Source organism: Floridaenema fluviatile BLCC-F154 (genome assembly GCF_041929135.1).
GTDB lineage: Bacteria > Cyanobacteriota > Cyanobacteriia > Cyanobacteriales > Aerosakkonemataceae > Floridanema > Floridanema fluviatile.
This window is the reverse complement of sequence record NZ_JBHFNS010000042.1, coordinates 57,672-115,342: the sequence shown is the minus strand read 5'-3', so window position 1 is coordinate 115,342 and position 57,671 is coordinate 57,672. Positions and strand designations below refer to the sequence as shown.

Here is a 57,671-nt window from a genome sequence, read left to right as displayed (position 1 = left end):
TCTATGCTCATTTGGTTGCAATTGACCAAGAGCTAAAGTCTGTAACGAGAACACTGCATAACAGTATTGAACCAAATTTGAAACAGGCAGGCCGTCTAGAACCAATTTTCCAGCAGCTTTTACCCGACATTTGTTCAGCCCAGATCAGCTGTCATACCCAAACAATCTATAGGCAAGAGTACCACACCTCTACTGAACGCTCCATTTTCAGTACTCTTTACCAAGGTAATTACTATTACATTAGGTTTGTGGATAGTTCTGGGCGGTTAATTGCTCTGGCAGGTCTTCAACCTGAAGGGTTGCCACTGACTGTAGGCCAAGAAGTTTGGCAAACGCTTAAAGACCAACAAGGCGATCGCTATCATCAAATGTCTCTGCCTCTGCATACCCAAAATAATCAGTCTTGGGGATATATACAGGTCGGGCGAAGTCTCAAAGACCTCGATAGCCGTCTCAACGCCCTGAAATTATTTTTAGGACTGGGATTGCCAATTACGGTACTCTTGGTTGGGGGTTCTAGTTGGTGGCTAGCGGGGTTGGCGATGCAACCAATTAACCAGTCCTATCAACAAATGAAACAATTCACAGCAGATGCTGCCCACGAATTGCGGACTCCTGTGGCAGCGATTCAAGCAGTGACCGAATCTGTACTCAGGATGTCTTATCTGTCTGAATCAGAGGCGCGAGATACCCTACAAAATGTGGCGAGTCAAAATCATCGACTTGCTGAAATGATTGAGGATTTATTGCTTCTGTCTCGATTGGAAGAGCAAAAAATCTTGACACCGCAGGTACCTTGGTGCCTCAACGATTTGGTGAGTGATTTGGTGGAAGAGTTCGCAGATATGGCCTTTGCTGCCAAGGTGATGCTGACATCTGAGGTGCGGGTACGTGAGTCACTGTATGTCGTAGGAGATGAAAATCAACTTTATCGCCTGGTTTCTAATTTAATTACTAATGCGATTAAATACACGCCAGCCGGGGGTCAGATAACTGTTGTTTTAGACCGCAGTAACGGTCATGCTTTGATTGAGGTTCGAGATACGGGTATTGGAATTGCACCGGAAGAACAGACGCGAATTTTTGAACGTTTTTATCGCGTGAGTAGCGATCGCTCTCGCAGTTCTGGCGGGGCTGGATTAGGGTTGGCGATCGCGTCTGCGATCGTTCAGGCACACGGAGGTAGCCTTACGTTGCAAAGCGAGTTGGGCAAAGGTAGCACTTTTACGATTCGATTGCCTTCTATTTCTAAATAACTAAAGTTGCTTAGTTTGACTAGGGTTGGGTTATTACGAAACCAGATGCCACCGATTTGAGCAATCCCATACTGTCGTGCCTTAGCATTAACTAATTCAACTCCTTCCAGGTCGCTCCACTATCTTGGGATTGAAAGACAGCGTTATTGTTGTTCACTGCATAAAGAATTTGAGGATTGCTGGGAGCGATCGCAATATACAGTATCGTTCCCTTAGTTCCAGTCCCCCATTGCTCCCAAGTCCTGCCACCATCAGCACTGCGATAAACGCCAGGAGCCGATTTGAGCAATCGATACCCATACATCACCGTGTTATCTCCCGCTTTTAACAAAGCTAAACCGACAACGGGTGCATTTTGAGTATTGGGTACCAGCGCCCAGTTATCGCCAGCATTGGTACTTTCGTATAAACCCGCGCCAGTGATTGCAAACACACGGTCAGGGTTACGCGGATCGACGGCAAGACTAAAGGGTTCGCCGCCTAACCCAACCATGCGTGGTTTAGCCCAGGTTTTTCCACCATCCTTTGAAGCGTGAAAACCCTTCGCCCCAGAAGCAGGCCAACCGTAAAATGTATTTGGATCGCTGGGAGCTATAGCCATTGCGTGAAAATCTACTCCTGGCATTGAAATCTGTTTCCAATCTTGGCCTTGATTTTCAGTAATTTGGAAACCTAAGTTGCCTCCTGTATGCGGATGCCCGCTAGCATAAAAGCGGTTTAAGTCAGTAGGATGAGCGGTGAAACCCATGTAATCTGCCCGTTTCTTTTCCGGTTCCATCCAGAACCATTGCCCAGTTTCAGAACGTTTCAGAAGACCATTGTGAGTGGCAACATACATAACTTGAGGATTGTCGGGATTCACCGTTAAACCATGAACGTGATTGTCTGTTCGCCAATTGACGGCTGGTTCTAGAGAAGCATTTATAGCCGTTTGTTGCGGCTTTTGTTCAGGAGTGGATTGGCTGGTTAACTGATTCCTGGTAGGCTGCTGACTTCCTCTACCCAACCACACTCCCAAACCTCCGCCCAGTAACAGAGAAGCAGCTATAGGGACGGCGCAGCAAACCACCATCGCTATCCACATCCATTTCATCCCGTGATTTTTGGAATCAGGCTGACTCATAGTAATAGTTCTCTTAAAGGGTGTTTTTTACTGGAAAAGTGTTGAGTTTTAATAAAATCTCAAAGCAAGCGCTATCAGCACTTTCAAATGAAAGTAACCCCGAGGAAAATTCCCGTAGTTAACCTCAATTTCCTCAGATTAATTGTTATTAAATTGCTCTCTTAGCAATGGTTTTACCAGCTTTTTTGGCGAGAGTCATCTAACCTTTTAGGTTGTTTCTGATTTTCCCGGTAAAGATGAACCTCTCGCCGCACGATTCTTAAAAGCCTTATTGAGACTGACGGTTTTGGTCGTCCATCCTCCGCATATTGTTCATCATTTCTGGCATATTATTCATCATGTTTTTGCAACAGCTGCATCCCGTTTGATTTGGCTGCTGTGGCGTCTGATTCATTTGCGCTGTGGTTTGATTTGTTGGCTCTTGAGTTAGGCTGGCCTCATTCGTGGTGTTGGAAGCCGTAGTAGGCATCGCGGTCTGATTGTGAGTGTCAGCAAACGATGGAGTAGCAGCTAACGCTAATAATGCCAAACTAGCGATCGCTGCGTTCAATACTGTCTGAGTAGGGGTAGTCATTTTCATTTTTATCCTCAATTATTCTGTTGCTTGACGGGTGCATTTGGCACTATCACTCAGGCTACACTCTCTAGCCGACTAGAGAGTCAAGAATTTTTAGCTTTCATTTAAAATTTCGTTACAATACCGAGTTCGCACAGGGCCATGCCTCCAGCCTGCCAGCGCACGCGCCCCTGTAAGGAGAGCGAAAAATTTGGGGGGAGATGAGTACTAAAGTACTAAAAAGGAATTTTCAAGATTAATCATCCCAAAGACCTTGAAATTTAGCAGAAGCCAGTTCGGTATAACGCACAGTATGCTGAATATTGTTATGCCCCAAGTAACTCTGAATTGTTCGAGTATCAATACCTCGATTAGCCAAATAATATCCCGTTCCATGCCTAAGCATATGAGCATGAACAGGAAACGGTAGACCAGCCAATTCACCAGCATTCTCAACAATTCCACCTACAGTATCAAGTGCCAATGGCCCATGTCGTGAAGACTGAAAAACATAGGGACTAGCCGGATAATCTCTTTGAAGCTTGCGGAGAGCCCGAATTTCTTCCGAATAAAGTGGGTGGGTAGAAGGAGTCCCTTTTTTAACCCGTTTCACATAAATGGTGCCAGCATGAAAATCTATTTGCTCCCATCGTAAAGATGCTGCTTCTGCGACTCGCAATCCGTGACGATAAATCAACAAAATTAGGGTTGAGTCTCGATGAGCATGACGACCCTTAGATTTTTTAATAGCCTGACGCATCGCCTCAACTTCTTCTGCTAATAAATACTCCCTAGTCCTAACGGAAGAATATTTGTGAGAGTTAGGTGATTGACGTTCTGGCTTTTCTGTTTTACCAACTTTCGGTAGTTGGACAAATAATTTGCTCATAACCCAAACTCCTGAAAAGATTGGGATATTTAAGTTAATTTTACCAACTTATGCACGAAAGTTGGGATACCATTGCTGGAATTTACTCATCCATTCATCATTTAAAACTTGCGTTCGCACTTGAATCAGGAGATGAGCACCTTTGGGAGTCCACCTCATCTGTTGTTTTTTAACCAATCGCTTACTAATTAGTTGATTGACAGTAGATTCTACGAAGGAGCTGGAAATCCGCTCTCCATTTCGGTAGCGTTCGCCATAATTGGGAATATACTGCCCGTTAGAAGAAATGTAAGTTTCAAATTCCTCTAGATGGGAACACAATTTTTCTGCCTCAAGGCTGGGTTGTTCGTCATCATCATCTGAGGCTAAGACACAGGCACTCTCAATTAAATCTTCAATTTTTGCTAATCCTTTAAATACATTGCCATGCCATAAATACCACTTTAATGAAGTCAAATCTTTTTGCATAGATTCACTCGAAATTCCGGCTTCCAAATCTTCTTTAGTTATTCCTTTGGCAACTTGTTTCATCACGGTTATCCGCATTGTGATGTGAAACCAATCGAGGATATGTTCGGCATTAGGGTTAAGATAATACTGTAGGTGGCGGATAGATTCTTCCCCATCTGATAGAAATGTGACCTGTTGGTTCATTTGCATTCCTTGGGACTTTAATACCTCAAATACGCGACGTTGTGGTTTAGTGTCGTAGCAATAAACCATACCAAACCGTTTGGATGTACCGTCGGCTTTTATACTCTTACCTGCAATTGCTTGAAAGTGACCTGCGGTTTTAGTTTTTCTGTTATAGAAACGAACATATCCTCCATCCATACCCACTACTAATGGTAAATCAGGTTTAGGCAGCCGCTCCCAATCTCTCTGGCAACCCTCAATTAATATTCCGGCTTCTTCAGGTAATTCGGATTCTAAGCGTTGGCCTAATGCCTGTAGATTGTTGCGGATAGATGTAGCGTTTATTTCTCCTTCTATGGGCAGTAATTCTTGCAATAATTTGCTAGATAATCCATAGGACATTAAAGATGCAAATTTTGATTCTAGATAGAGCAGTTCGGGTGATGTGCGCTCTTTTAGCAAGTTGGCTAGTGGGTTAAAGCTACGAGTTGCTTGCTTGGTACAAGTACAATGAAATAATCGATGAGATTGTAGTTTTAATTTACCGAAAGGCGTTCTATATGTAATTGTCCGTTTATCTTTATGCAATAACTTCTGTGAGCAATGTGAACAGAAGTTTTGTTGTTTTTGATATTCTGTTATCTGTTGAGCAGCGATAGTGCGTTGTGTTTTTTGCAATAATTCTTTGGCTTGCGTTAGGGTTAGTCCCAAGTTTTCCGGTTGCAGATGACCCTTTTCAATTTGTGCAACTTCTTGAATTAATTGGGTTTCGCCTGATTCTGATTCAACTACTATTTGGACTTTAAATTTCACGTTATTTCCTGAACAAATACATCGATTCTTTATCTCTGGTAGCGTATTGTAGTAGATGTTGGTTAACTTTTTGACGGTCGAAGCGGTTTTGCACCACCAGTAGCCATGTTAGTAGTTCATTGGCCTCTTCCCTATCGATGTCCCAATTTCCATTCCTCGACATTGAAGCCAAACGTTCTAACACATCAGGAACAAAAAACTCTTCTCTTGCTTTCATAAAACCCCAAGGGCCACCACAGTTTTCTCTTGGACAAACGCCTTTCCCGCCAGTGCAGATTGGGTAAGTTTGATTTGGTGATGGATTAAGTATTGCTTCTATTCTGATTAAATGTCGCCACCAATAACGCCATGCACCCATTACTGGGCTGTGGCTGAAGTCATATTCGTAGAGAAGTTTTTCTTTCTCCCTAAACTGAAAAGACGCAAGTTTTACTTCACTGGCGCGAGTGCTAAATACTGTGCCACCTGGCTGAGTAATCCCGTACTGTTGAGAGTGAATGATGAAATGGTGCAGGTGGATATCTGACCATCCCATTGCTAGTTGAACTATGTAATGCAGATCTTCTATTGTGCTGTTGCTGCTGACCAGTACGCGCCGCCAGATCATGGGACTGATGCCCAGCAATATTATCTTCAGTTGGTAGATGACAGGGTAAGAAGAATCAAGCATCTGGTCATCCTACCGCATTATCTACCCCATCTCCCCCAAAATTTTTCGCTCTCAATTGAAGTGGAATAACGCCGTTGAAGTTCAGGCTCAAACCGGACAAGGAATTACAGGAATTATCGACAACAAAAAGGCTGTAGTGGGTAAAGCCGCATTTGTCCAAGCGCAGGTAAAAGAATTTCCTGCCAACCTGATTGAAATTAGCAAACAGTTAGAAAACGAGGGTAAAACAGTAGTGTGGATTGCTCATGCAGGAGTTGTTTTAGGACTAATTGCTGTAGCAGACACAGTAAGAATTGAGGCAGCACAAGCTCTAACCAAACTAAAAAAACTGGGCATTGAGCAAATCGTCATGTTGACAGGAGATAACGATCGCACTGCTCAAAACATTGCCAAAGAAATTGGTGTTAACCGCGTGTATGCAGAACTTTTGCCCGAAGACAAAGTAACCGCAATTCGACATCTACAAAAGCATTATCAAACAATAGCGATGGTGGGGGATGGTATTAATGATGCCCCTGCACTTGCTAGTGCATCCGTGGGAATTGCAATGGGAGTAGCAGGTAGCGATGTAGCTTTGGAAACAGCAGATATTGTTTTGATGGCAGATCGGTTAGAACAACTGGAACGCGCTATTCGCTTAGGTCGCCGCTCTCAAGTTATTATCAAGCAAAACATTGTGTTTGCGCTAAGTTTCATTGTCCTGCTATTAATTGCTAATTTTTTAGGCGATATTACCCTGCCCTTGGGTGTAATTGGACATGAAGGCTCTACAGTCATTGTCACTCTCAACGGTCTGCGGTTACTGAGAAATTAAATAAGCTTTGTCCTTGAGGATGAGAATTTACAGCAGTGGTTTTCTCAAGTTCGACAACAGGAGAAACTGGCTTTCCCACTGGATAGAGAGGTTCTGAAGTTGCAAGAACAAATGGCTGCATTGCAAGAACTCAGTTTGAATTGTTGAGCGTTCAATACCAAAGCGATCGCCTGTCATTAGTTACAGCTCCATCCATTAATTTTGCATCATCGAATGGTGTTTGTCTTGCGGTTGAAAAGATTTCGATGTTCTCACCTCAATCGTCCCACGATTCATCTTCATCCCGCACATAAATTCATACTCACCAGGCTGTTCAGGCGTAAACTCCACAGTTGTAGTTTGGTCGGGTATGAGGTCAACAGCTACCGCAAAATCTGGAATCAGTAATTGGTCATAGCACTTACTAAGATTTTGACGTTGGAAGTGCAAGCGAACTGGGTGTCCAGCTTCAACAATTACTCGCTGCGGTTGGTAGCCTTTCTCAACTGTTATTGTAGCCTCTTGAATTCCCTCCGGTGTTACAGTTGCTTCAACACTGGATGTTGGAGAAATTGAATGCTCTGTATGATGAGCGGGTGTTGTTTGAGGTGCAGTTACTGTCGAATCAGCCGATTGAACTTCGATAGTTCCCCGAAACATATTCATGCCACAAGTAAACTCATATCTACCTGGTTTATCAGGCGTAAATTCAATCGGTGTAGTCTGATTAAGTGGTAATTCTTGTGCAATGTGAAAGTCAGGAAATCGGACTTCTTCTAAACAACTGCTGGGGTCTTTGCGGTGGAAATTAAGTAGCACAGGTTGACCCGCTTGCACAACAATGTGACTGGGTTCGTAGCCCCCATCAACAGTCACGGTTACTTCTTGAATTCCGCCACCCGATGTAACTGCCTTCTGAGACTTAGGTTTACTAAGCAGGAACCACCAAAGTTCTAAACCAATTAATCCTAGTCCACCGAGGGTGATTGCAACTTTGTTACTTAATGGTTGTTCAATGCGACGAAACTGACCCGTTTGTTCTGTTTTGGAAGAGTGAGTTTCATGGGATGTTTGTGCAACTGCTTCACTGGAAGCAATTCCTAGCACAACTCCTAAACTCGCAATACTACCTACAATTGCTGTTTTATTCACCATTTGAAAATCTCCTATGTGGATGCGATGATGCAGCTCTTTTTACGCTAACGTTCCTACCAACGAACCTGAAATTACTCCAAGCAGAAAACCAAATCCTGCTAAAGTGCCAAAAAATGTTGCTTTTTTGAGCATTTTTATTTCCTCTTAAAAGTGGAATTCGAGAATTTTTAAACACAGATAAACACAGATGAGTTAAGATTTTTCGGTTAGAGTGTTTTCGGCTGAAAATTACGCAAACGTAGGGCATTTGTAACAACAGAAACCGAACTAAATGCCATTGCTGCCCCGGCAATAATAGGACTTAGAAGCCATCCAAATATAGGGAAGAGAATACCAGCCGCGATTGGAATCCCCGCCACGTTGTAGATGAAGGCAAAGAACAGGTTTTGTTTGATGTTTCGCATGGTGGCGCGAGACAGTTGAATAGCAGTGACAATGCCATTTAAGTCACCAGAGATTAGAGTAATATCGCTAGCAGCAATGGCTACATCCGTCCCCGTTCCAATCGCCATCCCCACATCCGCTTGAGCCAGTGCTGGTGCATCATTAATACCATCCCCCACCATTGCTACAATCTTGCCTTCCGACTGAAGTTGCTCGACGGTTGCGACTTTCTGATTTGGGCGAACTTCAGCAAAAACTCGCTGGATACCCACTTCACGGGCAATGACTTCGGCAGTGCGGCGATTATCTCCTGTCAACATTACTACTTCCAATCCCATTTTTTGCAAGGTGCGAATTGCACTGGCGGAAGAGGGTTTTACAGCATCAGAAATCCCCATAATGGCTTGCACTTTGCCATTCACCGCAATCCAGATGACGGTTTTACCAAGATATTCCAATCGCTCCCAATCTTGTTGCAAAGCGCTGGTATCAATGCCTAACTCATTCATCCAGCGGTGCGTTCCAATTTGCACTAATTGATTAGATACATATCCTTGAACGCCACTGCCTGCAATGGCTTCAAACTCCTGCGAATCAGTCAATTCTACTTTTTGAGATTGCGCGTATTGCACGACTGCTTCAGCCAAAGGATGTTCTGAATTGCGTTCAACGGATACAGCTAAGCGCAATAGTTTTAGCTCATTCCCATTAGCTGTACCGTTAACGGTTATAAAGTCGGTGACAGTGGGTTTACCTTGGGTAATTGTGCCTGTTTTATCTAAAACAACCGTTTGCAGTTTTTGCGCCAGTTCCAAACTGTCTGCACCTTTAATCAAGATGCCATGTTCTGCACCTTTACCCGTTCCTACCATGATGGAGGTTGGTGTCGCTAAACCGAGGGCACAAGGACAAGCAATAATCAGCACGCCTACGGTGGTAATTAATGCCATCGTGACATTGCCCATGATGTTATACCAGAGAATGAAAGTAGCGATCGCAATGGCAATCACCGCTGGCACAAACCATCCCGTCACTTGGTCTGCCAATCTTTGAATGGGGGCTTTAGAACCCTGTGCTTGTTGCACTAACTTGACAATTTGAGCTAAAAATGTATCTTTACCCACTCGCATGGCGCGGAATTTGAAGCTGCCAGTTTTATTAATTGTTGCTCCAATTACTTCATCACCTGGTTGCTTTTTCACAGGCACGCTTTCACCTGTCACCATTGCTTCATCAATCGTTGAGGAACCTTCAACAATCTCACCATCGACTGGAATCTTTTCTCCTGGACGGACTAGAATCACATCGCCCAAAATCACTTCAGCAATGGGAACATCTACCTCTTTTCCGTTCCGAATCACGCGAGCAGTTTTGGCTTGCAAACCCATCAATTTGCGAATGGCTTCTGAAGTCTGCCCTTTGGCACGATTTTCTAGCAGTCGTCCTAATAAAATCAGCGTCACCACAACCGCTGCCACTTCATAATACACATCGGCTGGTAATCTTTGAGCGGTAAAAAACTCAGGTAAGACAGTTGGAAACAGGGAGTAAAGATAGGCGGCACCTGTTCCAATTGCCACCAATGTGTCCATCGTTGCTGTATGGCGTTTGAGGGCTTTCCAGGCATTAATAAAGAAGGATGCACCACACCAAAACAGGACTGGCGTTGTCAGCACTAACTGTAGCCAAGGATTGTGCAGCCACATGGGAATGAAGGGAATCGGCAAACCTGTCATCGTGGGCAACGAACCGATGACTAAAATAGTACTGATGATGCCACCCACCCAAACTTTCGTGACTAATTCCCGATTTTCAGCTTGCCGTTCCCGCCGTTCTGTGTCGTCGTCTGCATTCAGCAAATCCTGGGGTTGCATGGGTTGAGCTGCATATCCCGCCGCATTAACCGCATCCTGAATTTCTTTGAGGTCGGTTCTACTAGGTTCATAAGTAACAGTGGCTTGTTCGGCACCGAAATTAACGCTGCATTCACTCACACCTGGAACGGAGCGAATCGCGTCTTCGATTGTATTGGCACACGAGGCGCAACTCATGCCCCGCAGTTTCAGGTTGGCACTTTCCATTTAATATCTCCTAACTTTTATCGAAAAAAGGGAATAGAGAATAGGGAATGGGGAACAGTTTTTTTGATTTCCTATTCCCTCTTAGATCGCAGATAGGCTTGATATAAAACCCGCCCCTTGTATCTTGAGAATGGGGTTGAGGGGCACATCGAGGTGAAGCTTGCTGAGGGTAAAGTCGTTGGACTCCTGGTGATGCAAGAATCCCTGGACTTCAGGACGGGGAGTTGTCAAAGGCAACCGTGTAACCTGCTGCTGTAATTGCTTCTGTAATCCCCGCAACGGAAGCTTGGGTTTCAATATTGACGAGTTTGGTTTTTGGATCGGCTTGAACGGTTGCGGTTGGATCTACCGTCTTGATGGCTTTGGTAATGGATTCGCTACAAGCCGAACACGCCATATTAGGCACTTTGAGTTGTAAGGTCATGAATTAAAGTCTCTTTAAGTGAACTATCTTTATCTTGAAGTCTCCATCACACTAGAGTGTCAAGGGGGAGCGAGAACAAATTTTTGAGAAGCCCATAAAAACGAGAACTAAACAGCTTGAACACCACGCTCCACTTCACTATTCTTGGAGTTGTAGTACCGGTGCCAGAAACGAGAGTTTGACGGAAATAAATATAAATATAAAATTACCTCCAGACCTAATGACTTTGGTCTGGCTTAATATTGCTCTACAAACCAAACTCTTGCTTGTCTCAGTTCAGGCTAAAAACATTTGTGGCTTGTTATTTGGCGCTGGCTACACGGGTAGCACTGTCGTTGCACTACCCGCATAAAGCTCCTAAGTCCGGTGATTTATGCCATTGCCATAGACATTTGTCGGCAGGATTCGGCGCAGCGGCGGCACATATCAGCACAGGCTTTCATTTGAGCGTCATCGCCCATCTTTTCGCAATCAGTAGCGCAGCGATCGCATACTTCCGCACACACACCACAAGTCCGTGCGTGCAGTTCGGAACCACGGAGCATAAAATTGGCGCTTGTTTGGCAGATTTCAGCGCAGTCGAGCATCAACCGAATGTGAGCGGGTTCTGCGTGCATACCGCCTTTTTGTAGGCAGTAAGTGACTGTATTCAAGCAGATACTGTGGCAGTCTAAGCAGTTTTTAATGCACTCCTGCATCTGTTGATTCATGTGGTGCGTCATTATTTCAACCTCTTTAATTTTCTAGATTTAGTCGGAAGAAACGGTAAATATGTCCCTTCGGCTTCACCTTATAAACTTGGAAGTGTGCTTGCGTCTTCCTGACGGTGCAATCTACATTTCTTGCTAAAGCTGTAGAACGATTTCATCCTAATTTCATTTCTGAGTGAGAAGCTGAATAAGGAGTGCTGTCTTGTGTCAATAGCTCTAGTAGCGAGAGCGCAAGACATTCGACTTGACACTCCCATTGACTGGAGAGTTTAAGGTACTAGAAAGAAACACCCTAGTAGGTCTTAGATGAGTATGAAATTAATGCAACTAACTTCGATGAGAATTGGCTTTTGGGCATTTACTCTGGTAGCGATCACCTCTTTTGGCGGAGTGCTAAGCGCTTGTTCTACTACCCCCCAAACCCAAAACACTCCGGCAACGGATGCAGGTGGCAAGCAAGCTCAAACTACCTCTGCAACTGATGCTGGTAACAAGCAGGACATGCAACATGGTACTGGTATGAATCACGGCAGTGGAATGAACCACAGCACGGCAATGGATTTAGGCCCAGCTGATGCTAACTACGATCTACGATTCATCAATGCCATGACCCTACACCATCAAGGAGCAGTAGAAATGGCAAAAGAAGCTCAGCAAAAATCTACTCGTCCACAGATTAAAACCTTAGCAAACGACATCATCAAAGCTCAAAACAAAGAAATCAGTCAGTTGAAACAGTGGCGGCAAGCTTGGTATCCCAACGCCGGAGATAAACCGATGGCTCATAACGCTCAAACGGGTCAGATGATGGAGATGTCATCTGACCAAATGAAAGAAATGATGATGAGCGGCGACTTAGGTGCAGCCAATACTGAATTTGACCTGCGCTTTATCAATGCCATGATTCCCCACCATCAGGGTGCTATAACAATGGCTCAAGATGCCCTGAGTAAGTCTAAACGCCCCGAAATCAAGCAATTGGCTCAAGAGATTATCACTTCTCAACAGAAAGAAATCGACCAAATGAAGCAGTGGCGACAAGCTTGGTACAACCAATAACTCAGGTGAGCTAGGAGATTTCATCCTAATTTCATTTCTCTATGAAAAGCTGAAAGATAAGTGCAAATTATCTACTGCTTGTGAAACTGGTAAAAGCGACGTAGCTACTGGCGAAACTCAAATTGCCTAAGCCAAATGCCAACTTTTCAGCACAACGCAACCTCTCTTGGCACTCAAGGACATTTCCTCATGATGCGCTACTCTTACCGTTCCCAATCTCCTGTACCGCTTGGTATTGTTCCTGGAGCAGTCCTGAGCCTGATCCTGTTAACTGCCCCCGCAGCTGTTCTAGCCCATGCCGGACATGGAAATGAATTCCAAGGAGGAAGCGAAGCAAGTCAGGCTGCTGGCGCTATCCAAGTCGATGCAGAAACTGCCAAACGGTTGGGAATTAAAGTCGAGCCAGTTAAACGTCAACAGCTGGCGGTTGGAATTAAAACCACTGGACAAATTGAAACCCTGCCCAACAAGCAAGTTGAGGTGACGACACCCATTGCTAGTGCCAAAGTCGTTGAGCTGTTGGTGGAACCCGGTGCTTATGTGAAAGCAGGTCAACCTGTTGCCGTTGTATCCGCAGCTGACTTAGTGGAACTGCGCGTTACATCCCAAGAAAAGCTAGCGGAGGGACAAGCGGATTTACAGCAGGCTCAAGCAAACTTAAACTTAGCTCGACAGAACTATGAGCGATTCTCGCAGATTGCCGCAGCTGAGATCGCAGAAGCACGTAGCAAGCTGGCATTTGCCCAAGAAAGGTATGACAAAGACCAGCTGTTAGCCACTCAAGGTGCCCTTCCACGTCGCCAAGCCCTTGAATCCCAAACCCAGCTGATTCAAGCCAAAGCCGATCTCACCAAAGCTAACAGCCGCAGAGAGGTTTTGGAAGCAGAAGCCCAACTCAAACGCGCTCAATCAGCTGTTCAGGTAGCTCAGTCCCGTATCCGCCTAAGTAACGCTACTTATCAAACTCGGCTGCAACAACTAGGAAGCCGCGCCAATGACAAGGGATTGGTGACAGTGACTGCGCCCATCTCTGGTAAGGTTTCTGACCGAGAAGTCACCCTCGGTCAATCATTTGAGGACGCGGGTGGCAAGCTGATGACGATTGTAAATGACAGTCGGGTTTTTGCTACTGCAAATATTTATGAAAAAGATTTAGACAAAGTAAAAATGGGTCAACGGGTAAGCGTGAAAGTCGCCTCTGTGCCCAACCAAACGTTCACTGGACAAATTGCCGTAATTGGGTCAGTAGTAGAAGGCGAGACGCGGGTGGTGCCAGTGAAAGCCGAATTGGGTAATTCTGGCGGAGTGCTAAAACCGGGGATGTTTGCTGAACTCGAAGTCCTAACCGAGCGATCGCAGACAGCTATTTTAGCTATTTCCAGTTCTGCTGTAGTCGAAGCGAATGGCAAAAAGACCGTTTATGTGCAAAATGGCAATGCGTATCAGGCGGTTGAAGTCACGTTAGGTCAAACTTCTGGGGATATGGTTGAGGTGAAAAGTGGCTTATTTGAGGGAGATTTGATAGTTACTGGGCGTGCTACTCAACTTTATGCTCAATCTTTGCGCGGCGGCAGCAAAGCACCGGGGGGCGAACATAACGAAGGCGAGGCAAAGCAAGCACCCTCACCGGAAACAAATTCTGCCCAAAATATTGGGCAGCTGCCTTGGTGGTTGGTTTTGCCAGCGGGAGGAGCGATCGCATCTGGCATCTTTTTCATCGGACTTTGGGCAGGGCGTCGCCAGCGCCGAGTTCTGCCAGCAAGAGATTCAGGTTCTTCTGCTTCTATTTATGAACCAGAAATTTACCTCAACAACTCCAAGCATCCCACCTTGTCTCGCTCTAGCCTTCGTGTTGCAGAGCATGAAGAACCTCACCAGCCAAACTAACTAAAGAATTGCAAATTGCAGATTTTAAGCTGAAAAAACTTTCAGTTTCAAATCTAAAAGCTAAAATCTCAAATCTAAAATTGCCATGCTCAGTGCCATTATTAAATGGGCGATCGCTCGTCGCTGGTTAGTCATTCTCGGTGCAATTATCGTCACTTTTTGGATATTTCGTACCATCATCCAAATGCCGCTGGATGTCTTTCCCAGCTTTGCACCGCCCCAAGTCGAAATTCAAACCGAAGCTCCCGGACTTGCTCCCGAAGAAGTCGAATCTTTGGTCACTTTACCAATCGAAAGTTCGATTAATGGTACACCTGGAGTTACAGCCGTTCGCTCTTCCAGTGCATCAGGAATCTCAGTAGTCAAAATCATATTTAACTGGGAAACCGATATTTATCAAGCTCGCCAGTTAGTAACAGAGCGATTGCAACAAGCTCAAAGCAAGCTGCCTGAAGGAGTAGAAACCCCACAAATTTCTCCTACCAGTTCTCCGGTTGGCACCGTACTGCAATACGCCTTTACATCTGAAACTACCCCTTTAATGGAAGTGCGGCGCATTGTGGATTGGCAAGTCACCAACCGCATCTTAGCAGTTCCTGGCGTCAGTCAAGTCATTGCTTATGGCGGCGATATCCGCCAGTATCAAGTATTGGTTCAACCAGAAAAATTACAAGCCTTTAACGTCACTCTAGAAGACGTTGTAGAAGCTGCTAAAGCCGCCAATGTTAATGCTCCGGGTGGCTATTTAATCACCCCTGACAGAGAAAAGTTAATTCGGGGAATTGGGCGGATTGAATCGATTGAAGAATTGCAGCAATCAGTGATTACTGCTCGTAATGGCACGCCTGTAAAAATGTCTGATGTCACTGACGTGCAAATTGGTGCGGCTATCAAACGGGGAGATGGCAGTTTTAACGGTCAAAAAGCCGTAATTGTGATGATTAATAAACAGCCGCAAGCCGACACTCCCACCGTTACCCGTGCCATTGAAGCCGCAATGGAAGAAGTGAAAGCAGGTTTACCTAAAGACATTAAAGTTACGCCCACCTTCCGTCAAGAAAACTACATAGATTCTTCGATTGAAAATGTCAGAGAAGCTTTATTTGAAGGCAGTATTATTGTTGCTATTATTTTAATTCCATTTTTAATGAATTGGCGCAATCTGGCTATTTGTTTAACTGCTCTTCCTTTATCTTTATTGGTTGGAGTGCTACTGCTCAATTGGGTAGGACAGGGTTTAAATACAATGACGTTAGGAGGATTAGCAGTCGCCATTGGTTCAGCCGTCGATGATGCGATTGTCGATGCCGAGAATGTCTACCGTAACCTGCGAGAAAATAAGTATTTGCCTAATCCGCGTCCGGTTTTAGAGGTAGTATTTGATGGCTGTCAGGAAGTGCGCGACTCGGTATTTGGAGCCACGATAATTACCATTGTTGTCTTTGCTCCAGTATTTGCTTTAACGGGCGTAGAAGGCAGCATTTTTATCCCAATGGGATTGGGATACATGGCAGCAGTTATTGCTTCTAGCATCACCGCATTGACGGTGACTCCGGCTTTATGTGCAATTCTTTTACCTTATGGTCACTTGCCAGAAAGGGAACCTTGGGTTGCCAGATTTTTTAAGCGCCTTTATTATCCTCTGTTAACATTTTCGATGAAGCTTCCAGGAATTATTTTAGTGGTAGCCGCAGCGAGTTTAGTAGCGGCAATTATAATAGTTCCCTCCTTTGGAAGAGTGTTTCTACCAGAGTTTCAGGAGCAAACTTTGGTCAATACTTTAACTCTTTATCCAGGTGTATCTTTAGAAGCTACTAATGCAGCAGGAGAAGCACTTCAAGCAGCACTTAAGGATGACTCTAGATTTCCTTACGTGCAGTTGCGTTCGGGACGTGCGCCAGGTGATGCGGATGCAGCAGGGGTAAATTTAGGACACTTGGATATTGAGTTGAGCGATGAAGGGATGAAAGATAGGGAAGCGACGCTGGAAAAGCTGCGGGAAGAGTTTAACAAATTACCAGGAGTTGCACCCAATATTGGCGGTTTTATCTCTCACCGAATGGATGAGGTATTGTCTGGAGTGAGGAGTGCGATCGCCGTTAAAATTTTCGGTTCTGAATTAGAGCAACTCCGTACTATTGGCAGCCAAGTTAATGAAGTGATGAAGACGGTTGAAGGAATTGTAGATTTGCAACTTGAACCTCAAGTTCCAGTCGAACAAATACAGATTAAGTTTAACCGTTCTGCTGCTTCTCGATATGGGTTAACAGTGGGAAAACTCTCCGAAATTATTGAAACTGCTCTCAATGGACGAGTAGTGTCCCAAGTCTTGGAAAATCAACAAACTTTTGAATTAATTGTCTGGTTAAAGCCAGATGCCCGTCAAAATCTGGATACCATTCGCAATTTGTTAGTTGATACTCCTGACGGGAATAAAATTCCTTTAGCACAAGTTGCCACGATTGAAAACGGCACAGGGCCTAACACCATCAATCGAGAAAATGTTTCCCGGTTAATTGTTATTTCTGCAAATGCTAGCGGTAGAGATTTGCGCTCTATCGTGAATGAAATTAGAGAAAAAGTGAATCAGCAAGTACAAATTCCCGCTGGGTACTATATTCAGTATGCAGGCCAATTTGAGGCACAAGAACGAGCGACACAAAATATCCTCCTCTTCAGTGCTATAGCTTTTGTAGCCATTACAGTCATCATGTATCTTTCTGTCAAATCCATTCCCTCTACTGCCATGATTATGATTAACTTGCCTTTGGCATTGGTAGGAGGAGTATTTTCGGTAGCGATAACCGGAGGGATAATTTCAATTGCTTCTCTGGTTGGCTTTGTGACTTTATTTGGAGTAGCAACTCGTAACGGGTTGCTACTGGTGGATAATTACAATACGAAATCTGCTGAAGGAATGCCTTTAAAAGAACTGCTTATTAAAGGGTCGATGGAACGGCTTAATGCCATTTTGATGACAGCTTTTACCTCGGCTTTAGGCCTAGCCCCTTTAGTAGTAGAGGGTGGGCCAGGAAAGGAAATTCTGCAACCACTTTCGATAGTGGTGTTAGGTGGGTTGTTTACTTCTACGGCGTTGACGCTGTTAGTTTTACCCGCCTTGTATGCCAAATTTGGTAAGTTTTTACTGCCTCAGCGAACTCTGCAAGTTGTTGAGGATGGGAAGGCAGTTGGAGCCGTCTTTGAGCGGTAGCTCATCCCCTATGTTGCTAAAAACTTAGGTTTTTGTAGATTTGCAATTGTTTAATTTTAGGAGCGAAATGTATGAAATCTGTCAAATCTCTGCTGATGGTTGTAAGTAGTGTAAGCTTGACTTTCCTGGGAGCTTGTGCTAACAGCAACCAAGCTACCAATCCAGAGAATAGCTCGAAAAGTACCCCACCAGCTGAGTCAGCGGCACAAACAACTACCCCAGCCAAAACTGGGTCATCCGGTCAGGCCGCAGTGCCTCAAAAAGGGGGTCAAGTTGTCGAGTCAGGTCCCTACCATTTAGAGTTTGTCCCTGAAAAAGAAGCTAATGGAACTCATTTAGATTTCTATTTGCAAAGAGGGGACAATCATGAAGCTATCCCTAACGCCAAAGTGACGGCTCAAGTTCAGCTGCCAGATGGGACTCAAAAGACGCTTCCTCTCACCTATGATACTGCGGGTAAACACTACGCAGCTTTGCTTCCTGGTAAGTTAGCAGGTCAATATCAGGTGAAAATTACTTCGGATATTAATGGAGAAAAGGTAGACGGTCGTTTTTCTTTCAATCTATAATCTCTAGACTTCGCTCGAGTCAAGCTGGCTTAATAACTTACAGTAAATTTTCGAGATTGGAGCATTGATGAAACTGTTTTTCACGATAATTGCTGCGGTTTCTACCCTATTACTCGCTCAAGGTTGTTCGCCATCTGTGCAATCAAGGGAAACATCGAACTCGGCTGCAACAAAACTGCACCAAGAACTTTCGATGGGTAATGAAGGAACACATAACTCTGCTGAATCGAATCCTCATGGAGGGCATTCGATGGAGCAGGGGGAGAATTCAGCTCAAGCTCAAGCTAAACTTACTACTCCAACAAACATTACTCCCAATACTCCTGTTACGTTGGCGATTGATATTCGAGACTCGGATGGAAAAGCGCTCGCCATTTTTGACACCTTTCAAGAAAAACTGATGCACTTGATTGTGGTTAGTGATGACCTTCAGTTTTTCAATCATATTCATCCCATTTATAAAGGGAACGGACGCTTTGAAGTTGAAGCCAGTTTTCCCCAACCAGGTGGTTACACGCTTTTCAGCGATTACAAACCAGCTGGGAAAACAGAACAAATCTCGGTGCTGAAAACACAAGTTCCTGGAAACAGTCCATCTGCCTCAGCAATAGACTTGAATCGCTCTAAAACTTTCGCTGATACTAAGGTTAATCTGACTTTCTCTCAATCCGCACTGAAAGCTGGGCAAGAAGTTATGTTGGTGTTCAATTTACAAGCAGCTGCCAGCAATCAACCCGTTAAAGATTTGCAGCCTTACTTGGGAGAACGGGGGCATTTAGTCATTGTCAAACAATCATCCCCATTGACAGAAGCAGATTATATTCATGCTCATGCTCACGCGATGGAAAATATGCCACCCGGAGAAGTTCATTTTATGACCAGCTTCCCTAAACCAGGAAAATATAAGCTCTGGGGGCAGTTCAATCGCAATGGCAGAATCGTAACAGCTGATTTCTGGGTGAATGTCCAATAACTGCGCTAATATTTCATCTTAATTTCATAATTACCTGTCAACCTAGTTAATAGGGGGAACATCCCCGTTTGGCAAAGACATCATCAGCTGGATAAACCCATCAACAGTAAGGCAACCATCTAAATAACCCCCGCTATCAGGTGGGAAAAGGGGGTAGTTGACTATGGATTTATAAAGTCGAGATGCATCTATTAATAACAGGCTCTTTTATTCACAGTGAGTCTGAAAGTTGGTTGACGTAGTTGATTCCTAGTAGAGTCAAGATGAAGAGAACACTGGTTTACACTGTTGCGTTTAGTTTGGTAGCCGCAGCTTTAATTCCTGCTGCCTGGGCAACTGGAAGACCAAACGATGCTAAAGTTTCCCATCTAGTTGATAGTACTGTCTATCCTGATAGCGCTACTGTTCAGAATGCTACCCATCAGTTTGAGGTTCACGTTCAAGGAAAAGCTCTTTCAGAACTTTCGATTGATTTACCAGAAGAAGTAAGCATCACTAATGGAATTGAGGTAAAAAATAAATCAGGTCAAAAAATTCCAGCAACAGTTTCTATTAATGACAGAAAAGCTACTGTGGTTTTCTCCCAACCAGTAGCTCCTGAGACGATGCTGTCAGTCTCTCTACAAGGCGTTCAGACTCCAGGATATGACCAAACTTGGCTGTACCGATTCTACGCTAAGAAAGTTGGTTTAACTGCTGAAATTCCACTGGGTACAGCTCGGATTCAAACCTACAGGGGATAAAGAGATACTGCTGCTTATTCCTGATTTGATTCAAGGGATTTGGGCGAATAAATAGGGGGTTGATTAAGTTAATTATTCAAGGAGAATCGCGATGAAAAAGCTGATTTATGCAGGTGTAGCGTTTACCCTAATAATAGCTGCTTCCATTCCCTCTGCTCGAGCAGCTGGAAGCCTACGAAATGCCAATGCTCCTCACATTGTCCATAGTGGCTCACATACTAGCAATCCTCGTTTCCTTGACGCTACCCATCATTTTGAGATTCATGTTCAAGGGCCTGCCCTTTCAGAACTTTCAATTAATTTGCCAGAGGATCTGAGCATTCGTAGGGGAATTGAGGTAGAAAATCAATCAGGTCAAAAAATCCCAGCGTCCGTTTCTATTGCTGATAGAAAAGCTACAATAGTTTTCTCTCAACCTGTACCTCCTGAGACAACGCTAAGCTGCTCCGCAGCTAAATTTTATAATATAATGTTAAGGGTTAAAAGTAAAGGCGACATAAATGCCAGCTAAGAATCATTTATCTCAAGAGCAAAAAGAAAGGCTACTCAGAGCAATGAGAAAAAATGAAAATCCTCAAATTAGAGAGAGATTTTTAATTTTATTGCTAATGAATGATGGAAAAACATATCAAGAAATAGCTAAGTTTTTAGGAATTTCATATCCAACAGTAGCATATTGGGGAGTTCATGGCGATCCAGATAAGATGGAAAGCTTTGCAGACGGAAGAAGTCAAGGGAATTTTCGGAAAGCCACTGCTAAATATGAAGAAGTATTACTAGAGGTAGTAGAAAAAGAACCATTAGAATATGGATACGAATTTGGTAGATGGACAGCAAATAGATTGGCGACTTATCTAGAACAAGTAACAGGAATTAAGTTAAGTGGTTCGCAAGTTAGGAGAATATTGGAAAGAAAAAAGTACGTCTACCTTTGGGCAAAGTATAGCCTAGAGGACCAACAAAATCCAGTTCAGAGGAAAGCGTTTAAAGAGAAATTAACGGATTATTTAAAAATATCTAAAGAAGCGCCAGAGCGCTTACAGGTATGGTTTTGGGACGAGAGTGGATTTAGTTTAAGAGTGGTTAGAAGAAAAACCTGGGGTCAAAAAGGTAGCCGCAAAAAAATAACAGGTCAAAGGAGAAGAGGAAGAGTAAATATTATGGGAGGCTTACGATATAATGACAAAAAAAGAATAAATTTTGTCATTAAAAAAGGAGATGCAGATACATTTTATCAACAAATTAGAGCTTTGCATAGTTTTCTAAAACAAGAATGGGTAGAGATAGGAAATTTGGCCGAAAATTTTCCAGAGTTCGGGCCAAAAATTCTGATTGTTTTAGACAATGCTAGCTTTCATAAAAGAAAAGATATATTAGCTCAAATAGAGGCGGAAATGCCAAATATTAGGCTAGAGTTTTTACCTCCTTACAGCCCAGATTTTAATTTGATTGAACTGGTTTGGCACTCAGTAAAAGAATATATCGCTCATAGATTGTTTGAATCTGTAGAACAGTTAGAAGATTTGCTAAACAAATTGTTAAATGAAGGACAGCTTATCATTAATTGGTCTCGCAAAATTAAAAACAAGGGAAATGCTATTTATTAAATTTAGCTGCGGAGCAGCTTATCAATCAAGATGCAAGGTGTTCATGCTCGATTTTATCGGAGTATTAGGCAGTACATGGTCTATGGCAAGATAGTTGGTTTGAATGCAGAAATTCCATTCGGTACAGTTCGGATTCAAACCTCCTCTCGATAAAAAGCTTTGGTAATCAAAGTGACATATACTCGACTGTGCTGCGTAACCATTACAGCCGAGAGTTTCTTACATCATCGTCAGTTTGATTGGGGAACTTCTAAAAAAGGACTGGTATTTCATCTTGATTTCATAACTACCTGTTAATTTACAAAGTAATGGCTCAATAGACTCTTTTCATACACTCCTGATTAAGGAACCTTTTAACTCTTACACTCTTTAATTTGGAAAAAGAGTCTGTTGAGTTTTTCTTATAAGAAAAGTAGTTCTGAAATTCAGTTGATTTATGCGGCACCCCTATGAAAATTTTTGGATTTGTTTTTACCTCGTTAAAAGGCTAAAAAGCCTTGTTTAGAACATTCAAAATTACAGATGACGGGTTAATTCTATGAGAGTGCTGTTAGTTGAAGATGAGCTAGACTTGGGTGCTGCCATTAAGCGAACCTTAAACCAGGAAAAGTATGTGGTTGACTGGGTTATGGACGGCACTGAAGCTTGGAACTATTTAGAAAATCAGTGGACGCAATATACGCTGGCTATTTTCGACTGGTTAGTGCCAGGGTTGTCAGGATTAAAGTTACTGCAATTATTGCGTGCTAGAAACAATCCTCTACCAGTCTTGATGCTAACAGCAAAAGACCGTCTGGAAGATAAAGTCGCTGGTTTGGATGCGGGAGCAGATGATTATTTGGTGAAGCCGTTTAGGATGGCAGAACTGCTAGCAAGGGTGAGGGCACTTCAGCGGCGATTGCCTCAACTCCAACCTCAACAACTTCAGGTGGGTAGCCTTATCCTAGACTACGGAACTCGAACTGTTTATCATTTCGCTCCGAATGGGGGCAAGCAGCAGATTTCATTGACTAATAAGGAGTTTCAACTATTAGAGTATTTCATGAAGCATCCCAACCAGATTGTTACCAGCGACCAGATTCGGAATCAGCTTTGGGAAGTAAGCGCAGACGCTATTAGTAATGTAGTGGCAGCTCAAATTCGCTTGCTCAGACGTCAACTAGCACAAGTAAGTATAGCTCATCTGATTGAAACAATTCATGGTACGGGCTATCGCTTTATTGCTACCAATGAACCAAAATAAGCTATTTTCTCAGACTCGTTGGCGACTAGCCAGCTGGTATGCTGTCGTCATGGGCTTCATCCTCAGTCTGTGCGGTTTAGGGCTATACCAAGCAATTGTCCATGCCCACTTGCAAACCCTAGATCGGGAGTTGGAAGCGGTTGCTGGAACGCTGCATGACAGTATTGAGAATACACTCAAGCAACCCGGACGCTTAGAAGCAACTGCTCAGCAACTTTTACCAGAACGAACAGAGAAACGTCACATTTTAGGAGCAATTCATCAAGGTGACTATTATGTGCGGTTATTAGACCGTTCTGGACGAGTTGTTGCTATGGCAGGTTTTGCGCCTGATGGATTGCCTTTAACATCAGGAAAAGAAACTTGGGCTACGATCAAAGATGTCCAAGGAAATCGCTATCATCAAATTTCTCTAACGCTGCATACTCGGAATAATTTTTCTTGGGGATATATGCAGATGGGGAGAAGTCTCAAAGATTTAGATAATTACTTGGCAAATGTGAAATTGATTTTGATATTCGGGTTGCCAATCGCAATGATTTTGGTAGGCGTTTCCAGTTGGTGGTTAGCTGGGTTAGCGATGCAACCAATTTACCAATCTTATAGACAGATAGAACAGTTTACAGCGGATGCTGCCCACGAGTTGCGGACGCCTTTAGCTGCTACACAAGCAACAGTTGAATCAGCACTGGGGTTGCCTCACCTGGATGAAAAAGAGACGCGAGACATCCTCCGAACAATAGAGCGTCAAAACCAAAGGCTAATTCAGTTGGTGGCGGATTTGCTGCTACTGGCACGCTTGGAGCGAAAAGCGATGCCGATGCGACTAAAACCCTGTTGCTTGAATGACGTAGTAAGCGATTTAGTTGAGGAATTAGAAGTGTTAGCTCTATCGGCTAAAGTGAGGCTGAAAAATGAGGTACGGGTGCCGTATCCACTGGAAGTTGTGGGTGATGAAGAGCAACTTTATCGCCTAGTTTCTAATTTAATTGTGAATGCGATCCAATACACTCCAGCAGGGGGGCAGATAACTATGATTTTAGACCGCAGCAATGGTCATGCTTTGATTGAGGTTCAAGATACAGGCATTGGGATTGCCCCTTCTGAGCAAAAGCGGATTTTCGACCGCTTCTATCGCGTGAATAGCGATCGCTCTCGCACCACTGGCGGTTCGGGTTTGGGGTTGGCGATCGCGAGCGCGATCGTTCAGGCACACGGAGGTAGCCTTACTGTGCAGAGTGAATTGGGCAAAGGTAGCACGTTCGCGATTCGATTGCCTTGTATTTCTAAGTGTTAGCATGGGAAAAATTTTTCTGTTTGTTCGCAAATTCATCAATTGTTTTTTACTCATAATTTGTTGAAGTTCTACCAGTCAAAAAACAATCAAGTGGTCAAGACTAAAAGTGACTCGATATCAATAGGGTTTGAATTTTCATAACACTTGGAAACAAACTGGTATTTATTCTTTCTTTGACCTTCTAGTTACCACAAGCGAACTATCTGATATTGGCTCAGAAACTTCTTTAGGGGGGGGATAGTGCTTGATCAGTATCCTCTCCACTTCGTTGCTAATTTTGCGATCGTCTTTTTCAGCAGCAAGTTTAATTCGTTCGAGCAAATCCTCATCCAACGATAGCGTTATCCGTTTCCTTGCCATTTTTATCCGTTAAGAACACCAATTTTATCGTACCAGTATGAAGTGTATGAGAAGTATGACAAGTATGCTATTCTAACGGTGTAAAGACAGCAAGCTCTTAGACAGTGGAGGCGAGCAGTCGATACAATAGTCCGCCCTACTAGAAGCCGCGCCGTCCTTACGAGAGCAATTACTGGCTCAATTGGACTCTAGTAGGCGAGGACACAAAGCCCCAATCCCCAAATAAACAACCAGGGCTATCAAAATGAATGACCACAAGACAAGGTCGCTGGTGGTGAGCGACCAAATTCAGTATGTTAGGCTTGACCGACTCAAGCCGCATCCTCGCAATGAAGAAGTTTACGGCAGCGGTGAGAGTATTACCGACTTGGTAGAATCCATTAAACTCAAAGGTTACGTCCAACCGCTAATCGTCAAAACAGACGGCACGATTATCAGCGGTCACCGTCGCTGGAGAGCGCTTACCGCGCTGGGGTGGAAGGAAGCACCAGTTGTTATCTGCCACTTTGAGACCGAAGAAGACGAACTGTTCGTCCTCATAGCAGAGAACCGCCACCGCCAGCAAACACCCGTGCAGAGAATCCGCGAAGGCATGACGGTAGAACCTATCGCCCGAAAGCTGAGAAATAACCGCGCAGCTCAAGAAGCTCTCCGTGTAGTGGAAAATTCAGGTTTGCCCCAGTCAGAGAGCCAGGAACTATCAATGGAAAATTTTCCATTGGACTCGCTCAAGCTGGGGTTAACGGAAAAGGAAATGGAACTGACGGAAAATATCGTCGCGGCTATCGTTGGCTTGGGGTGCGGCAGAAACTATAGGAAGGGACGCACCGCTGTCAAAGCCGCCGATCACCTCAAAAAAGACTGTACGGAGCTGGCAAGAGTGTGGCTTGATATTATCAACGAGCGCAGTATAGATGCGGGATACCAGCTGGCAAAGATGTCGGAGAACAAACAAAAGGCTACGTTAGAAGCGATTGCATCAGGAGCAGCAAAGACTCCCAAGCAAGCCAAGGCTCTGATTAAGGCGAATTCACCAAAATCTTCATCCGCCGAGGGAGTAAGGGACAACAGCAATGACACTAACGGGGTCAGCGATCGCAATTCAAAATCTCAAACCGATGCAGAGAAAGAATTGGGAATAAGCGGAGCAACTGAGAGTCTAACGAACGAAAAATACTGGACATCAGACAGCGTAGGGTCTTGGGTAATTATCAAAATTCCTTTGTTTCCTCTAGAGAAAACTCCTGAAAGGAAATGGAATGGATTCTGGGGTAGGATTACCGAAGTCGGAGCAACGCTCAAGGTTGATATAGGACTGGAGGTAGTGTCACTGCTTCAATCCGATGTCGAGCTAATCGAAAACCCAGCGCCAAGTTTTTGCAAAGTCGCAGAACGGGTTCTAAGACTGCAAAGCTTTGATACGGTGCATGAGTTTGGAAAAGTTATCTTGAACAGGATACAACAAACCTTGTCTTGGGATGCAGCAGCGCTAACCTATTTAGACGCTGTTGAACAGATTGAACTGGCACGCCGAGCGATAGAACAAGCACTATAGTATGTTTTCGTTCAGTAATAGGCGTTTATGACATTCCGATTGCAGCAATTACGCTCGCTAATAATTTAATTCTAGTTACTCACAATACAAATGAATTTAATCGAGTAGAAGGGTTGCAAATTGAGGATTGGGAGAGTGCTTAAACGAACACACCCAAGCTTACTGAAAAGCCCTACCTTACTTTTCAGTTAACTGATAGTATCGACAGCCCAGCACATACAAGCGACTAGCGTCGCACCGACGGGTAAGCAGTACTGTCTTACCCGTCTATGCAAGTCATCTCAATTACCGATTTAACCTCCCTAGTCAATCCAACCCGACTAGCTGTACCCATTGATACCGAGCAACAATACTTTCAGCTAGCAATGAAACAAACTTGCATGAAACTTCCCACCGAACCACTGCTAGTTGCTCATCCGCAAATTGATAGATGGATGATGGAAATAGGTGTTTTATTTCCTGAAGTATTTGAGTGGGAACCTCCTCAATTTCTAGTAGATACTCAGTTCATTGCCAAACTTTGTACCAACGAAAAAGACGTGTGGGTGCAAATAAACACAAATGCAGCTTTTCTGAAAAATCGATATGTCAACATAATTGAATGGACAATTCGGCTTCCGGCATTAAATTGGTCTGATAAAGTAAAAATGTGGATAACAGCAGAATCTCTCTCATTGCCGCCAGAAAACCTCAAGCTGACAATCTTAGCACTGCACCCCACCCATCCAGGGAAAAGGTACGAAATCAGTTGGGACAGCCAGCAACACGAAGAAACAAGAGATTGGCTTGTGTCCGTTCTGGCAGGACAGGCAGCACCAACTACTACTCAAGTGAGATTGCCTCTGGCGATCGCAACCCCAACTCATTTCGACATCAAGAAAATTGCAGAGGTGGAAATCTAGAACGCATCTAGGTGCTATCTTTCCTGTGCGTAGGCGATACGCCGAGCCGTAGGCATCGCATCTTGAATTCCGCCAAACCCCTTTCCCTAACTCCAATGGAAAATTTTCCATTGAGCCTCGAACTGGAACCCCTAACGCTTGCCAATACCGCCAGTGGAAAAGACCCGTTTCGACCGCTTAGCCTTACTGACAACAGAGTCCAGCGGGTCAGACCCATACCTTTTACTTGAACCTGAAGCCGCCTGCGACTCTTGAGGAACGTTACCCCCAGCATCCGGCAGCGGTAACATCCGTTCTGCTTCCGCAATGCGATCGTACAAAGCAGCTGTAAGCTGTTCCAAGCTAGCAAGTTGCACCCGACTTTCCAGCCGAGGTCTAACCTGTTCCTCCCAAAGCGCTTCACTTTCGCTTTGCCGTTTCAAATCCGCTTTCGGAATCGGAATAGTCAGCGCGTAAGGAATCGACCCCTCACCACCGGAACTATAACCGGGATTAGTAATCACGCATCGACCTTGGGGAAACCGCAAAATCTCGTCTACCGAAAACAGCGGCATTTTTTGCAGTGATTCGTTCCAACTAATTGATTGACTACCCTGCGACTGACCACCTTGAGAACGACTGGTAGACTTGCTTTTGATTAGCACTTCTTTATCCCCATAGCGTTCCGAGTACTTTTTGGCAGTATCCGTATTGCCGGGATTGAATAAAATGTGAGTACTGCAAGCAGAAGCAATAGCTGCTCCCATTTTCTCACCATATCCTTCGTAAAGTTGCTCCAAACTTTGAATTCCTAAAATAAAACAAGCACCGTTGGAGCGATATTCGTTAATCCATTGTGGCATCCTATCTAATCGAATCGAAGGAAATTCGTCAAGGGAAATAATCAACGGGTCTTTACGGGGACGACTTAAATTAGAAACAACAAGTAAGTGAATAGCAGCAGCTAATAATGGCCCAACTACAGAACGCCGTTCGTCATCCAACTTGAATATAATCATCTGCCGACCTTCTATTTTAGTTGGGATATTGGACTCTCCCAAAAAAGCTCGTAATAAGTCAGCTTGAATAAAACTACTGAAAGTTCCCGCCGCCGTCGTGAGAATCCCGGAAATAGTTTTTTCGGCTTCTTTAGCACTCAAAAACTGGTTGAAACTAGTGGCAATCCATTCATCAATTTGCCGAGATTGAATTGCATAATCGATGCGTTTGACTAAACTTGGCAACCTCATTATGGCATAAAGCATTGCCATATCGGGATACTTAGAACCCTTAACTAACTGAAGCAATGCTTTAGCTAATAAGTCCCCAGCTTTGGAGAAAAATTCATCGCTTTTCCCCTGACCGGAACTAGCATTTCGATTAATAACTTGACCGATTTCGCCCGCCATTACCGAATCTTGTGGTGATTTCATAAAGTCGAGAGGATTGATTACACCAGAATAAGATTCTCCTGGTGCAAACGTCCAAACTTTATAACCGTAACGTGCCGCTAATGGTGCGTGTAATTTAAGTTGTTCCCCTTTTTTATCGTAGATAATAATCGGAAATCCTTGCACCATTGCGCTTTCAATTGCTCGATCTATTGTGGAAAAAGTTTTACCGGAACCGGGCGCACCGATTACTAAAATCGAGCGTTCTGCATGAGGCAACCAAACAGTCGGACTACTGCCTAAAGCTGTTTGAATATTAGCAACTAAACCCCTCAATCTTCTCCCATTCCACCAATAACGAGGGCTACCACACCATAATGTAACTTTATTGTGTTTGCGCTCTTTAATTTGTTTTAATGCCAACATACTAGCTGCCATCTTTTCCGAAGTACCGCACAGCTTCCCGGTGGTAATCTTGCCTTTGCTATTTCCCATAAAGCGAGATAGTAAAAGCAGAAAGATGAAAAAACCGATAGTTACATAACCTCCAGGATTATTATATTGTTGTAGAATACCACCCAAGTTTATTGACGATATTGGCATAGGTTGCTCTGTTCTGCTCCCAGTTTGAGCAAAAACCTGGTTAGATTGAGCGAATAAAAATTTGATTTCAAAACTCATATTACTTGTAGTTACAAATTAATAGTGATAGATAAGTCAGTTTAACTACGATAATGTTGGATTTTGATAAACCTAATGGATGATAATTATCACCTAACAAATCAGCCTTTTGGTTAAATAAAATGTTTGAATGCTTTACTGCTAACGCAGTATTAGGTTGCTCAAGCGAGTTTAATAAATGTTATGAACAAGCATCAAAAAGAGTGGTTAGCCCAGTTTTTTTCCAGGCATCCTGACTATAAAGTTTCTCAACCAAGTGGGATTATCAGATTAGCAGCCGGTGGAATTTCAATTACTTTTGAACGAACCGAATGGATTTATTTGGAGCCAACCTCTGCTCAATATTCTGGTGAATATTTACCTGGTTTTAAGTGGCATTATATAACAGCAAGATTATCTAGAAAAGGTGAATTGCTTTCCGATATAACTTATAGCTGTAAAGTAGCTTCTTATCCTCAATGTCGGCTTAAACCAAATGAACTTGATAAATATGAGTTAGAAAAAATCAAAATCAAACAAGGAGAACAACTTAATCTACCCTTTCATTTAGTTGTACTAACAACCAATCAACCTCCGTTACTCAAAGGCAGTTTTTATCGAACTAAGCGGCGATATAGAAGTAGAAAAGGAAATGCGAGAAAATGTTGTACTTCCAAATCTTTCCAGAGGGAATTACCATTTTTGAAACCTAAACTTTTGGCTCCTGATACTCAATTTGTTACTCTTACTTGTAGTGATGGCGTTGATATAAAAGTGCCTGAATATTTGATGAATTTGCTAGAAGAAGCAAATGCTAGTTTATCGGAAAAAGAGGATGCGGCGGATTTGTATGCGATCACTGGATTGCACGCAGCTATTAACTTTGTTGAAGGGCTGCCATTATTGCGAGCAAGAGCAACACAAAACCAGTCTCCTTGTTAGAGCTAAGATGTTAAAATATTGAGGAGTTGATATTATAGTATGTCAAACTAGTAAAAAATCGATGTTTTTAGGAGGGTTATTATGTTAGAACCATTAGAAAAACAACCAGAAAATTCTTTTAGACCTTATTTGCAACATCTAGGAAAAAGCCCAGACGAGCAGTTGCAAAAAAATCAAGCTGCTATGAAGGTGTTAAAACAATGGTTAGAAGCTAAATTTACTGCGGAAGAAAAAGAGGTGATAGATAATTCTTGGGCAGATTTTCAACAAATAGTGGATAACGCCAGAACAACGGGTAGTAAAGTTTACCAGAAACCAGAATGATTGTTTTCTTAGATACAGGAATTTTGGGGTTAATCTGCTCTCCTAAAAATGATGGAGAAGCTGGAGAATGTAAAGCTTGGCTGTACAAATTACAGCCAAAAGTGTTTACGTTGTCACCTCGGATTTATGTGATTACGAAGTAAGACGAGGACTGCTATTAGCAGCTAGTAAAAACCCCAAACTTTCTGGTTTAGAAAACTTAGAAACCCTCCAGGAAATTATAGATTTCTTACCATTAACAAAACCTGCAATGAAACGCGCCGCACAACTTTGGGTAGATTCTCGCACCCAAGGTAAGCTAACTGCTGCGGCTGAAAACATTGATGCTGACATCATTATAGCCGCCCAATATCAACTGCTTAAAGAAGAATATCCCGGACGTTATTTGGCGATCGCCACAACCAATGTTAAGCATTTATCCCAATTTGCTGAAGCGAGAGAGTGGCGCTCAATTTAATCGCGCTCTAACTCGGTCATATTTACTAATGCGGTTAAATTTAAACTATTCAAAATGCTTGATTTAATTGGGCGCTTTTCATCCCAAAAAATTAGCGAGGAATAGAAGTTCATTGCGAATATTGAAGTTAAAAGCTCAAATGTACGTAATGTAGCTTCTTCCTCATCAAAACTGAGAAAATAAACAGTATCATCAAAAACAGCAGGCTTGTTATTTGTTTTCCCTACTAACCTAAAATCCAACTTTTTGTAAAGACCACAAATTGCGATTTTCCAAGGAGTAAAAGTGTATGCACCAACTCCAAAAATAGAAAAACGAGGATTATTTTGGTATATTTTACTTTTCCTATTATCTAAATATTTCGCGTGCGACTCCAGATATTTCCAAGTTTTTGGTGCTAAATCTTTTATTTGTTCAGTAGGCTCACCAACAAATCTCTGAGTAACCAAAACGTATCGCTCGGTAGTCTTTATTCGATTTTGAGCCACATCAGAACCTTTGATTAAAGGAAAAACATAAGTATCTTCAATTTCAACTATTTCTCCCAGTCCATTTATAAATGAATTACCGCTTTTACGAAACTCCATTACATCTGAACAGTCATGCTTAATACCAGAACGCCATTTTAGTCCAGCACTGGGAGCGTATAATTTGTTTAGTTTATCAAAACAATCGATATCTCTTACAAGAATACTATTTCGATACCCTATTCGATAATAGTTGGTATCTTCAAAGCTGCTGAATACATCGCAAAAGTATTTTGGTGAATTTGAGCCAAATTTTCCGAATAATAAACAAGCTTCAACTGTAGCATTAAAATATTTCTTTGCATCTATTTTGTAAGTAGCGAAATTAGAAATATTCAGCTTTTTAGAATGTAGATAGCTCAGTAATTTCCTAGCAACTGAAGTTTTACAAAGCATTGCGAGATTTGCATCTCGGTTCTGTAGCCAATGGACGACCTGGATTAACATCCACTCAGAAATATCGAAGTTACTTTTTCCAGCGATCGCGTCAAAACCATTATACTTTTGAAAGTTAGTCTTTTGTGGTAAGTTAATACCTCCTATTGTTCCTTGCTGTGAATTAGTCACCCAAGGGAAATTACCAAGAATTAATATTTTACCATCTAAAGAAGTTATTAATGATGACCAATCAAAATCGAAAAAATTTCCTTCTCTTATCTCAACTCTTTCATCCTGAAAAATTGGCTTTTTTTCAAGCTCTTGTAAGTAATACGAGTTGATATCTACACCAATAATCTTGTTAGTTGATTTAAACCAGAGTCCAGCAGCTTCAATAAAATTTCCCACTCCGCAGGTTGGCTCTAATATAACATCAGGGCTGACACCAAGCTCTACCAACTTTTGGCATACTTTCTCGGCTAATTCTAATGGTGTTTGAAAATCCCCGTATTCTATTTTTGTTTTGTGAATAGTACGAATCATGGATTAGCTCGGTAAACAGCAATTACACCTTCTTCCTGACCAGAACGCTCAATTACCCTTCTGTACTGAAGCCTCCATTGCAAAGCATTAGAGATAGTCAAAAAGCCTTGTATAGGTGGATTTATAAGTATTTCATCTGCGATATTAGCAGCTTCAATCTCATCAACGGGTAAATTTCTGTCAAGCAGAAAAGCGATTAAATCATCTTGATTGCCTTCATTTTCTAAAATATTACGAATTCCCCTAGTCATTTGAAAATCTGCTGTTCTTTCGGCACTGACATAGATTGTATGTAAAATATTTAAAGTAGCAGTTCGATTCGTACTATCATCGGTTTTGTCGTAAACAAAGATAATCAGAGAATAACCAAGTCCAAAAATCTTTTGCCGTGCAGATTTAAAAGGACATGACGATTGCGGTTGTTTGATACTCGTTACTTTAACATCAATAAGTAGTTCGGGAAAATCTATACCGCTTGCTGAATTACCTTCCACAAATTCGTACCTATCTTTTAGAAAAAGTCTGAACTTTTGTTCCAAATAAGTACCTACGGCTTTACCGTCTGTAATACCATAAAGCAGGGGTTCTGGGTGTTGAGATTCGGCAACTGAAAATAGGGCTGCTTCAGAACACAAAGCTTGTACGGTTAGGATTGGCATAGTTACAGCTAAAAATTGTGCCAGGTATTATATTGTACGTTCTATGTACCATTTAAGTTGGGTAAGAGCGATCACCCGAACAACTATGTCATTCTGGCATAATTTACCCAATATGTGCGGTTCATTGTTAAGCGCAATGGAAAATTTTCCATTGCGCTTAACGAGCGCTACTTTCTCATCCTCATTTTTTAACGCTCAAAATAGCCAACCCCTTTATATAGCCTGGGTTTTGTGGCTAAAACCAAAACTTTTCCATCCAGCTACGGAAAAGTTATCTTTTCAGTTACACAAATTTTTCAATATTATCCCACCAGGGGTTAAGGCTACCGCCTTGGTGAGTAGCTCTTTTTAGCAATATTGAATAATGGTAAAAACTAACAGCAAAGCTAAAACTAAAACCCCAGTTGAGCCGGAAATCATTGAAGACGCAACTCAATTTCAGTCAGAAGAATTTGATTTTGAAATTGACTCAGAACTCCTACAACCAGGTTACAACCAAGTAAGACGACCAATTCTACCCTATGGCATCGTTGTTAACGAACAAGTAGCAGGCATTTTAATTCCAGAAGATCAGTTAGAAAAAGCCAATTGGTTTGTCATGCCTAACGAAGACGAAATGACTACAATTGGCTTAACAGAAGATGTTACAGGTTTGCTACTTTGCAAATGCCGCTTCTGCTTACTAGCATTCGTTCCAGAATACATTCGTTACAAGAATGATGTTCCTGATTTGGGGGGTACTATCATTGGGTTGTATGAAGACTACAAAGCTCAACTTGACAAAAAAACGATGGATGTTGCTAGCGAACACGCGATCGTTTTCTTAGATGAAAACAACCGTCCCATGCACAGCACGCCTATTGTTGTTAGGTTCAAAAATGTAGCATTGTGGAGCTTCAAAGCAGCCAGAGACGAATTCTATCGTTTACTAGAAAAAACCTTCGCTGATTACTTCCAAATTCCTTTTAGTGGTAAGAATGATAAATGGCGAAGTCTGGGCATTGTAGAAGTCGAATTCAAAGGAATCAAAGAAGGGAAAGGCTCGAATAAAAACTACTGCTGCAAAACTATTAACTACACCAAACCAACTATCGAGAATTTACCTTACTTGTACTTGGGAAGACCGCAGCAGAAGAACAAACTTTGGGGGCTGCACGACAGCATCGCTGGTTTCACAGAAGCACCTGCATTACCAGCCGCAGCCGAGCCTCAAATTCAAGTGCTACCACCAATTTCCCGGAAACCAGAAAAGGGGAAAAAGTCGAACAATGGACGCAAACCACCCCGTAAAATTCAAATAGAAGATGACGATGATTTCGAGGACGATTTAGATGAAGAGGAGTTCGATGATTTTGATGAGGATGAATAAACTTCTTCGATAATTACCAATCAATAAGCCCCTAGTTCATGATTCAGAATAGGGGCATCTTTTACTGCTTTTTAGCCAAGATGAGCAATTACAGAAAAGAATATTTGAAATATTAGTTATTTGCCACGCACTTCAATCAAAGAAGATTTAGCAAGTTGGTATTCCCGACCATTAAAGCAGAAAACTAACTTCCTTATATTATCCCCCGAAGGTTGTTGTACTTGCAGACAAGGTAAACCAGAAGTTTTGGTTGGGTCATCCGCTACTTGCAGCAACGATTTATTACGTGGCAACTTTGGATTAAGGTAACTAGAAAAAACTCGAACAGGAGTAGCATCTTTCCCTATCAAATAAGCCACGTACAGGCAACCTTCGTTACCGCAAACACCAGGATTATTGAAGTTAAAAATAACTAATTTACCCGCTTGTCCATCAACGGTCCAAGCTAAAACATTCGATGCAGCTTCCTGTGGATTAAGTTCGGAATTTTCAGTAACTACAGCTTGAACCGTCTCAACAGGAACGACTTTAGTAGCAACTGACCAAGGAATAGTCGCTGCATTTGTAGTGCAACCAACAGTTCCTAATAGTACTGACAGTAATAAGAATAGCATCATCCCAAAACGAAACCATCGTCCAATAAATAAAAACGATGTGGGGGGTTTAGAATTGTCTGGAGGTTTGTAAGCTAAATTATCCTGCGAAAAATGTTGAGTATATGATAGAGGAATTAAATCACCTTTTTGTTCTTGGCTTATGTTTGCTTGTCTATTTTTTGTAACCATCACGTTAACCTCACTAAAATATTTTGATTTTCGTTATTACCAATTAGCGCAAACCTTTAACAGATTTAGGAACAGCAATTCCCACCTGTTTATATGCCCAAAGGTCTTCTTCAGAAAATTGCCAACTAGAATCTTTTAAACTTGGTTGTAAAGTAGAGCGGAATTTATCGATACCTCCTGCTTTGTCGATCGAGTAACGCAATTCGCCCAAAGCCAGTTGCCTCGCTACCGATTGGTTAACTACCCGACTGTAGGGATAAAAGTCATTCATGGGGTTGGAATACAGCAATTTACACCGCTCGTCTTTAAGCGAAACCAATACCGAAAATGGCATCGCATCTCCCGGTAAATAAGCATCCAATAAGCGGTATTTAGTGTCATCCTCTCTCACCTCAGTTACAAATTCAGTCCTGAGATTACCAAGACCACTTGGAAGGCAAGATGAATGAATTTCGGTAATTCGTGAAGACTGACTCAAAGCTGGAATATTTGTGAATAATTCACTACTTAAATAAACCAATAAAGCTGTTAGTAATCCCCAGCTAAATTGCAACAACCGCGTCCGTTTTTTCAACACTGAGTTTGTCATTAACTACCTCCGAAAGCTTAAATTCCAAATTGCGATGGGTTAACAGCCGTCCCATTAACGCGAGTTTCAAAGTGCAAGCGGGGTTCTTCCACCATCCCGGTGCTACCCAGACCACCAATAACCTGACCTTGGGAAATGCGATCGCCTACTTTGACCTTCACAGAATTCGCTTGCAAGTGCGCGTACCCAGTTGTGCGACCGTTCCCGTGGTCGATTTCAATCCAATTCCCGTAGCCACCGCCGCAGCTTTGTACTCCCTTTGTGCAGTCGGAAACAACAGTTCTGACCACACCTCCATCCACGGCTTTTACCGGACTTCCGACTTCTCCCGCAATCGCAATACCGTTGTGCCTTTTCCGCACGCCAGAAACCGGACGAGTCCTCGTACCGAAGTTGCTGGTTACTTGACCGCTCGCTGGCTCGATATACTTACCTGTAGGTTGACTATCTGTACTTGCAGCGGGAGTACAAGCAGAGGTACTCAACCGAGCGATCGTTCCACCACCTGTTTGATAGCGCCTTAAAACATCGGAACCGTAGCTTTTTAGGGTCAAACGACCGAATGCGTCAGTTGCGCCGCCGTCAACTTTCGAGTAGTCGCCACCAAAATGCTTTTGAGCTACTCGTTCGATAAGGCGATCGCCCGAAAACAGATTGCCAGTTGTAGGATCTATTTGTTGAGATGTTCTATCGATTTTGTCGGTAATGCTTCTTTGAAATGCAGCTTCCTGATCCGCAGGTGGGAAGAATTGGAAAAGTTCGGCTTGAGTAGGTTTATAACCGCCTTTGAGTTTATCTAAAAATTGCTGTCCCCCTGGTTTGGATGCGATCGCACTAGCAGCATACTCGTTGTAAGTGACAAACTGGTATTTACCGAGCGGAACTCCGCAATTTTTACCGCCATCTGCACAAACATAGAGGCCGATGCTGTCGTAAGAACCGCTACTCTCAATGCTGGCAATAGCTTCCGATAAAGCCGCAACGTTTACTCCTTGAACGTTACCAACTGAAATCGGTGCAGTATCCCCTGGAGGACAAGGAACACTAACATTTGCAGCCGTAGTTAACCCCTTGGTAGCAGTAGAAGATACCGAACTGCGAGTTGCTCCATTTGGTGTTGAGGAAGAGTCAACCGCTGATGGCTCCAACGCTCCCACAAAAATAGGAGAATTGACCCGATAAGTGAAGAAAGGTACTGGGCCAATAAAATAGGGAGAGCAGCCGCAAGGGGAACAAAACCGGAAGAATAAAGCCGTATCAACAGTATCAGTCCGCTCGTCTGGTTCCATAACCACCACCTTGAAGGTGCTGCCAAAGGGCAACCTCCCCGTCGGTTCCTTGCCGCCATTGATACCTTTTAGACAGCCCCAACCACCCTCTACTTCCTGGTACTTACCACTGATCCATTGTTTACCTTCGAGGGAACCGCGAGCTTTCCGACCTGAATTTTCTAAATCGTCTAATTCGATATAAGCGCAATCATTCTCTTGACAATTAACTGAAAATCCTTGAACATCGGAGCCTGAAATAGTATTGGTTCGCCTACGCTCGGCAGCACCATAAATTGCATCAATTCGCATTACCAAATTGCCTACTTCGGCAACTGGATTGGGAAAGTTAGATAAGGGTAAAGTATTCAGCCCCGGTACATCTTTAATGAAGGTCGTTTGCCAATTTGAAAATGCACCAATTTGCGTGCTGTCTAAGTTGGGAATTGAAGAGATTGAATACTGGGAGAGGTCGATTTCTTCGAGTTTCAACTGTTTAAGCTGGGGGTTGGAACTGAGGACTTGAGCTAAAGTGCGATCGCTTAAATTATCAGCAGTTTTGGTACTCAACAATTCTGCTACTGGTGCAACATCCCGTACTTTAAATTGACTGAGAACGGGAACAGCTTTAACCAACTGCTCTAAGGTTTGTTTGCCTACTAAAGTGAAAGCGCTTAAAGCAACCTGCTCTAGATTTAAATTAGTTTGCTGTGCAATGGAACTGAGTGAGAGCAGTTCTGGTTGCAAAGCTTCGCTAATATCGCCTAGCATGATGTATCGATCGGGGGTTTGTCCGGCTGTCCAAGTTCGACTCAAATCGTAGCCTATTGCTTGTGCGTACTCTTGTGCTGAAAGGCTTCCAGATTGACTGATGGGTGGCATTTGGGAAAAAGAAATCTGCGTCCAATCTGGTACAAGAGCATTGATAGAAGTAGGATTTCCTTGTCTATTTACACTGGGTATTTCTAAAATTCGAGTTGGCAGTTCGGTAGAATCAACAGTAGTTTGGGCGATAGCATAATTCGGTGCATAAATTAAACTCGAAACTATTAAACCTAAACAAAATAGCCATAGTAAAAAGCGCCGAATTATTGCTGATAATATTGTCGTCATTGCTGTGAAAAAGGTTGATTACATAGTCAATAGGGGAAAGAGCGCGTTAAGCTGGGTAAGAAAATTCGCGCTCTTTATTGCTATAAAGTTTTACAATTCAAGGTCGTCGTAGTCACAATATGAATTGGTGGTTGTTTCGCCTCTATCAAAATGCGGGTTAGGATTAGCAGATGTCTCAGTCCAAGGAGTATCTGCTAAGTTCAAATTCCCTTCAAAAATATTCTCTCGATACCCATCTGCAAAGTAATCTGGAGCGCCGTAAGCTTCAGATTGTTGATTGTTATAACCATTGCTTTGATACCCTTCAGACGAATAGCCAGATGGCTCAGTTTCATAACCGTTTGTACCGTAACCTTGTTCGGTGCTGTACAAATTGTTTTGCTCGTTCATAGTTTGTAGCTACAAAGTAGTTAAATTTGACAACTTAGCGTAGCTAGTAGCAATTAAAAAAAGTTTCAGCCGATAGTCTTATTTCAACTACCGCCTATCGGCGGATATGTACATAAGAATGCCAAATCGATAGTTTTAATTATCAATGAAAAACATTTCATCGTTAGCGGAAATGCTTTTATACGATAGAATTAAAGAAACGCAGCCTTATTCGTGGTTTCCGTCTTCGCCAGAGTTAATTGAGTTAATCATTGAACAAGCTCAAATTTTGTCTGGTTCGTATGCTTTGGAACCAACAGCGGGAGATGGCTTATTGGCGCAGGCAATGGTTAAAGCAGGTGCGATTGTTGACGTAATTGAAATTAATCCATTGTTGCAACAAATCCTATTTCAAAAGGGATTCAACTTAGTGGGAAGTGATTTTTTAACTGCTAAACCTCAAAGGCGATATAACTTTATCTTGGCAAATCCACCATTTTCCACGCCTGAGATTAGAGGAGTTGATTTAGATATTATTCAACGAACTTACGACCTTTTTTTAGCTAATTCTGGACGGTTAGTAAGCGTTGCTAGTAATTCGATGAATGTGCGAAATGAAGCACGAGCGCAAGCATTTCTCAAACGCACTTCAGCGAAGGTACTCGAACTACCATTAGAAATATTTTGGGGAAGCGCTCGCCCCGTTACAGTTGAAAGCTATTTAGTTGTGATTGACAAACCTCCTTATTTACCAAACTTGTAATTAATCCCACCAAGCGTATAGTTTTTGAGAGTTTATTTCTATTTCATCACAACCTCGAACAAATCGCACGAATTCACCTGCAAAATCTAAGTCTTTTACGCCGATAACTGTTATGGCATCAACAACCAAGTCCGGTGTTTGTTTGTCAGTAAATGCTATGCCATCAAAAGTTGCTGTTGCTCCAATTTTTTGGCATTTCTGTCCGAATTCGATAAATGAACCCACTGTTGGAGTCGCATTAAAACTTGCTGTTGGTGTGGTATATCCTTGTTGAAGAATCTGTTGTAATGTTTCCAAGGACAAGCCGCTAAACTTGATAGCATTTGGCGTATATTCAGTGATTGTTGTCCCCAATAGTTCTTCGATATTTTCTGTCATAAAATCATCAAAAACTCTACTTCGCTTTACTCCAATGACTACTTCCCCACACAACACCTCAACGCCTGTGGTGGAATACGAGCTAATTACTAACACTTCTAAATTATCTGATGCTCTGTTACCGCTACAAAAAGCTCGTGTTATCGCCATAGATACAGAAACCACCGGACTAGACCCCAGGAGCGATCGCATTCGACTCATTCAACTTGCCATTCCCAAACATCCGGTAGTAATTATCGATTTAGCTGCTATTTCAATTGACGAACTTTCACCTTTGAAACAAGTTTTAACTAATAATGCTATTAAAGTATTCCAAAATGGTAAGTTCGACTGGCAGATGTTAGGAATGCTAGGATTAAGACCAACTGGCTCATTTTTTGATGTCATGTTAGCCAGTCAAGTATTGCGTTCTGGACTCAAAAAAGAACACGATTTAAAATCCTTGGCTCTGGAATTTTTAGGCATTGAACTTGATAAAAGCTTACAATCGAGTAACTTTACCGGAAAACTTTCAAATTCTCAACTAGAATATGCTGCTTTAGATGCTTTTGTCCTCCTGAAACTGAGAATGCAGTTAATTTCCAGATTGCGAAGTGCTAGTTTATTAGAAACTGCTGAACTTGAATTTGCAGCGATGCCTGCTGTTGCTCAAATGGAATTGAATGGAATGCTATTGGATGCAGAACAATGGCATTTAGTTGGTGAAGAACTAAACCAAAAGAAACAAACTGCATTGGTAGAATTAGTCGAAGCTGGTTTAAAACCAACCCCTAGCGCCCAACTTTCCCTATTTCCAGAGTTTACAGAAACCATCAATCCCCGCTCGTCAACACAAGTTTTAAGTGCGCTTCATGCTCTCAATATTCCGATTAAATTAACCAGCAAAAGTGAACTTATTCCTTTAGCTCGTCAATATCCCATAATTCAGTTATTACTAAATTATCGGAAATTAGCATCATTGTATTCTAATTTTGCTGAAGCATTACCAAAACATATTCACCCGATAACTGGAAGAATTCATCCTAGTTATCGACAATGTGGTGCGCGTTCTGGACGGTTTAGTTGCAAGCAGCCAAACTTGCAGAATGTTCCGAGAAATTGCACGGCTAAGGGAATGCGTAATTGCTTTATTGCTGCACCAGGATATCAAATTGTTAAAGCCGATTATAGCCAAATCGAACTAAGAATTGTCGCTGAAATATCTGGTGATACAAGGATGCTTGATGCCTACACTAAAGGTGAAGATTTGCATACTTTAACCGCTTCTTTGATTACCGGAAAGTCGTTAGAGGAGGTCACTTCAGAAGATAGACGCATTGCTAAATCGGTTAATTTTGGATTAATTTATGGCATGGGTGCTGCCAAATTGCAAGCTTATGCGGAAGAAAAATATGATGTTCTTTTAACTTTGGAGGAAGCTAAAGAGTTTAGAAAACGGTTTTTTCAAGCTTATTCTGGAGTTAAAAGATGGCATGACAGAATTAGGAGAACGGTGTATGCCAAAGATATCAAACAGATTCGTACAATTGGCGGACGTAGGCGAAGGTGGGCAAAAAAACCCAGGCTTTCAGAGTTACTAAATCACCCGGTTCAAGGAACTTCGGCTGATATGTTGAAAGTGGCGATCGCTCGCCTGTTCGAGTTGCTACCCAAAACTGGAGCAAAATTGATTGGTGTGGTACATGATGAAATTTTATTAGAGTGTCCGCAAATAAGTTTAAAAAGAACCAGTCGGATTCTGAAAAGAGTAATGGTGGAAGCGGGGGAATTGTATTTGCAGCAAGTTCCAGTCGAAGTGGAATTAACTATTTCCTCTTCTTGGGGTTGAGTTTAAGTAAAATTTAAAAGTTTGTCTCAGCTTCATCTTCAAATAGCATGGTGTTGAGAAGGTTCAATTCACTAGATGCCATAAAATAGCGATCGTCAAAAGTTGTTTCTAACTGTGCAAACACCCGTCGTCCGATCGCAGCTACCCAAGGAAATGATTGATACTGTGCTACTACAGGCATCACCAAACCTTGAGGTGTTAGAGAACGACCCAAGGCGTTTCTCCAAACTTCTGGATCTTCTAATACCTTTTTTCTACTAATATCCTCTTCCAAATGTTCGCTCCAAAAATGAGGATAATCAAGAGGTAGACTGATTACAAGATTTTCAGTCTCCAACGCCTGAAATGTTGAATATTCAAGAATTCTTTCCTTTTGTTCGCGAATCAATAATTTATGTAATTCTTTGGCTGGACGTTTGAGTTTTGGTGGAAAATCGGTTCCTTCATAAATCTTTCGTAGTAGTCTCAAAAGATGACCACTATTTTCCTGAATGTCAGACCGCCATCCCTCAAAGCTGAATCGCTCCTCGGTTTTGCGCTCGCTCCAGTTTTCCATCCAAAAGGGACCAATACAAGTTAAACTTTCTGGAATCACAAGTGCTTGGTTGTCCAAAGATGGTACTAATCGACTGGAAGGACGAGAAACAGCCTTGACGATCGCTTCTAAGGTTTGATAATCCACGTATGACTTAGCATTCCTATCAGGTGCTAAACCTTGTAATTTAAAATGAGCAAAAATTTTACTGGTTAGCTGCACTGCCTTGCTGACAACACCTTTAACTTCTTCATAGCGAGAATCGCAGATCGCGACTCTTGCCTCACGTAAAAAACTCCAGACATCCTCCGACATCAAACTCAATAATTCTTCATCTCCTATCGAGCCAACAGGGACAAAGGAAATTCGTTGGCGCTTGAGTCCGGCATCTCCTTTAATGCGGGTATGAATTGTGGAACGGAGCATTACTAGCAAAGTCAATAAATCGCTTGCCTGACGCAACCACGCTCTATTACGGTCAATATCTTCTTCTATAACGAGAAAATCGTTGATGAGCATAACTAACCGCCTAGCTTTCTCATCTCCAGAAACTGGCTCTTTGGTTTCTGGATCTCTGTACATTCCCCGACCTCGGTAGATCAGTTGTGCAACTTCCATCAAAGCTGCTTCAATATTAAAGCGAGGAATCGCAGCAATAATCCAATCTGTTTTAGGGAAAGAAACCCCTCTTGCCCCTGAAGAAGTCATGAGAAAAACTCGTATCCGATCGCGATGTGGCTCTTGTACTAGCTTCAACCGTTCATGGGGTGGTACGCTTTGATCTAAAACTGCCACCTGTTCGCTTTGGCATAAAGCATCTGCACCTTTTGTCAGTTTCTCCCCTAACTGACGAAGAAAAGCTTTATTTTGAGCAAAAAAAATTAGCTGTTCCGCTCCCTGTTTTAACCCGCGCTGGATTTCCTGATAAGCATTCATCAACAATTTGTCTTCTAGCTGCTCTCGAATTGCTTGTCTAATTACCTGCTTTTTGCCATCACTGGTTAACCCTGGTGTAACAGGTGAAAGACGAATACTATAGTCAATACTCAGTTCGGAAGCAGGATAGCTATTTGTCATTACGTGCAAGGTTGGATGTTTTCTAAGACCTACTTTTGTATAAGTACCTGTCACCCGAAACGGTGCTTCACCTCGACTTTGACTAATGAACACTTTGTCAGGAGCGCGATCGCCGGAGTTAAGAAAGCTGTTGAGAACAATTTCATTGCTCAACGAGGCATCAGCAACAATCAGAACAACCTTGAAGGGCGATTGAGTTCCCTCAAATGGTTCAATGAATTGCTGGTGCAGCCACTCAGCTAACTTGTGAACGAACGGTGCTCCTGCACCATCACCAGCTAATTCATCAACCATAGCAATGATGGTGGGAATTTTTGCCCCAAACTTCTGACGTTCGTTTTTTCCTGGTGTTGTATTGGCCCTCGATTTAAACAAATTGCTGAGAGCTTCCACTGTCGTTGTTTGGTTAAGCAAGCGATACCCTTGAGTTGCGGCTGTCATTACCAAACGATTACACTTGCGGATTAACTTCTAGCAATCGTCGGGCTGCACCTGCTAGGGTCAGTAATACACCTGGACGCTGGATTGATTCCACGCTGTCGTCTCGTTCCGAGCGTGAACGCTTATAACGAGTAGAGCTGATAACATTGCAATCAATCTCGTGTTCCTGTTCGGGGGTCAAAAAGACAGTGCTGCAATTAGGACGAGCCAGTTCTTCAATCCCATCTACAACAACACCACTATCAATCCGGCGATTGTCCCATCCGTGTTTCTCGACTTGTTGCTCGTACCACTTGGGAGCAGCAGTAATCAAATTGGCATTACTTGTCAGGGTCAAGATACCAGTAGCATTACCGCTTTCTCTAGCAAGGTTAGCTGTAACACTCCGATTAATGACAACTCGCGGACTAACGTAAAGAAACAGGAAACCTTGAGATTGCTGCTTGAGAAAATCCATCACAGCAGTCGTTTTACCAATTCCAGGATTTCCCTCTAAAGCAATTACATTTAGTTTTCCTGTTCGGGCAGCATTTAAACCTGCAACAACTGCGGCTGCATGGACTTGGCGTAACGGAATTTGTTCATCTTGTTGACTGTTTCTATCAAGAGCCACTGCAAACTTAGATTGAGGACTGCCACCAAAAAACTCTCGCAGTTCTTCTGTTTCCTCAACGGCAGCGATCGCATCTGCCCTTAAAATCTCCTGCATAGGACTATAAAATCCCTCGACGTTCTCCTGAAATAGGAAATGCAGATCGGAGCCTAAATCCGGCAGTTGTTTAATTTGCTTTGCTTGCTGTTTGAAAGTTTCTGGTAGCGATCCCAACAGTTTATTAAACACCAAACTAATTTCTTTCTGGAGTTCGTCAGGCGCATCATCACTGAGTTTATGAAGATTTCGATACGCTTCCCCCAATGATTTCATCAGTCTAGCTCTGGGTTCAGCTTCTGGTTCCCGATCCATGAAATGAGCAGCAAGGCTTTCAAAGCCATTCGATGTTACCGCGATCGCTCTGGCACTACAAGCTCCCTTTATATGATCGCGTACACGCAACAAATGAATCAAGCGTTCCGTGTAAGACGATGCTTGACAGAGTTTGAATAAGGGTTTATCGGAACTACTAAATGCAGATAAATGGTTCGCCAGTTTTGACGATAGCAAAAACTCGTTACCCTCTACCTCTGCACAAACCCTAGAAAAAACTCCGCGGGAATCAATGTAGCGAGCATAGCGATTAATTTCTTCTCGGTGAGGTGTTTCATTACTAAAATCTGCTAAATTCGCAGGTGCATTATAGGAGAACTCCAAACAGAGAATTAAGTTTTCAAATTTTTGACGTTTATTTTTGTTTTCTTTTCGGGTCAAAAATCTTGCAGAGTGACTTGTGAAATTACCTTCTGTTTTCTCATCAGCGGATAACCAGAGGAGAAAATCGGCTCTGCCCGGTTGACCCTGGTATACTAAAGCCCTATCTGGATTTCCTGGCAAATTGAAAGCTGCTTGAAATGCTCGCGCTGTCTTTTCCTTTTCTATTTCTTCATCGCTAACAGATAGTTGTCCTGGAAGTGTCAACGGACACCAAATTGCTTCCAACTTGGCTTGACGAACAGGACTGTGTTTCAGGCACTCTCGCATCGCCGTCCAGCCTAAACCATAGCCCAACACCAACAAATGACGCACCATTGTCCCTGCCCATGCTCTGGCATTCGGATCGGTTAGTTTCAGCGTTCTAACCAGTTCGTTCTCAATCTTTGCATTTGCGATCGCTTGCCAAGGTTCGAGTACTGGATGATTATCTAAAATTAGCTTTTGATGAATCAGATGGAGTAGCACACCGCGTTTAACAGCAATTTCAAAAATCTGGCCCCAAAGAGATGCCTGAAGAAGAAACGATGATGGCATTACTTCCTCCGGTGTAAAACTTGAGAAACATGGCTGAGTAAGGCAGGATAGCTAAGTAATACCTTTCCTTTGCGACGAGTGTGCAAAACTTCGACTTCTCCAGCTGCTTCAATTGTGGTAGGTGAGATCCAACTAAAGGGGTCTAGTACCGGGATAAGTTGCCCGTTCTGAACCCCTTTTTCAGCTTCTATAAAATGCAATCCACGCAGCACTGAAATTAAGCAAGGATGAACGCTAGATAGCTGTTCTGGATTAACTAAATGTTGACGAGCACGTTCTGTCCAATCAATATTGCTAACCCGTTGATCGGATACTAGGAAATAAACACAAAAACCAGACTGTGGACGCTTATCTTCTTGAATTGCAAAAAGTGTGGCAAATGTATAGACCGGAATGACATCGCGCACGCGGACTTTTTCCATAGACTGCAAGAAACTCGTATGATCTCCAGCACGTAAAATTTCAAATGCGGCTTCATTGGGTAAGCGCTTACGCAATCTCGTAGCGGGGAATACATCCCGAACCATTGTATAAATGGTTAACTCGGGAAAGGTTTGAAAGACTTCTTCGAGGAAATCCTTATTGGTTAATTGAGAATTGTAATCTGCCGATCGGTTAATTCGGCGACCGCCATAAGCATGAGACAATAAAATAATATGCTGGCATCCTTGAGCTTTTAGATAACCAATCTCTTCTTGCACTAATCGTTGTTTTTTCAATTGTTGGGGAGAATCAACCACATCGGATTGCATCCGCTCCATTTTAAGTTCGTAACCTGAAAATGGTTCATTAATAGCTTTAGCTATGTAACTTTGAGTGAGAAAAAGGTAGCCTTTTTCGTCTTCATTGAAAAAACTCATTTCATCGCAGGGACGGGTAGCATAGGAAATTAAACCAATCTTAGGAACTGTTGGAGTATTTGATGTACTAATGGCAATCGGAAATACACTCAACAAAGCGTTGAAGATACTAGGTTTTATGTATTTTGAATTTTTTCCATTGAGATTTTGCAGAACAGCCCCTTGCATTCGGATGGGAGTATCTTCACTCAAAATGGCTTCAAGCGCTTGGGCAGCTGCATAAACATAAGAGTCGCCGCTTTTTTCATCACTTTCTTTACCCATTTCTTGCAGTCGCAACATCAAGGTTGTAAATTCAATAGGAACCGAATTATCTGATTGTTTCAACTGTTGGATGATCCGCCATAAACAACAGTAAACTAGCACTACGAAAGCAGCAACTGCTGCTGCATGATACTGTTTACTTTCCTCAGATCCTTTTTGGTTAGTTCGCCGCTTCAAGGTTTGAACATCGTATTCAACTTGAATAGCAGCTGGTAATACCCATCCTCTTGCTACAGTGGCGGTTTCAGAAACTTTATATGTCCATTGACCGTCTGCTTCTTTTTGAGAACAATACGGAACCCAACAAACTTGAAGAATTTTTTGGGGAAATAGTCGCTGCGCCTGAATTGAATTGGAGTCTCCTTTGATTGCTAAATTGTATTCAGAAAGTTCAGCACTAACTTTAACTGAGAATAAAAGCCCCTGCGTCTCTGGTCGATCGCAAATCTCAATATGTTTAAACCATTCCACCTGTTCGCGAGAACCTTGTTGAGCTCCTTTCAGTAGATCTCGAACACCCGCTTCCGCCCCTTCCAAGCGCGACCACTCTATGATGTTTCGCTTCACGCAAATAAATTGTTGGGAGGAATTACGCTGAACTTGGGAAATTATCTTTTGGCTTTTTAACCGAAGTATAGAAATCAAAGCTGTTGCAATTGATTCCATTGACTTGGCGCGTTCCTTTAAATTTCCTATAACCTCTTTCACAGCCTCCTTTCCTTGCAATTGAAGTAAGGAAATAAGTTGCTCTACTGAATTTGGTAGAGTTTCTTTAGACAGTAATTCTTGGCTGTTTTGAGGTACAACAACTGCTAAAAATATTAGCTCTGTTAAACGCCGACAAATTATTCCAGGTTGTAGTGAAGTTTCCTCATTTTCAAGTAAATCTTCTTCAATTCTCTCAAGTCTCGCTTCAAAAGCAGCTTTGTCAAATTCAGGATTTTGTCCATTGACTCGAAAGCGATAACTCACTTCCCTAACAACACCATGACTGGTTGCTGTTTGATTGGTATCTTTTTCCTCAAAAATTTGGGTTTTCCACTCAGCCCAAACTGGAAGACAGGAATAGAATGTAGCTTTGCTTAGATAATCTAGCAAATTAAATTCAGTAGTAATGCCAAAATGAGCGGTTAAATCTACGGGGTAGCCAATTTCTTTAGCAGATTCGCATAGAGTGAGGACTCGGTTAACATACTCTGCTAAGAGTTGGTGTCCGGTTTGATTGGCCGTTGGGGCATTTTCTGCGATCGCTTCCATAATACGGAAGGTGATAGTCAGTCTAACTCGAGCTAATGCTTCATCGTCTAGAAAGTTCAAAAAACGATTAATTTGACTATCTTCTCTTTCTTTTTCCGCTTCTAAACTATCAATAGCTGATACAATTTCATCTTCATTCGAATCACTTTGTTCCAAATACTTACTAACTGCTTCGCACATTCGCTCAAAGTAATCATCAGCATCAACTCGTTCAACTGATGATATTACCTTTGCCACAGCCGTTGAAGGATTATCAGATTTCGCATCTGCGGATTGGAATGCTAGAGGTACAAGATTAGCCTTGTTTGTTTGATTGTTGAAAACAGTACCCGCTTCTTTCGCTAGTCGAGTCAGCTGTTGAATTGGTTGCTCTAACAACAGTATTGATAATGAACTTTCTTTAGGTAAAGCAGCATCAAGCGCTTGGTCTATGGCAGACATTAATCGATCTAAGGCACCTGGCAATCTCGTTGCGTTGTCTTCTACCAAACAGCCACCAATGCGAGACCGAGTTCCGTATGCAGGCATTGATAAATTCCGAATGAAGCCCTTACCATTGGTTGGATTAAAATCTTTTCGGAAGCTCTCCTGTGCAAATAACCTTAGAAGAACGCTTGAAGTACAGAGTTTCAGACGTTTCTTTTCACTATCGAAAATCAATGCTGGCTTGTATTTGGGGTCTTTATTGTCAGCATTTTCTGGAGGCTGGTTTGGAAGAATTGCCTTAGCGAGTAGATCTACGAGCGTAGCGAGGTCAATAGAAGGCTTGGGCGAGCGTGCCTGAATTTCAGCACCACTTTCCTGTGAGTACATATTAGTTTTGTCCTTTATACCAGTCTTGCAACCGCTTCACCTGCTTAAACTTTGCAGTCTGAACAGATGGATTCCATCCTTTTACTAACTTAAAAGCGTCCAATCTGTCAAGCCAATTCAATTTGACACTTATGACGGCGCTTTCAAGCTGCTGCGTACCTGTAGGAAAGTCTTACTTACAGTAATCCTGTGGATACTAACCAAATAATTCCTGTAGCGGAACAGAAAAACGCGATCGATCCTCTCCACTAGCCGATTTAGCATAAGTTGCTTGATTGCGAATAGCTAAAATCTGCTCCTCATCCCGCAGCATCGATGGCGTAAACTGATAACGCTGTCGCCGGAGGTCATCCAACGTTACCTTCAATTCATCCGGCTGTTGACCTTGTACCTGATGACGATAGTAAATTTCCTCAGCACATTTTCGCACCGCATTACCAATTTCGGCTGGCGTACAAAGCCTATAATCCCTTAACAAAATTCGCCATTCATCATCCGTCCAAGGCGAAATAGAAGCATGACGAAACTCTGGAAAATACTTTTGTAAATGTAGATTAAAAATGTCGTACATTGCCCCTTCATGAGGCAAATCAACAAAGAAAATATCATCAAATCGACGAATTAATTCCGGTGGCAACATCCCCAAACGATTAACAGTTGCCACAATATAAATTGGATATTCGTGCTCCTGCATCCAAGTTAATAACTTCCCCGACAAGCGCCGAGAAACACCACCATCAGCATTAGAATCCCACCCCGCAAACCCTTTATCAAAATCATCCCAATAGAGAATAGTAGGACTTAAAGCCTGAGTCAGTTCCAGCAGTTCGCGCAGAGCAAAATCTGGTTTAGAAGCACCAACAATCGAACCCCAATCAGCCGCTAACAGAGGTACTCCCATCTTCTTAGCCGCTAGTTTAGCACTCAAACTTTTACCAGTCCCCGGTGGCCCCCAAAGAATCATACCCTTGGGAAACTTCAAACCGTATTTTTGGGCTTCTGGACTCAACAAGGAAGCGACCTTGGAAAGCGACTCATCCAAAAGGTCTAGACCACCTGCATTCGGAACATCCGCTTCGGCAATAAACTCCAGACCTCGCCCCCGCAGCTTGTTAACCTTATGGTCGAGTACCAAATCTGCTAATTTCTTTACTGTATAAGCAAATGCTAACGACCGTTCCAATACCAACTCGATTTCACCTTCAGGTAAACCCTGACAAGCTCGAACGAGTGCTGAATTATCACAAATCTGGTTTTGAGTACAGAAAGATGTTACTATTCTTTGCACAGTTTCGCGATCGGGCATTGGAGTAGTCAGCACCGGAATCAAAGGCTGCAAATTCATTGGTAACTGAATGTAGTTTTCCAGCATTACCCAGTACTGACGAATGTTAGACCAAGATAAGTGATAATAAGCATTCGCCAATTGGAACGCACGAGCATCGCTAGATTCATCAAAACCTAATAACCCCTCAAGCAGGTAAATACCTTCTCTCCCTTCTTCCAATAAAAATTGAGGCACATCCGAATCTGGAGAAAAGCTAGTTTTCTGTAAAATGCACTTATCATCCTTAATCACAACTTCCTGCAAAGAGCTATAGCCAGAGTTCCAAAATAGAACAGGTAATTGCAGTTCTTGTCCCCATTGATAAAACTGTGTCAATAACCTCGTTCGGTCAGTAGTGTAATACTCCAATCCGACAATTTTGATGCCTTTTTTTGCCAACCCCAGCCAATCGTTAATAACACGCATACCACTTCAAGAAATACTCGGAACTTACTATTTCAATTAACCCAACTTTTGTTATGCTTGCCATCAACCAACTGTCTAACAACAGCACAATTAATTCTAATTCTTCAGGATGAATCGACTCATTTAATTGATTGATTCTTTTACGCATTTTGGCTGATTACCAATATAACTGGATTTTTGGGATTAATTGAATTGAATCGAATAAGTAGGTGAAATTTGATAGCGCCTAGCGGCGCAAATAGCCGTGAAGTAGTGTAATTAAAATCAAATTTCATGGCTACAACTACTAGAAACGGCTCGCGTTCATCAAACGTAACGAGTAACTCAAATGGCAAAAGCAATGGCGCTACTGCTAACTCCAAAAGTCGAGTGACAGCTACACAATCTAACGGTAGCAGTCGCCCAGCACTTACTATTGAAGAGCAGGCAGATGCACTTTTAGCTCGCGTCCGAACTACTATCTTGAAAAAGTTTGGAGTCAAAATTCAACTTCGAGAAAAACGACTGCAAACTAAAATAGGTCATGCCACCAAAGAAAAGATTGGATTAGATATTGCCGCGCAGTTGAAAAAAAGCGGCAAGACAATGAATTGGCAACGTTGGAATAACGAAGTGTTTCCTGCCTTATTTGGACAACCAGATGCACTACGTCACGATGTCGAAGTCATTGCTCTTGTTATGGCAAAATTATACGACGTTTTCGAGCTTGACCCTCAAGAAGCGATAAAAGGTTTAGTCAAATTTAATCAAGAATCGCTCGCGAAACGCAATAGCTATAACAAGCAAGATGATGAAGATGATTTTGATGATTTAGACTCCGATGAAGATGAGGAAGAAGACGACTCCGAAGAAGACTTGGACGAAGACAGTGAAGAAGATGATGATTCCGATACTGAGGACGAAATGGATGCTGATGAAGAAGAGGACGAAGAAGACTTAGATTAATCTGCTGCACTCACGATATGTTCCTCATAGTATAATCATAAATTGCTCTGCTATTTATTAGCAGAGTAATTTTTTTAAGCTGTTCAAAAGCAATTTTTAACTGAATTGAATTGAAGTTGAAAAAGCAGCGATCGCTGCTGTGGATATGAACTAATCTGAATTAAGGAACGGCAAAATGGCTACAACTGATAAAGCTCGTAAAACCAATACAGCTAATACCAACAAAACTCAAAAAGCTCACGTTAAAGCACTCGATAAGTGCATCAATTACAGTGAGAAACTGCGTTTAATGGTGTTAGAGGTTTTAAGGGAAGAATCGGGACGGGAGCTAAATAATGAAGCTCGTTTTAACGGCACTGAATTTGATTGGGAAACACATAACATTCAGTTTCGTGCAGATTATAGCGACACACCACTCAAAGAATTGATGCGTGCTGCTCGTATATTGTACGGATTGAACGATATGGATGCAATTCGCGCTCGTCGTGCCAAGCATCGAGGTATCCGCAACGAACGGATTGCCCGGAGCGAAATTGGAGTTATTTCAAACTCACAATATGTGGATGAAGATGCTGATGTTGATGATGAAATTGATGATTTGGAATAAGTTGCAATAACAACTAAAATTCAAATTTTGCTAATTAATAACTAATTCCTCACTACCGTTAGTTTGGTAGTGGGGAAGTTTTTTATCAACTTAACTATAAAATTCAACAACTAAAAAATTGAATTGTTAAGTGCAGCGATTGCTGCTGTGTCGATGAAAAGTAAACCGAATTAAAGGTAATAACGCTCTTTCATCACTCTAGGCAGAAGAAAATAAGAAAACTGCCTCAGGCACGGCGATAGGAACCGCCCCATTAAATAAATTCATCAATCCAATCAGTCGTTCAAAGCCCACAGATAAAGCGGGAATAGAAAATACCTTCAACCACGGTTTAATCAGATTAAAAAAACCGAAAGGTTGTAGGACTAAGCGTAAATTGTTCAGGAGATTTTTCCAGCCTTGGCCCTCATCCCACCAATCATGAGTTGAGAATTTTTTCAGCACAGATTTACTGATATTATCTTTAGGGGAATGTTCACGAGGATTAAGAACATCAGCATGAAGACTTACCATAAGATAGGCACTCATAACCACTTCCCACCACTTTTGTATTTGGGCATAATTGGTCACACGAAAGTCTGCCCATCCAAGTTCGTTCTTGCTTTGTTTAAGTCCATACTCAACCCAGTTTCTTAACCCGTACAGATTGCCGACTTCTTTGTATTTAATACCGGGGACTTTGGTCATCACATAGTACGTAGAATTCGTGGGTAGAGTCTTGGGGTCATCTGTAATTTGCCAATATTGCATCTCACGACGCTTACCAAAAATGATTTCTCGAATATAGCGCTGTTGAGTACTGCCGTCGGAAAATACACGATCAAATTTACGCCATTGGTTTTGTCTAACCCTTTGTCCTGGAGGTAACCAGGCGGTGTGATTACTACGAATAGCCACCACAAAATTTAGTTTTAATTTATTTAATACACTGACAAAGTTGCCATCACTTTCACCATATAGGCTATCCGCTAAAACCAGCTTGAACTTAAATCCCATTGCTTGTAGCCTTTGAATTAATATCGCAGCAATTTCTGGCTTTGTTCGATAGGTGTCTCCTCGTTTCAATCGTTCTTTTGGCTTGTAAACTTCAAAAATTAATCGGAAAGTCATCCCCTCAATTAATCCATAAGCCGTTACAGCTACTATCCCGTTCTCTACTTTACCTAGGTTGCCAATATACTGGCGTTTGACATAATCTGTTTTTTTTCCCTTTTTTCGGTCTCCTGTTTCATCTATAATTAAGTTGATTTCTCGACCTCGCAAGACTTGCAAAATTAACTTTAATCTCTGTTCTCTTAAGTCTTCAACTTGCCAAGGTGATTCGGTTACAAAATGCAGCAGAGATTGTTCATTATGAAGCCCCACGAATTTTCCTATCTCAGGTAATGATTTTCGCTTAATGTCCGAAATCATACCCACATGAAGATACTTAAAGGCTTCATAGCTTCTGACTTCTGGAAACAATTGTTGATACCATTGACAGTATTCATCCACGAATTTCACGGTTGGAGCAGCTTGTCGTCGCTCTGTCATAGGCTGATTCTGGCTTTGAGCAGTTTTTAGCCCATTATCCTTTACCTAGAGTGATGAAAGAGCGTTACCAATGGCTACTGCAATTGCAACTCACAAGCAAAATGTAACCAAAGCTCTCGATCGCGTAATTTCAATCGACGAGAAACGTCGCTTAATGCTAATTGAAGTATTGCGGGAAGAAAGCGGACGCGAACTGGAAGCCCAAGCTCGTTTTAGCAATGGCGAAGTTGAATTTGACTGGAAAGAACACAATGCACAATTCCGAATTGATTACGCCGATGCTAGCCTGAAAGAACTTCTGGAGTATGCCCGAAAATTGTACGGGCTAGCTGACATCGATGCAGTCCGCGAACGACGCGCCAAACACAAAGCGCAAATCCGCGCACGCCTCGAACGAAATTAACAAGCATTATCCGCACCTTCATGTTGCAAATTCACCTGGCTCAAAAAGTCAGGTGAATTTTTTATCCTCCCACCCACCCCTCGAGCGATATTTGATGCCTCTCAATTTTTATCGAGCGGATTAATACCGATTTTAGGGGGTAAAAAAAGCCCTACTTATTCCTATTATTTCCTATTTATCACCTACTCATTCCTATTATTTTCTTTTTATTCCTACTTTCGAGCCAAATTTTCAAACTTAATTGCGAATAATTCTCGCTTTTGGAGGGATTTTTTGCACATCCGCACCTACTCATTTTAGTCGCTATTCAGGAGCAAGCCATGTCAAATGTGCGTACAAAATAAATTGCTAAGAATTTGTACTTATTTTAGGTTAGTTTACATGGTATGTTTGCCTCTTGCTTTTTTTAGATTCTTCCCAAACGCATTGCAACACCCGCACCCAGCCAAGTAGTTAACCAAGTAAGATTCCCTATGACCATTGACCCATTGAGCGATCGCAAAATTATCGATTCCTGGCACAAAAACGCACGCCCTTGGACGATCGCAGTTCGCCAAGGACACATACTGAGTCGTAAGCTAGTCACCGATCGCGCGATCGTTGATGCTGTAGTTGAACTATGCCCCAAAAACGTTCTCGACCTGGGATGTGGCGAGGGATGGCTGGCGCGTGCATTATCAGCAAAGGAAATCGAAGTCCTGGGGGTAGATGTTGTACCCGAATTAATCGAACAAGCGCGATCGGCTCTCGGCGGTCGATTCGAGTTACTATCTTATGAAGAGATTGCCGCTGGGAAGCTCAACCAGAGATTCGATGCAGTAGTCTCGAACTTCGCGCTACGTCTAAGAACTCACCGTCATACCCGTAGGGTTGACGGGAGCTTGAAAAAGCTCTAACTTGACCAGGCTAAGTGCTTAGCGCACTCCGTTATTCAGTTCATGAAACCTACAAATACGTGCCAGTTTGTAGCTCTTTCGTGCAGTTTTAAACAGGTGTAATGAGTTAAACGAGTGAGCTGTGCCTAACAAGGCTGAATAACATTGTCGAGGCAAACTTAACCAGCAATGAGAGGTGTGCAGTAATGCACGTTTTCGTTTTAGACAAAAACCTAAAACCTCTTGACCCGACGCATCCAGCACGGGCTAGAGAACTACTAAGCAAAGGGAGGGCTAGAGTATACAGACGTTACCCATTTACTATTGTCTTGCAAGACAGGATAGTTGAAGAATCCACAACTCATTCACATCGAATCAAAATTGACCCTGGTAGCAAGATTACGGGATTTGCTGTTGTTCAAGAAGAGACAGGGCGTGTCACAAATGCTCTTGAAGTCTCACACAGAGGGCAGCAAATCAAGGACTCCCTTGAGTCTCGTAGAGCATTAAGGAGAAGTCGCCGTAATCGAAAGACCCGTTACCGTAAGCCTCGCTTCTTGAACAGAACTCGTAAAACTGGATGGCTACCACCTTCTCTTGAGAGTCGAATTGCCAACATTGAAACTTGGGTAAGACGAATTAGAAAGCTTTGTCCAGTTGCTGCGATTTCCCAAGAACTTGTTAGGTTCGATCTGCAACAAATGCAGAATCCTGAAATTAGTGGGGTAGAGTACCAACGCGGTGAGTTGTTTGGCTTCGAGGTTAAAGAATATTTGTTGACTAAATGGGGAGAAAATGCACTTATTGTGGCGTTGAAAATGTCCCGTTTGAAATTGAACATATCCTTGCCAAAAGTAAAGGGAGTTCAAATCGCGTCAGCAATCTCTGTTTAAGCTGTCATCCCTGCAACCAAGCGAAGGGGAATAAACCTGTTGAGGAGTTCCTGAAGAAAAAACCCGAAGTTCTCAAGCGCATATTGGCTCAAGCCAAAGCCCCTCTTAAGGATGCGACTGCTGTTAATGCCACCCGATGGGAGCTGTACAGACGACTTCAGTCAACTGGATTGTCTGTAGAAGTAGGATCGGGTGGGCGTACTAAATTTAATCGCAAGACCAGAGGGATTGAGAAATCTCATTGGGCTGATGCTGTTTGCGTTGGCGCTTCAACCCCTGAAAGGCTATTAATTCGGGGAATTAAGCCCCTATTGATAGCCGCAAAGGGACACGGAACTAGACAGCGTTGTCGCCCTGATAAGTACGGATTCCCTGCACGTCATGCCCCAAAAGCTAAATTTTTTATGGGGTTTACCACTGGGGATATGGTCAAAGCCGATATTCCCTCTGGAAAATACGCAGGGATATATACAGGCCGAATTGCTATCAGGTTTAGACCTAGCTTCATGCTCCTATTGCCTGACAAACGCTTTGATGTTCACCCAAAATATTTAACACCCATTCACAAATCTGATAGTTATGAGTACAACATCTCGAAATAATGATGTGCTCCGCACGTTTTATCTGGGTCGGCATTCCCAACCCGTTATACCCGGTAGGGTATAACGGGTTGGGAATGCCGACATTAAGTTGGCTTAATTGCCTGCGTTAGCAAAAAGCGCGAGGAAACTTCACCAGCTTCGGAATTATATATTTCTCAATGGTTTTTAGCGGCGAAGAAATACATTTTGTTAATGGAAATAGACTACTTTATCCTCAGTGCCAAACACGGTATTCTTCATCCTACACAGATAATAGAACCTTATGATCAGTCGCTATACCACCTATCAATACCCGAACGCCGCCAATGGTCGGAAGTCGTCGTCAAACAGCTAATAGCGATCGCACCCCCACCAGCTGAGTTGATTATCCTTGCTGGAAAGCGCTACAGAGAAGGTATTGTAAAACCACTTCAAAATGCTGGATACAATATCACAATACCTCTTCAAGGTCTTGGAATTGGCAAACAACTACAATGGTTAAATTCTAATACCCCCAAAGAAAAACAGCTTTCCTTATCACTACTGTCTTAACTCAAGATTCAGATCGTTTCTTAGGATTAAAAACGGTTTCAATAGCGCGATCGACAATTTCTATCGCTTCCGAAGGATAATTTGATGTATGAACTTTTCTCCCCGCTAATTTCGGTGGCTTAGTTCCATATTTTTCTAAGTAATAGTCGTCTGCGAAACTCTGGATAAGTTTAATTTGTTCGGGGTTAGATTTAAGGTCTTTCTCCTTAATTCTTTCTGCTATCGTCCAATTCTTTTTGCTGGAGTTATCTTTTGAAGAAGCCTGATTAGAAGCTGAATTACTATTTGAGCTACCATTTTTACTAGCATTCTCTTCTGGCAAAGGTTCTGTACTACTCTGGCTATTAATCGTTAATGAGTTCGATTCTTCGAGGTTTTCTTGAAAGTAATTTAGCAGAACCGAAATCACAGAACGATGCCACTTCACTTGAACGCCACTCCAAGAGTTTTTAGCTGATGTTGCTAGTAAACAAATACCGTGTTCTTTACCAGCCTCAGTTAAACTCCAAGTTCTTTTTGCCTCATTTCTTTCTTGATAACCAAGTTCCACTAATGCTTTATTAATTCGATCTGGTTTGATACTCTTGCCTAAGTTTTCTGTGATAATATTGGCTAATTCTGTAACCGTTATTCCCTCTTCTATAGGAAACGCGGCTCCAATTACGGACTTAGCAATTTCTGCCACTTCCTTGAGTTCTGGATACATGGCAGCTAGAGAGTTAAATTTGAATTGGACGATCGCTACTTGATCTAACCCGGCATTTTCTAGCCAGCCGGATAGTTGATCGATCATAGAGATAGCAGTAGTAATCTGTTCGGGAGAAGGCATAAAGCTATCAGCATTTTTTTACAGATTACTCCTAATAGGTGTTCGCAGTCTAGCTATTTATATTCAATGACATTCTTGCGAACTAAAGTTAGATTTCCATGTCGTTAGACTTGTCAATTTCTGCATAGCCCTCTGGTAGGATATCACTCTTTTCAGTTATTGCATCTAACCTCTGTGCTAGCGTTGACCAAAACTCAACGTCTTCAGACAAAATACCTTGCGCCAAAACCAACTCTTCCCCGCGAATTCTTATTAATTCGCCTCTTCTAGAAGCAATTAGAGAAGAAACTGAGATATTTTCAGACTCACTGACAATTAGATCGTACAAGTTC

Annotated in this window: 50 protein-coding genes and 3 pseudogenes (2 of these 53 cut by a window edge); 27 read left to right on the top strand and 26 right to left on the bottom strand. The window is 42.5% G+C overall.

What is annotated here, in order from left to right; all coding sequences use genetic code 11:
- Nucleotides 1-1,256: the 3' portion of a two-component system sensor histidine kinase RppB gene (rppB, locus tag ACE1B6_RS10030; RefSeq protein ID WP_459562998.1), read on the top strand. It extends 109 nt beyond the left edge of the window; the window shows 1,256 of its 1,365 coding nt (coding positions 110-1,365); its start codon lies beyond the left edge, outside the window; it ends in the stop codon at nt 1,254-1,256.
- A 91-nt stretch (nt 1,257-1,347) separates the two neighbouring features.
- On the opposite strand, the gene ACE1B6_RS10025 is transcribed toward rppB (ACE1B6_RS10030), so the two are convergent.
- From ACE1B6_RS10025 to ACE1B6_RS10005, 5 genes are all read right to left on the bottom strand, one after another.
- Nucleotides 1,348-2,379, bottom strand: a complete 1,032-nt coding sequence (locus ACE1B6_RS10025) for a F510_1955 family glycosylhydrolase (RefSeq protein WP_413257106.1) — start codon at nt 2,377-2,379, stop codon at nt 1,348-1,350.
- A gap of 268 nt (nt 2,380-2,647) precedes the next feature.
- A complete protein-coding gene (locus ACE1B6_RS10020; protein ID WP_413257105.1) occupies nt 2,648-2,953 on the bottom strand; it encodes a hypothetical protein in 306 nt (101 codons plus the stop codon).
- Between the two features lie 238 nt (nt 2,954-3,191).
- Complete coding sequence (locus ACE1B6_RS10015; RefSeq protein WP_413257104.1) at nt 3,192-3,824, bottom strand: tyrosine-type recombinase/integrase; 633 nt, start codon at nt 3,822-3,824, stop codon at nt 3,192-3,194.
- A gap of 48 nt (nt 3,825-3,872) precedes the next feature.
- Complete coding sequence (locus ACE1B6_RS10010) at nt 3,873-5,273, bottom strand: ISKra4 family transposase (protein WP_413257103.1); 1,401 nt, start codon at nt 5,271-5,273, stop codon at nt 3,873-3,875.
- Between the two features lies 1 nt (nt 5,274).
- Nucleotides 5,275-5,943, bottom strand: coding sequence for a plasmid pRiA4b ORF-3 family protein (locus ACE1B6_RS10005; RefSeq protein ID WP_413257102.1), 669 nt, complete (start codon nt 5,941-5,943; stop codon nt 5,275-5,277).
- Nucleotides 5,944-5,998: 55 nt separating this feature from the next.
- Here ACE1B6_RS10005 and ACE1B6_RS10000 point away from each other — a divergent pair.
- Nucleotides 5,999-6,757 (top strand): annotated as a pseudogene (locus tag ACE1B6_RS10000) (HAD-IC family P-type ATPase); the annotation flags it as partial.
- A gap of 195 nt (nt 6,758-6,952) precedes the next feature.
- Here the strand turns inward: ACE1B6_RS10000 and ACE1B6_RS09995 are convergent.
- The 4 genes from ACE1B6_RS09995 to ACE1B6_RS09980 all read right to left on the bottom strand — a co-directional run bounded on the left by ACE1B6_RS09995 (nt 6,953) and on the right by ACE1B6_RS09980 (nt 11,502).
- On the bottom strand, nt 6,953-7,891 hold the full coding sequence (locus ACE1B6_RS09995) for a cupredoxin domain-containing protein (protein WP_413257100.1): 939 nt from the start codon (nt 7,889-7,891) through the stop codon (nt 6,953-6,955).
- 206 nt (nt 7,892-8,097) lie between these two features.
- A complete protein-coding gene (locus ACE1B6_RS09990; protein ID WP_413257099.1) occupies nt 8,098-10,356 on the bottom strand; it encodes a heavy metal translocating P-type ATPase in 2,259 nt (752 codons plus the stop codon).
- A gap of 211 nt (nt 10,357-10,567) precedes the next feature.
- Entirely contained in the window at nt 10,568-10,780 is a 213-nt protein-coding gene (locus ACE1B6_RS09985; RefSeq protein WP_073594850.1) for a heavy-metal-associated domain-containing protein, read from the bottom strand.
- A 371-nt stretch (nt 10,781-11,151) separates the two neighbouring features.
- Complete coding sequence (locus ACE1B6_RS09980) at nt 11,152-11,502, bottom strand: four-helix bundle copper-binding protein (protein WP_073594851.1); 351 nt, start codon at nt 11,500-11,502, stop codon at nt 11,152-11,154.
- Between the two features lie 300 nt (nt 11,503-11,802).
- Between ACE1B6_RS09980 and ACE1B6_RS09975 the strand changes: the two genes are divergently transcribed.
- The 10 genes from ACE1B6_RS09975 to rppB (ACE1B6_RS09930) all read left to right on the top strand — a co-directional run bounded on the left by ACE1B6_RS09975 (nt 11,803) and on the right by rppB (ACE1B6_RS09930) (nt 24,079).
- Nucleotides 11,803-12,549, top strand: a complete 747-nt coding sequence (locus ACE1B6_RS09975) for a DUF305 domain-containing protein (RefSeq protein ID WP_459562997.1) — start codon at nt 11,803-11,805, stop codon at nt 12,547-12,549.
- Between the two features lie 192 nt (nt 12,550-12,741).
- Complete coding sequence (locus tag ACE1B6_RS09970) at nt 12,742-14,436, top strand: efflux RND transporter periplasmic adaptor subunit (RefSeq protein ID WP_073594938.1); 1,695 nt, start codon at nt 12,742-12,744, stop codon at nt 14,434-14,436.
- Nucleotides 14,437-14,521: 85 nt separating this feature from the next.
- Nucleotides 14,522-17,647, top strand: coding sequence for an efflux RND transporter permease subunit (locus tag ACE1B6_RS09965; RefSeq protein WP_073594853.1), 3,126 nt, complete (start codon nt 14,522-14,524; stop codon nt 17,645-17,647).
- A 71-nt stretch (nt 17,648-17,718) separates the two neighbouring features.
- Entirely contained in the window at nt 17,719-18,216 is a 498-nt protein-coding gene (locus ACE1B6_RS09960) for a hypothetical protein (RefSeq protein ID WP_073594854.1), read from the top strand.
- 67 nt (nt 18,217-18,283) lie between these two features.
- Entirely contained in the window at nt 18,284-19,189 is a 906-nt protein-coding gene (locus ACE1B6_RS09955) for a hypothetical protein (RefSeq protein ID WP_413257097.1), read from the top strand.
- A gap of 263 nt (nt 19,190-19,452) precedes the next feature.
- Nucleotides 19,453-19,932: a DUF2808 domain-containing protein gene (locus ACE1B6_RS09950; protein WP_073594856.1), complete on the top strand. Its 480-nt coding sequence runs from the start codon at nt 19,453-19,455 to the stop codon at nt 19,930-19,932.
- Nucleotides 19,933-20,023: 91 nt separating this feature from the next.
- Entirely contained in the window at nt 20,024-20,443 is a 420-nt protein-coding gene (locus ACE1B6_RS09945) for a hypothetical protein (protein ID WP_413257096.1), read from the top strand.
- The gene (locus ACE1B6_RS09940; protein WP_413257095.1) at nt 20,433-21,539 is read left to right on the top strand and encodes an IS630 family transposase; all 1,107 of its coding nucleotides are present in this window, start codon (nt 20,433-20,435) and stop codon (nt 21,537-21,539) included. Before ACE1B6_RS09945 ends, ACE1B6_RS09940 begins: the two co-directional genes overlap by 11 nt.
- Before the next feature lie 538 nt (nt 21,540-22,077).
- Nucleotides 22,078-22,782: a two-component system response regulator RppA gene (rppA, locus tag ACE1B6_RS09935; protein ID WP_073594858.1), complete on the top strand. Its 705-nt coding sequence runs from the start codon at nt 22,078-22,080 to the stop codon at nt 22,780-22,782.
- Nucleotides 22,769-24,079, top strand: a complete 1,311-nt coding sequence (gene rppB / locus ACE1B6_RS09930; protein ID WP_413257137.1) for a two-component system sensor histidine kinase RppB — start codon at nt 22,769-22,771, stop codon at nt 24,077-24,079. The genes rppA and rppB (ACE1B6_RS09930) overlap by 14 nt, the downstream gene beginning before the upstream one ends.
- A gap of 162 nt (nt 24,080-24,241) precedes the next feature.
- Here the strand turns inward: rppB (ACE1B6_RS09930) and ACE1B6_RS09925 are convergent, their stop codons facing one another.
- On the bottom strand, nt 24,242-24,439 hold the full coding sequence (locus tag ACE1B6_RS09925; protein WP_073594860.1) for a DUF6364 family protein: 198 nt from the start codon (nt 24,437-24,439) through the stop codon (nt 24,242-24,244).
- Nucleotides 24,440-24,683: 244 nt separating this feature from the next.
- On the opposite strand from ACE1B6_RS09925, the gene ACE1B6_RS09920 reads away from it, so the two are divergent.
- From ACE1B6_RS09920 to ACE1B6_RS09915, 3 genes and pseudogenes are all read left to right on the top strand, one after another.
- The gene (locus ACE1B6_RS09920) at nt 24,684-25,994 is read left to right on the top strand and encodes a ParB/RepB/Spo0J family partition protein (RefSeq protein WP_073594861.1); all 1,311 of its coding nucleotides are present in this window, start codon (nt 24,684-24,686) and stop codon (nt 25,992-25,994) included.
- A gap of 17 nt (nt 25,995-26,011) precedes the next feature.
- A pseudogene (locus ACE1B6_RS30055) lies at nt 26,012-26,137 on the top strand (type II toxin-antitoxin system VapC family toxin); the annotation flags it as partial.
- A 126-nt stretch (nt 26,138-26,263) separates the two neighbouring features.
- On the top strand, nt 26,264-26,896 hold the full coding sequence (locus ACE1B6_RS09915; protein WP_413257094.1) for a hypothetical protein: 633 nt from the start codon (nt 26,264-26,266) through the stop codon (nt 26,894-26,896).
- A gap of 131 nt (nt 26,897-27,027) precedes the next feature.
- On the opposite strand, the gene ACE1B6_RS09910 is transcribed toward ACE1B6_RS09915, so the two are convergent.
- Nucleotides 27,028-28,869, bottom strand: a complete 1,842-nt coding sequence (locus ACE1B6_RS09910; RefSeq protein ID WP_413257093.1) for a type IV secretory system conjugative DNA transfer family protein — start codon at nt 28,867-28,869, stop codon at nt 27,028-27,030.
- A 261-nt stretch (nt 28,870-29,130) separates the two neighbouring features.
- Here ACE1B6_RS09910 and ACE1B6_RS09905 point away from each other — a divergent pair, with 261 nt between their 5' ends.
- The 3 genes from ACE1B6_RS09905 to ACE1B6_RS09895 all read left to right on the top strand — a co-directional run bounded on the left by ACE1B6_RS09905 (nt 29,131) and on the right by ACE1B6_RS09895 (nt 30,649).
- A complete protein-coding gene (locus ACE1B6_RS09905; RefSeq protein WP_413257092.1) occupies nt 29,131-29,868 on the top strand; it encodes a hypothetical protein in 738 nt (245 codons plus the stop codon).
- Between the two features lie 81 nt (nt 29,869-29,949).
- Nucleotides 29,950-30,192 carry a hypothetical protein gene (locus tag ACE1B6_RS09900; RefSeq protein WP_073594864.1) on the top strand — a complete coding sequence of 81 codons (243 nt, stop codon included), beginning with the start codon at nt 29,950-29,952 and terminating at the stop codon, nt 30,190-30,192.
- A 76-nt stretch (nt 30,193-30,268) separates the two neighbouring features.
- Complete coding sequence (locus ACE1B6_RS09895; protein WP_413257091.1) at nt 30,269-30,649, top strand: PIN domain-containing protein; 381 nt, start codon at nt 30,269-30,271, stop codon at nt 30,647-30,649.
- On the opposite strand, the gene ACE1B6_RS09890 is transcribed toward ACE1B6_RS09895, so the two are convergent.
- Together ACE1B6_RS09890 and ACE1B6_RS09885 are read right to left on the bottom strand one after the other, a co-directional pair.
- Entirely contained in the window at nt 30,646-32,097 is a 1,452-nt protein-coding gene (locus ACE1B6_RS09890; protein WP_413257090.1) for an SAM-dependent methyltransferase, read from the bottom strand. The genes ACE1B6_RS09895 and ACE1B6_RS09890 overlap by 4 nt on opposite strands.
- Nucleotides 32,094-32,756 (bottom strand): type II restriction-modification system restriction endonuclease, encoded by a 663-nt coding sequence (locus ACE1B6_RS09885; protein WP_413257089.1) that lies wholly within the window; start codon nt 32,754-32,756, stop codon nt 32,094-32,096. Before ACE1B6_RS09885 ends, ACE1B6_RS09890 begins: the two co-directional genes overlap by 4 nt.
- Before the next feature lie 364 nt (nt 32,757-33,120).
- Between ACE1B6_RS09885 and ACE1B6_RS09880 the strand changes: the two genes are divergently transcribed.
- Nucleotides 33,121-34,125 (top strand): DUF5895 domain-containing protein, encoded by a 1,005-nt coding sequence (locus ACE1B6_RS09880; RefSeq protein WP_413257088.1) that lies wholly within the window; start codon nt 33,121-33,123, stop codon nt 34,123-34,125.
- A 116-nt stretch (nt 34,126-34,241) separates the two neighbouring features.
- Here ACE1B6_RS09880 and ACE1B6_RS09875 read toward each other — a convergent pair whose 3' ends face one another.
- The 4 genes from ACE1B6_RS09875 to ACE1B6_RS09860 form a co-directional block, all read right to left on the bottom strand.
- Nucleotides 34,242-34,910, bottom strand: a complete 669-nt coding sequence (locus tag ACE1B6_RS09875; protein ID WP_413257087.1) for a hypothetical protein — start codon at nt 34,908-34,910, stop codon at nt 34,242-34,244.
- Nucleotides 34,911-34,953: 43 nt separating this feature from the next.
- Nucleotides 34,954-35,499 carry a hypothetical protein gene (locus ACE1B6_RS09870; protein ID WP_413257086.1) on the bottom strand — a complete coding sequence of 182 codons (546 nt, stop codon included), beginning with the start codon at nt 35,497-35,499 and terminating at the stop codon, nt 34,954-34,956.
- Between the two features lie 17 nt (nt 35,500-35,516).
- The gene (locus ACE1B6_RS09865; RefSeq protein WP_413257085.1) at nt 35,517-37,880 is read right to left on the bottom strand and encodes a M23 family metallopeptidase; all 2,364 of its coding nucleotides are present in this window, start codon (nt 37,878-37,880) and stop codon (nt 35,517-35,519) included.
- 90 nt (nt 37,881-37,970) lie between these two features.
- Nucleotides 37,971-38,270: a hypothetical protein gene (locus ACE1B6_RS09860; RefSeq protein ID WP_413257084.1), complete on the bottom strand. Its 300-nt coding sequence runs from the start codon at nt 38,268-38,270 to the stop codon at nt 37,971-37,973.
- Between the two features lie 145 nt (nt 38,271-38,415).
- Here ACE1B6_RS09860 and ACE1B6_RS09855 point away from each other — a divergent pair, with 145 nt between their 5' ends.
- Entirely contained in the window at nt 38,416-39,012 is a 597-nt protein-coding gene (locus tag ACE1B6_RS09855; RefSeq protein ID WP_413257083.1) for a class I SAM-dependent methyltransferase, read from the top strand.
- Here the strand turns inward: ACE1B6_RS09855 and ACE1B6_RS09850 are convergent, their stop codons facing one another.
- On the bottom strand, nt 39,013-39,390 hold the full coding sequence (locus tag ACE1B6_RS09850) for a hypothetical protein (RefSeq protein ID WP_413257082.1): 378 nt from the start codon (nt 39,388-39,390) through the stop codon (nt 39,013-39,015).
- Between ACE1B6_RS09850 and ACE1B6_RS09845 the strand changes: the two genes are divergently transcribed.
- A complete protein-coding gene (locus ACE1B6_RS09845) occupies nt 39,350-41,218 on the top strand; it encodes a bifunctional 3'-5' exonuclease/DNA polymerase (protein ID WP_413257081.1) in 1,869 nt (622 codons plus the stop codon). The genes ACE1B6_RS09850 and ACE1B6_RS09845 overlap by 41 nt on opposite strands.
- Before the next feature lie 13 nt (nt 41,219-41,231).
- Here the strand turns inward: ACE1B6_RS09845 and ACE1B6_RS09840 are convergent, their stop codons facing one another.
- From ACE1B6_RS09840 to ACE1B6_RS09820, 5 genes are all read right to left on the bottom strand, one after another.
- The gene (locus ACE1B6_RS09840) at nt 41,232-43,271 is read right to left on the bottom strand and encodes a helicase-related protein (protein ID WP_413257080.1); all 2,040 of its coding nucleotides are present in this window, start codon (nt 43,269-43,271) and stop codon (nt 41,232-41,234) included.
- Between the two features lie 10 nt (nt 43,272-43,281).
- The gene (locus tag ACE1B6_RS09835) at nt 43,282-45,174 is read right to left on the bottom strand and encodes a hypothetical protein (RefSeq protein WP_413257079.1); all 1,893 of its coding nucleotides are present in this window, start codon (nt 45,172-45,174) and stop codon (nt 43,282-43,284) included.
- The gene (locus tag ACE1B6_RS09830) at nt 45,174-48,083 is read right to left on the bottom strand and encodes a hypothetical protein (protein WP_413257078.1); all 2,910 of its coding nucleotides are present in this window, start codon (nt 48,081-48,083) and stop codon (nt 45,174-45,176) included. The genes ACE1B6_RS09835 and ACE1B6_RS09830 overlap by 1 nt, the downstream gene beginning before the upstream one ends.
- Nucleotides 48,084-48,564: 481 nt before the next feature.
- Nucleotides 48,565-50,121: an AAA family ATPase gene (locus ACE1B6_RS09825; RefSeq protein WP_413257077.1), complete on the bottom strand. Its 1,557-nt coding sequence runs from the start codon at nt 50,119-50,121 to the stop codon at nt 48,565-48,567.
- The gene (locus ACE1B6_RS09820; RefSeq protein ID WP_413257076.1) at nt 50,108-50,269 is read right to left on the bottom strand and encodes a hypothetical protein; all 162 of its coding nucleotides are present in this window, start codon (nt 50,267-50,269) and stop codon (nt 50,108-50,110) included. The genes ACE1B6_RS09825 and ACE1B6_RS09820 overlap by 14 nt, the downstream gene beginning before the upstream one ends.
- A 125-nt stretch (nt 50,270-50,394) precedes the next feature.
- Here ACE1B6_RS09820 and ACE1B6_RS09815 point away from each other — a divergent pair, with 125 nt between their 5' ends.
- Both ACE1B6_RS09815 and ACE1B6_RS09810 read left to right on the top strand, forming a co-directional pair.
- Complete coding sequence (locus tag ACE1B6_RS09815; RefSeq protein ID WP_413257075.1) at nt 50,395-51,066, top strand: hypothetical protein; 672 nt, start codon at nt 50,395-50,397, stop codon at nt 51,064-51,066.
- A gap of 175 nt (nt 51,067-51,241) precedes the next feature.
- Nucleotides 51,242-51,673, top strand: coding sequence for an aminoacyl-histidine dipeptidase (locus ACE1B6_RS09810; RefSeq protein ID WP_413257074.1), 432 nt, complete (start codon nt 51,242-51,244; stop codon nt 51,671-51,673).
- A gap of 198 nt (nt 51,674-51,871) precedes the next feature.
- Here the strand turns inward: ACE1B6_RS09810 and ACE1B6_RS09805 are convergent, their stop codons facing one another.
- Complete coding sequence (locus ACE1B6_RS09805) at nt 51,872-53,206, bottom strand: IS701 family transposase (protein WP_413257073.1); 1,335 nt, start codon at nt 53,204-53,206, stop codon at nt 51,872-51,874.
- A 70-nt stretch (nt 53,207-53,276) separates the two neighbouring features.
- Between ACE1B6_RS09805 and ACE1B6_RS09800 the strand changes: the two genes are divergently transcribed.
- The 4 genes and pseudogenes from ACE1B6_RS09800 (at nt 53,277) to ACE1B6_RS09785 (ending at nt 56,510) form a co-directional block, all read left to right on the top strand.
- Nucleotides 53,277-53,609: a hypothetical protein gene (locus ACE1B6_RS09800; protein WP_413257072.1), complete on the top strand. Its 333-nt coding sequence runs from the start codon at nt 53,277-53,279 to the stop codon at nt 53,607-53,609.
- Nucleotides 53,610-54,082: 473 nt separating this feature from the next.
- On the top strand, nt 54,083-54,505 hold the full coding sequence (locus tag ACE1B6_RS09795; protein WP_413257071.1) for a class I SAM-dependent methyltransferase: 423 nt from the start codon (nt 54,083-54,085) through the stop codon (nt 54,503-54,505).
- A gap of 185 nt (nt 54,506-54,690) precedes the next feature.
- Nucleotides 54,691-55,979, top strand: a pseudogene (iscB, locus tag ACE1B6_RS09790) (RNA-guided endonuclease IscB).
- Nucleotides 55,980-56,075: 96 nt separating this feature from the next.
- Entirely contained in the window at nt 56,076-56,510 is a 435-nt protein-coding gene (locus ACE1B6_RS09785) for a DUF6884 domain-containing protein (protein WP_413257136.1), read from the top strand.
- Nucleotide 56,511: 1 nt separating this feature from the next.
- Here ACE1B6_RS09785 and ACE1B6_RS09780 read toward each other — a convergent pair whose 3' ends face one another.
- Nucleotides 56,512-57,339 (bottom strand): hypothetical protein, encoded by an 828-nt coding sequence (locus ACE1B6_RS09780; protein WP_413257070.1) that lies wholly within the window; start codon nt 57,337-57,339, stop codon nt 56,512-56,514.
- An 88-nt stretch (nt 57,340-57,427) separates the two neighbouring features.
- A protein-coding gene (locus tag ACE1B6_RS09775; RefSeq protein ID WP_413257069.1) for a hypothetical protein crosses the window boundary here: on the bottom strand, nt 57,428-57,671 show its end. Its footprint extends 1,346 nt past the window's final position; 244 of the gene's 1,590 nt are visible here — the last part of the coding sequence; the start codon falls outside the window, past its right edge; the stop codon is at nt 57,428-57,430.

Excerpts from the sequence above, each read along its gene's own strand:
- ACE1B6_RS10025 (WP_413257106.1), bottom strand. The coding sequence starts at position 2,379 with ATGAGTCAGCCTGATTCCAAAAATCACGGGATGAAATGGATGTGGATA.
- ACE1B6_RS10020 (WP_413257105.1), bottom strand. The coding sequence starts at position 2,953 with ATGACTACCCCTACTCAGACAGTATTGAACGCAGCGATCGCTAGTTTG.
- ACE1B6_RS10015 (WP_413257104.1), bottom strand. The coding sequence starts at position 3,824 with ATGAGCAAATTATTTGTCCAACTACCGAAAGTTGGTAAAACAGAAAAG.
- ACE1B6_RS10005 (WP_413257102.1), bottom strand. The coding sequence starts at position 5,943 with ATGCTTGATTCTTCTTACCCTGTCATCTACCAACTGAAGATAATATTG.
- ACE1B6_RS09995 (WP_413257100.1), bottom strand. The coding sequence starts at position 7,891 with ATGGTGAATAAAACAGCAATTGTAGGTAGTATTGCGAGTTTAGGAGTT.
- ACE1B6_RS09990 (WP_413257099.1), bottom strand. The coding sequence starts at position 10,356 with ATGGAAAGTGCCAACCTGAAACTGCGGGGCATGAGTTGCGCCTCGTGT.
- ACE1B6_RS09985 (WP_073594850.1), bottom strand. The coding sequence starts at position 10,780 with ATGACCTTACAACTCAAAGTGCCTAATATGGCGTGTTCGGCTTGTAGC.
- ACE1B6_RS09980 (WP_073594851.1), bottom strand. The coding sequence starts at position 11,502 with ATGACGCACCACATGAATCAACAGATGCAGGAGTGCATTAAAAACTGC.
- ACE1B6_RS09975 (WP_459562997.1), top strand. The coding sequence starts at position 11,803 with ATGAAATTAATGCAACTAACTTCGATGAGAATTGGCTTTTGGGCATTT.
- ACE1B6_RS09970 (WP_073594938.1), top strand. The coding sequence starts at position 12,742 with ATGCGCTACTCTTACCGTTCCCAATCTCCTGTACCGCTTGGTATTGTT.
- ACE1B6_RS09965 (WP_073594853.1), top strand. The coding sequence starts at position 14,522 with ATGCTCAGTGCCATTATTAAATGGGCGATCGCTCGTCGCTGGTTAGTC.
- ACE1B6_RS09960 (WP_073594854.1), top strand. The coding sequence starts at position 17,719 with ATGAAATCTGTCAAATCTCTGCTGATGGTTGTAAGTAGTGTAAGCTTG.
- ACE1B6_RS09955 (WP_413257097.1), top strand. The coding sequence starts at position 18,284 with ATGAAACTGTTTTTCACGATAATTGCTGCGGTTTCTACCCTATTACTC.
- ACE1B6_RS09950 (WP_073594856.1), top strand. The coding sequence starts at position 19,453 with ATGAAGAGAACACTGGTTTACACTGTTGCGTTTAGTTTGGTAGCCGCA.
- ACE1B6_RS09945 (WP_413257096.1), top strand. The coding sequence starts at position 20,024 with ATGAAAAAGCTGATTTATGCAGGTGTAGCGTTTACCCTAATAATAGCT.
- ACE1B6_RS09940 (WP_413257095.1), top strand. The coding sequence starts at position 20,433 with ATGCCAGCTAAGAATCATTTATCTCAAGAGCAAAAAGAAAGGCTACTC.
- rppA (WP_073594858.1), top strand. The coding sequence starts at position 22,078 with ATGAGAGTGCTGTTAGTTGAAGATGAGCTAGACTTGGGTGCTGCCATT.
- rppB (WP_413257137.1), top strand. The coding sequence starts at position 22,769 with ATGAACCAAAATAAGCTATTTTCTCAGACTCGTTGGCGACTAGCCAGC.
- ACE1B6_RS09925 (WP_073594860.1), bottom strand. The coding sequence starts at position 24,439 with ATGGCAAGGAAACGGATAACGCTATCGTTGGATGAGGATTTGCTCGAA.
- ACE1B6_RS09920 (WP_073594861.1), top strand. The coding sequence starts at position 24,684 with ATGAATGACCACAAGACAAGGTCGCTGGTGGTGAGCGACCAAATTCAG.
- ACE1B6_RS09915 (WP_413257094.1), top strand. The coding sequence starts at position 26,264 with ATGCAAGTCATCTCAATTACCGATTTAACCTCCCTAGTCAATCCAACC.
- ACE1B6_RS09910 (WP_413257093.1), bottom strand. The coding sequence starts at position 28,869 with ATGCCAATATCGTCAATAAACTTGGGTGGTATTCTACAACAATATAAT.
- ACE1B6_RS09905 (WP_413257092.1), top strand. The coding sequence starts at position 29,131 with ATGAACAAGCATCAAAAAGAGTGGTTAGCCCAGTTTTTTTCCAGGCAT.
- ACE1B6_RS09900 (WP_073594864.1), top strand. The coding sequence starts at position 29,950 with ATGTTAGAACCATTAGAAAAACAACCAGAAAATTCTTTTAGACCTTAT.
- ACE1B6_RS09890 (WP_413257090.1), bottom strand. The coding sequence starts at position 32,097 with ATGATTCGTACTATTCACAAAACAAAAATAGAATACGGGGATTTTCAA.
- ACE1B6_RS09885 (WP_413257089.1), bottom strand. The coding sequence starts at position 32,756 with ATGCCAATCCTAACCGTACAAGCTTTGTGTTCTGAAGCAGCCCTATTT.
- ACE1B6_RS09880 (WP_413257088.1), top strand. The coding sequence starts at position 33,121 with ATGGTAAAAACTAACAGCAAAGCTAAAACTAAAACCCCAGTTGAGCCG.
- ACE1B6_RS09875 (WP_413257087.1), bottom strand. The coding sequence starts at position 34,910 with ATGGTTACAAAAAATAGACAAGCAAACATAAGCCAAGAACAAAAAGGT.
- ACE1B6_RS09870 (WP_413257086.1), bottom strand. The coding sequence starts at position 35,499 with ATGACAAACTCAGTGTTGAAAAAACGGACGCGGTTGTTGCAATTTAGC.
- ACE1B6_RS09865 (WP_413257085.1), bottom strand. The coding sequence starts at position 37,880 with ATGACGACAATATTATCAGCAATAATTCGGCGCTTTTTACTATGGCTA.
- ACE1B6_RS09860 (WP_413257084.1), bottom strand. The coding sequence starts at position 38,270 with ATGAACGAGCAAAACAATTTGTACAGCACCGAACAAGGTTACGGTACA.
- ACE1B6_RS09855 (WP_413257083.1), top strand. The coding sequence starts at position 38,416 with ATGAAAAACATTTCATCGTTAGCGGAAATGCTTTTATACGATAGAATT.
- ACE1B6_RS09850 (WP_413257082.1), bottom strand. The coding sequence starts at position 39,390 with ATGACAGAAAATATCGAAGAACTATTGGGGACAACAATCACTGAATAT.
- ACE1B6_RS09840 (WP_413257080.1), bottom strand. The coding sequence starts at position 43,271 with ATGACAGCCGCAACTCAAGGGTATCGCTTGCTTAACCAAACAACGACA.
- ACE1B6_RS09835 (WP_413257079.1), bottom strand. The coding sequence starts at position 45,174 with ATGCCATCATCGTTTCTTCTTCAGGCATCTCTTTGGGGCCAGATTTTT.
- ACE1B6_RS09830 (WP_413257078.1), bottom strand. The coding sequence starts at position 48,083 with ATGCCTGCATACGGAACTCGGTCTCGCATTGGTGGCTGTTTGGTAGAA.
- ACE1B6_RS09825 (WP_413257077.1), bottom strand. The coding sequence starts at position 50,121 with ATGCGTGTTATTAACGATTGGCTGGGGTTGGCAAAAAAAGGCATCAAA.
- ACE1B6_RS09820 (WP_413257076.1), bottom strand. The coding sequence starts at position 50,269 with ATGCGTAAAAGAATCAATCAATTAAATGAGTCGATTCATCCTGAAGAA.
- ACE1B6_RS09815 (WP_413257075.1), top strand. The coding sequence starts at position 50,395 with ATGGCTACAACTACTAGAAACGGCTCGCGTTCATCAAACGTAACGAGT.
- ACE1B6_RS09810 (WP_413257074.1), top strand. The coding sequence starts at position 51,242 with ATGGCTACAACTGATAAAGCTCGTAAAACCAATACAGCTAATACCAAC.
- ACE1B6_RS09805 (WP_413257073.1), bottom strand. The coding sequence starts at position 53,206 with ATGACAGAGCGACGACAAGCTGCTCCAACCGTGAAATTCGTGGATGAA.
- ACE1B6_RS09800 (WP_413257072.1), top strand. The coding sequence starts at position 53,277 with ATGGCTACTGCAATTGCAACTCACAAGCAAAATGTAACCAAAGCTCTC.
- ACE1B6_RS09795 (WP_413257071.1), top strand. The coding sequence starts at position 54,083 with ATGACCATTGACCCATTGAGCGATCGCAAAATTATCGATTCCTGGCAC.
- ACE1B6_RS09780 (WP_413257070.1), bottom strand. The coding sequence starts at position 57,339 with ATGCCTTCTCCCGAACAGATTACTACTGCTATCTCTATGATCGATCAA.